Here is a 55,846-nt window from a genome sequence, read left to right on the forward strand (position 1 = left end):
TGGCTGGCGTAGGAACCTCCATCCTCGGGAGACCTCGACCTCTATCCCCGGACCGACGCGCCAGCCCCCACCACACCCTCGATTGCGAAGAGCCCGGAAAGGCTGCTGCTGTGCATTCGATGGCGACGCATCTTCCTCCTCCTTCCGGTCTCGTTCCGTACAACGCCCATGGTGCCCGGACGGTTCCCGCCCCGGCAACCCTTTTATCGGCTGCTCGTCGAAATCGGCCCCTCTGGCCACCGATTCCCAGGCCCGGAACTCATCTGCTTCGCGCCGTCCGGCATGGCGCGCCACTGCGCCCGCCCCGGCCTGGGCGCCGCTCACGGACGTGGAGCCGCTGCGCGTCGCGCTCGCCTGGAGCCGCGACGGCCCGCTCGTCCGGGCGTTCGCCGCGCTGGTCCGCGATCCCGCGGACGTCACACGGTGGTGCGCGGCGCCTCCAGGGCCGCGCTCAGCGCGCGCAGCGCGTGGTAGACGCGGACCTTGACCACGTCGACCGGCACCCCCAGGGAGGCGGCGGCCTCGTTGACCGACCGGTCCCGGAAGACCGTCTCGGTGAGGATCTCGCGGTGCGCGGACGGCAGCGCCTGGAAGGCCCGGGCGACCACCGCGGGGCGCATCCGCCGCCCCGGCATCCCGGGGACGAACGAACCGGTGTCTTTGCCCATTCGCAGTGCCACGCCGCAAACCTCGCACCCCGGGGCCCCTCCCGCCCCCTCCTTATGCCCGCTTTAAGGAAGCGTTGAGGGTGGGATTCAGTGGGGGCGGGTGAGGGGCGCGCCGGAGGCGAGGAGGGCCAGGGCGGCGGCGCCGTAGAGGCCGGCGTCGCGGTCGAGGGCGGTGGGGGTGACGTGCAGGTCGCGGAGGTGGGGCATGCCGGCGCGCTCGGCGATCGTCTTGCGGAGCGGGTCGAGGAGGAGGTCCCCGGCGGCGGCCACGCCGCCGCCGATGACGACGTCGCGGATGTCGAGGACGGCGGCGGTGCCGAGGATGGCGGTGGCGAGGGCGCTCGCGGCGCGCTGGAAGGCGGCGAGGGGGACGCGGGCGCCGGCGCGGGCCGCGGCGGCGAGGGCCTTGGCGTCGGGGCGGCCGGTGGCGAGGGTCCAGCCCTGGGCGAGGGCCCACCGGACCATGCCGGGGCCGCAGGCGATCGTCTCCAGGCAGCCGCGGGCGCCGCACACGCACGGATCGCCGCCGGGGTCGACGGGGACGTGGCCGATGTGGCCGGCGTTGCCGGTCCGGCCCGTCCAGGGGCGGCCGTCGATGATGAGGCCGCCGCCGACGCCGGTGGACACGACGACGCCGAGCAGGGACGAGCCGGAGTGGCCGCCGCGCCACCATTCGCCGAGGGCCATGCACTGGGCGTCGCCGGCGAGGGAGACGGGCACGCCGGGCACGAGGCGCTGGACGGCGGCGACGAGCGGGTAGCCGCGCCAGCGGGGGATGTTGAGCGGGCTGACCGTGCCGGCGGCCGCGTCGATCGGACCCGCCGAACCGATCCCCACGCCGGTGACGGACGGGTCGGCGAAGTCGGCGACGAGGCCGCGGAGGGTGGCGGTGGGCGACTGCCCGACGGGGTGCTCGGCGCGGTCGAGCAGCGCGCCGGAGGCGTCGACGCGTGCGACGGCGAACTTGGTGCCGCCGATGTCGAGGGCGAGGACCGTCATGACCCGATCCCCGGGAGCACGCGGTACAGCGTGCCCTTGCCGGTGAGGGCGGCGGCCGGTGCTCCGGCCGGGATGAACGCGGCTTCGCCCCGGGCGAGGGGCAGGGAGGAGAGCCGGGCCTCGCCCTCCACGCAGAGGAGCGTCTGGGGGAGGCCGGCGGGCAGCTCTTCCGGGTCGTCGGTGAGGTCGTGGCGGACGAGGACGAACTCCTCGGCGGAGGAGCGGTACAGGTTGCCCTCCGGTTCGACCCGGGCGGGGGCGGAGGGGACGAACTCCACGACGCGCATGAGTTCGGGGATGTCGATGTGCTTTCCGGTGAGGCCGCAGCGCAGGACGTTGTCGGAGTTCGCCATGACCTCGATCGCGAGACCGCCCAGGTAGGAGTGGGGCACGCCGGCGTCGAGGAACAGCGCCTCGCCGGGCTTGAGCCGCACGTGGTTGAGCAGGAGCGCGGCGAGGATGCCGGGGTCGCCGGGGTGGGCGCGGGCGATGTCGGCGTAGACGCCGGTGAGGGCGGGTTCGACCGCGGCGAGGACGGAGCGGGAGCGCTCGTCCAGGACCTCGGTCAGGACGGTGCGGAGCGCCTCCGCGGGCGGCGCGGTGCGCAGGGCCGTGATCCAGGCGCCGAGTTCGGGGACGGCGAGGTCTTCGAGGAACGCCGCCGTTTCGGCGGGGTCGCGGAAGCCGCAGAGGCCGTGGAAGTCGGTGAGCGCGCAGACCATCTCCGGCTTGTGGAAGGGGTCCTTGTAGGTGCGGGCGCGGTCGTCGATCGGGATGCCGCGCGCCTCTTCGGCGGCGAAGCCCGCCTCCGCCTGCTCGGCGGTCGGGTGCACCTGGAGAGATAGCGGTTTCTCGACGGCCAGCACCTTGAGCAGGTAGGGCAGCGTGGGGCCGAAACGGTCCACGGAGGGCGCGCCGAGCATCCCGGCCGGGTCGCGTCCGATGAGGACGTCGAGGGGGGTGCCGTCCACCGACGAGGGGGCGGCCGGGTGCGCGCCCGCCCACAGCTCCGCCTGCGGGCCGCCGGTCGGCTCGGTGCCGAGCAGCTCCGGCAACGCGGTTCGCGACCCCCACTCGTAGGGCCGGATCACGGTCGACAGCGGCAGGGGCACCAACCCGCGGGTTCTCCTCACTCGGTGCGCCACATCGGGAGGTCGGCGCTCGTGGGGAACAGGGTACAAGCGCCGGACATCCGCGGGCGCGGGGTCCTGGGCACGTGATCAACACGACATTCCGGATGAACCTCCGGCGGTCCCGCCCTCGAACTGTTGGGCGGGGACGGCGCCCGGCGGGCCGCGCCCCATTAGGATGAACGCCGGGGAGGTGGTGGACGTGGGCAAGCACAACAAGCCGGCGACGCGGTCGTGCCCCGGCTGCAACGGGACCGGAACCAGCACCGCCACCCACGAGAGATGCAACGTCTGCCGCGGCACCGGACGCATCTGACCGGTCAGCGCGCCCGCCCGGCGAGGGCGAGCAGGGCCAGGGCGCAGGACGTCCAGGCCAGGACGCCGTAGCCGCCCGCCGACAGGACGACGGTCGACAGCAGGCTCGCGGCGGCGGCGAGCGTCCAGACGGCGGCGTCGACGGCGCCCTCGACGTGCGGGCGCTCCGCCTCGGGGAGGTCGCGGGCGAGCCGCCCGCTGCCGCCGACGAAGCACAGGTTCCACCCGTACCCGAGGAGGAACAGCGCCACGGGACGGCCGAGGCCGCCGGTCGCGACGGCGGCGAGGCCGGTGGACGCCGCCAGGGTGGCCAGCCCGCCGACGATCACGGGGCGGGCGCCGAAGCGGTCGAACAGGCGGCCCGTCACGGGCGACAGGGCGAACATGCCGAGGGTGTGCGCGGACAAGGTCATCCCCACCATGTCCAGGCCGTCGCCGTGCATGTGCATGTCCACCGGGGCCGCGGTCATCACGGCGACCATCACGACCTGCGCCGTCGCCATCACCGCCAGCGCGGAGCGGGCCGCCGGCGTCCGGATCAGCCGGCGCAGCGGCGGCGCCGCCGGCGCCGCCGTCCGCCCGCGCGGCGTACCGGTGACCGCCGCGGCGGCGGTCGCGCAGGTGAGCACGGCGAGGAGGAACGGGCCGGTCAGCGGGTGCAGGCCCGCGCGGCCGGCGAGCACGCCGGAGGGGTCGAGCAGCAGCGGGCCGCCGACCGCGCCGGCCGCCGCGGACCACACGACGAGCCCGATGGCGAAGCCGCGCCGGCCGGGCGGGTGCAGGTCGGCCGCCGCGTACCGGGAGAGCTGGGCGGCCGCGTTGCCGAGGCCGAGCAGCAGCATCCCGGCGCACAGCCCGGCCACGTCCCCGGCCGCGACCGCGGCGGCGGCCAGGCAGGCGCCGGCCGCGGCCGCGGCGTAGCCGAGGAGGAAGCCGGCGCGGCGGCCGAGCCGGCGGGCCAGTCTGGTCAGCACGAGCGCGCCGGCGCCCGTCCCGACGATCCCGGCGGTGCTGGGCACGCCGCCCCAGCCGGCGCCGAGCCGGTCCGCGGCGACCAGCGTGCCGGTCGCGCTCGTCACCGCCATGGACGCGTTCATCAGGGCGGCGCCCGAGCACAAGGCCGCCATGGGGCCGGATCGCTTGGTCATCCCTTAACGCTATGAACGTCGATCCGCCTTCTGAAGGGGAGGTCGATGGCATTCGGCGGCTTCGGCCTTTAGTTTGGAAGGAGTTTCCCGGGAAGGACTTTCATCATGGATCGCGAGCTGGATCAGACCGACTGGCGCATCCTCGCCGAGCTGCAGCGGGACGGCCGCCTTTCGTTCAGCCGGCTGGCGGGGCTGGTCAACCTCTCCTCCCCCGCCGTCGCCGAGCGGGTGCGGCGCCTGGAGGAGTCCGGAGTGATCACCGGCTACCGGGCGCAGGTCGACCCGGCGCGGGTCGGGCAGCCGCTGACGGCGTTCGTGCAGATGCGCTGCGCCCTCGGCCGCTGCCTGCTGAAGACCACCGCCGCGGAGGACCTGCCGGAGGTGACCGAGATCCACAAGCTGAGCGGCAGCTGGTGCTCGATGCTCCGGGTGCGGGTCGCGTCGATGCCGCACCTCGAAGGACTGCTGGAGCGGCTCGGCGAGCACGGCGAGATGAACTCGCACATCGTCCTGTCGACCGCCTTCGAGGGCCGCGCCGTCGCGCCGCCCGCGGACGGCGCCCGGACGGTCACGGCCTCCGCGGGATGGACCCGCCGGACGCCCCCCGGGGAGTGAAGCGGCGGCGCGGACGCCCGAGAAATGGTTGAATCGTGCGCTATGTGGCACTCGTCACTGCGTTCCAAGCCCTGGCGACGGAGGTATCAGCCCGGTGTTCCCGTCGATCTCGACATCCCGGACATCCCCGTCACTCGGCTGCTCGACGATGCCGCCGCTCACTATCCGCGCAAGCCGGCGCTGATCTTCTTCGGGCGGGAGATCTGCTACCGCGACCTGCGCGAGGCGGTGGACCGCTTCGCCGACGGGCTGCACCGGCTCGGCGTCCAGCCCGGCGACCGGGTGGCGCTGATCCTGCCGAACTGCCCGCAGCAGGTCATCGCGTTCTACGGGGTGCTGCGCCGGGGCGCCATCGCCGTGCAGCACAACCCGCTCTACACCGAGGAGGAGATGCTCCGCCAGCTCGCGGACTGCGGCGCGCGGGTCGCGGTGGTGCTGGACCGTTCCTTCGCCACGGTGCGGGCGGTGCGGTCCCGGCTGCGGCTGGACCACATCGTCGTGACGTCCCTGCTCGACTACCTCCCGGCGTCCCGGCGGATCGCGCTGCGGCTGCCGCTGGTGCAGATGCAGCGGCGCCGCGCCGCCATCACCGCGGACGTGCCGCACGACCCGGGCGTCGTCCCGTTCAAGGAGCTGCAGCGCCCCGCGCGGCAGCCGGTGCGGCAGCTGCCCGTCGACCCGGCGCGGCACCTGGCGGCGATCCAGTACACCGGCGGGACGGAGGGGCGCCCGAAGGGCGCGATGCTGACGCACCGGAACCTCATCGCGAACGCCTGCCAGCAGCACGCCTGGGACGTCGGCGGGCGGCGGCCGGGCGAGGACGTGACGCTGGCGGTGCTGCCGCTGTTCCACTCGTTCGGGCTGATGAGCTGCCTCGTCGCGCCGGTGATGACGGCGGGCGCGGTGGTGCTGCTCCCCCGCTTCGACTGCGACCGGGTGGTGCGCGCGATCCGCAAGTACCGGCCGACCATCTTCCCCGGCGTGCCGACGCTGTACGACCAGGTGCTCGACAGCCCCCGGTTCCGGCCGTCCGACCTGCAGTCGCTGCGCGTCTTCATCTCGGGCGCGATGAGCCTCACGCAGAGCACGATCGACCGGCTGGAGCGGCTCGGCGCGAAGGGGCTCATCAACTGCTACGGGCTCACGGAGGCGTCCCCCGCCGTCACCGGGAACCCGCTGGACGGCACCGCGCGGAACCTGACGGTCGGGCTGCCGCTGCCCATGACCGACGTCGTCATCGTCGACCAGGACGAGCCGACGCGGGTGCTGCCGCCCGGCGAGCCCGGCGAGCTCGTCGTGCGCGGCCCGCAGGTCTTCGCCGGCTACTGGAACGCGCCGCTCGCCACCGCGCAGACCCTGTCGAAGGGCTGGCTGCGCACGGGTGACATCGCCGTGATGGACGAGGACGGTTTCATCACCATCCTGGAGCGGATGCGGGACATGATGAAGGTGAACGGCTTCACCGTGTTCCCGACCGAGGTCGAGAAGGTGCTGCGCCGCCATCCCGCCGTCTACGACTGCGCCGTGGTCGGCGTGCCGGACCCGCGGCGCGGGGAGCGCGTCGTCGCGCACGTGGTCGAGCACCCCGCCTACCCTTTCTCGGCGGAGGAGCTGCGGACGCACTGCGAGCGCTACCTGTCGCACTACAAGGTCCCGTCCGAGTTCCGTCCGCGCACGGAACTGCCCAGGAACCTGCTGGGCAAGGTCGTCCGGCAGCGGCTGCGGGACGAGTTCGCGGAGGCCCCGGAGAGCCGGATGGGATCGGCCCAGAGTGGTTGACTGAGCGGGTGGAGACCGAGACCGCCCGATCCGCGCTCTTCGCGCGGCTCGCCGAGATCGGGCGCCGTTCGGCCGGCGCCGCCACGCCCCCGGAGCTGCTGTACGACCGGCACGGCGTGCTGGTGGTGCGCGTCGGCGACGTGGTGGTGAAGGCGCACCAGGCCGACCGCGAGCACGGCCCGGCGTTCCTCGGGCGGATACGGCTGGCGGGCGCGCTCACCGGCCTCGTCGTCGCCCCGCTGGGCCCGCCCCTCACCGTGGACGGCAGGACGGTCACGGTCTCGCCGTTCGGCGAGCCGGTCGACCCGGGCCGAGCGCTCCCCTGGGAGGAGGGCGCCCGGCTGCTGGCGGCGCTGCACTCGGCGGGCGTCCCGGCCGGGGCGCCGCCCTGGGGACGTCCCGCGCGGGTGGCCCGCCTGGTCGCCCGGCTGGGCGGCGGTCCCGCCGAGGACGCCGTGCGGCGCGCGTTCGCGACCCTTCCCGCGTGGATCCGCGGTGAGGAGGACGAGCCCCCCGCGCCGGCGGAGCGCCTCATCCACGGAGACTGGCACCTTGGCCAGATGGTCCGCGTCAGGGACGGGCGGTGGCGGCTCATCGACATCGAGGACATGGGGCGCGGCGACCCCGCCTGGGATCTCGCCCGCCCGGCGGCGCTGTACTCTGCCGGAGTCCTCCCCTCGGACGAGTGGGAGCGGTTCCTGGGCGCGTACACCGCGGCCGGCGGCCCGGCCGTCCCCGCACAGGGCGACCCATGGACAAGCCTGGACATACCCGCACGAAGTCTTGCGATCCAGATCGCCGCCACGTGCGTCATATCCGCGGGGAGGGAAGATCGGGCACTCGACGGGCCGGAGCAGGCGATGATCGACGCCTGCACGAGAATATCCGCGGCGGGGGACGCGGCATGACGTGGCGTGAAACCTGCCCTACATTTAGCCTCTAGCTGGGGATCCATACCGGAAGGACGACAAGGCGATGCACTGCCCTAAGTGTCGTGGCGTGATGCGGACCTACACCCGCAGCGGCGTCCACATCGAGCAATGTGACAGCTGCCGGGGCATCTTCCTCGACTACGGCGAACTGGAGGCCCTCAGCCAGATGGAGTCGCAGTACCGGGCGGCTCCGCCGCCGGCCGCGGCACCGGGATGGGGCGCGCCCGCACCTTCGGTGCACCACCATCACCACGGGCACCACCGCCCCCACCACGGCAGCGTCTTCCACATGCTGTTCTCGACCTGATCCGGCGCGCCGTGGCCCGCCCGGCGAGGCGGGCCGCACGCGCCTATGGGCACGCGCCTATGGGCACTCGCCTACAGGCGCGGGTCGACGGGCTCGGACTCCAGCGCCAGGACGGCGAAGACCGCCTGGTGGACGCGCCAGAGCGGCTCCCCGGCGGCGAGCCGGGCGAGCGCCTCGGCGCCGAGCGCGTGCTCCCGCATCGCCAGCGACCGCTTCCGGCCGAGGGACCTGCGCCGCAGCCGGTCCAGGTTGCCCGGCTCGGTGTAGTCCGGGCCGTAGATGATCCGCAGGTACTCCCGCCCGCGGCACTTGACGCCCGGCTGGATCTTCGCGTCATCGGGGAACGGGCCCAGCGGCTTGACGACCATGCCCTCGCCGCCCGCGGCGGTGAGCTTCTCCCACCATGCGGTGGCGGCGGACTCCGACTCCGGCGACCCCAGGTCGACCGTCACCGACTCCGTCCGCCGGACCAGCCCGCTCGTGTCGCTCTCCGCGAGGCGCTCCGCCGCGGACATGTGCCATTCGTGGCCGCGCGCTTCCGCCCACGAGCGGCCCTCCCCCGCGAGGATCTGGAACGGGGCGAACCGCAGCCCGGCGAGCCCGTCGACCGTCCAGCAGTAGCGCGCGTAGGCGTCCCGGAACCGGGACGCGTTCGCGGCGCGCCGGTCGATGTGCTCGCGGAGGCCGCCGACGTCGAGGCCGCGTTCCCCGGCGCGCGCCAGGACGCCGGACGCCATGGGCAGCGCCGCGCGGGCCGCCGCGCCGGCCGCCGCGTACTGCGTGCGGATCAGGTCCATGGCCTTGGCCGACCACGGCAGCAGCTCACCGTCGATGACGAGCCATCCGGTGTCCAGTTCGTCCCACAGCCCGGCACCGCCGATCGCGGCGCGGAGCCGGTCCAGGACCTCGGCCGTGCGGGACGGGTCGCGGAAGAACGAGCGCCCGGTGCGGGTGTAGACGGCGCCGGCCGTCCCGTCGTCCACGCCGAAGCGCGCCGCGGCGACGGCGGCGTCGCGGCAGACGACGGCCACCGCGCGGGAGCCCATGTGCTTCTCCTCGCAGATGACGCGGGTGATCCCCTTGTCCCGGTAGGCGGCGAGGGCCTCGGCCGGATGCTCCAGATATCCGGGCAGGGGCGAGGTGTCGGCGGGTGCCATGGTGGGCGGCAGGTACACGAGCCAGCGCGGGTCCACGGCGAACCGGCTCATCACCTCCAGCGCGGCCATGGCGTTCTCCTCGCGGACGGCGACGCGGCCCATGAGGCGGGTCTCGACCCCGTGGTTGCCGAGGACGTCGCCGATGTTGAGGACGTCGTTGTCCCTGGGCCTGGCGGACGCGCTCTCCAGCGGTCGCGCCGGCTCGTACCAGACCTGCCGCGCCGGAACCGACACCAGCTCGCGCTCGGGGTAGCGCAGCGCGGTCAGCTTCCCGCCGAACACGGCGCCGGTGTCCAGGCAGATGGTGTTGTTGACCCACTCCGCCTCCGGGACGGGCGTGTGCCCGTACACGACCATGGCCTTGCCCCGGTAGTCGCGGGCCCACGGATACCGCACGGGGAGCCCGTACTCGTCGGTCTCCCCCGTGGTGTCGCCGTAGAGCGCGAACGAGCGGACCCGCCCCGACGAGCGGCCGTGGTAGTCCTCCTTGAGCCCGGCGTGGGCCACGACCAGGCGGCCGCCGTCCAGCACGTAGTGGCTGATGAGGCCGTCCATGAACGCCAGCGCGCTCTCGCGGAAGCCGTCGTCCACGGCGGCGAACTGCTCCAGGGACACCTCGAGGCCGTGCGTCGCCCGCACCTTGCGCCCGCGCAGGGCGCGGACGAGCTTCACCTCGTGGTTGCCGGAGACGCACAGCGCGTCGCCGGCGGCCACCATGCCCATCACCAGGCGCAGCACGCCCGGCGAGTCCGGCCCGCGGTCGACGAGGTCGCCGACGAAGACCGCGGTCCGCCCGCCGGGGTGGCGCGCCCCCGCGGCGCGCCCCAGCGCGTCCCGCTCGATCTCGTAGCCGAGGCCGGTGAGCAGGTCCTCCAGCTCCGCACGGCATCCGTGCACGTCGCCGACGATGTCGAACGGGCCGGTCAGCTCGCGCTTGTCGTTCCACGCCTTCTCGTAGGCGATCGTCGCGGCGTCGATCTCGTCCGGTCCGGTGAGCACATGGCAGCGGCGGAACGTGCGGGTCAGCTCCCGCATGCCGCGCCGCAGCTCGCGCCGCTGGCGCGGGATCACGTGCGGCGGCAGGTTCCGGTCGGGGCGGGCCGCGTTCCGCTCGGCGGCGAGGCTCTCGGGCACGTCGAGGACGATCGCGACCGCCATGACGTCGTGGTCCCTGGCGATCCGCAGCAGCGCCTGCCGCGCCCTGCTCTGCACGTTCGTCGCGTCCACCACGGTCAGCAGCCCGCGCCGGAGCCGCTTGGCCACGATGTAGTGGAGCAGGTCGAACGCGTCGCCGGTCGCGGACTGGTCGTTCTCGTCGTCGGACACGACCCCGCGGCAGAAGTCGGACGAGACCACCTGCGTGGGCGCGAAGTGCTTGCGCGCGAAGTGGGACTTGCCCGACCCGGTCACGCCGACCAGCACGACCAGCCCCATCTCCGGGATCTTGATCTCGGTCATCGGGTGAACACCCCCATCTGGGTGGGCGCGCCGACCTCGGGGTCGTCGTCGCCGACGGGCACGTGGCGGACGCGGTAGCCGTGGGCCTCGGCGACCCGGCCGGCCCAGGCGCGGAACTCGGCCCGCGTCCACTCGAACCGGTGGTCGGAGTGGCGCATCGCCCCGGGGGCGAGCCCCTCGTAGCGGACGTTGTGCTCGGCGTTCGGGGTCGTCACGACGACGACGCGGGGCGCGGCGTGCCCGAACACCACCCGCTCGACGGCGGGCAGGCGCGGCGGGTCGATGTGCTCGATGACCTCCATCAGCACGGCCGCCTCGTAGCCGCCGAACCGCTCGTCGGCGTAGGTCAGGGCGCCCTGGAAGACGTCCCCGACCCGGCCGTCGCGGCGCTGCCGGTCGTCCCAGCGCAGGCGCCGCCAGGCGTGGCCGAGCGCGCGGTGCGAGACGTCCGCGCCGGAGACCTCGCTGAAGAAGTCGTCTTTGAGCAGCCGCGCGAGCAGCCGCCCCGAGCCGCAGCCGAGGTCGATGACGCGCCGGGCGTTCTCGTCGCGCAGCGCCTGCACGACGGCCTGGAGGCGGTGCTCGGCGAGGGAGACCGCCTTCCCGTCGTTCTCCTCGCTCTCGCCGCTCTCGGCGGCCGGCTCCTCCTCGACCTGCACGGGGTCGAGCTCCTCGTCGGGCGCGTCCTCGGCGTCGGCGAGGCGGCCCAGCGCGGTGCGGACCAGCCCGCGCCGGTTCGCCAGGTAGCGGCGGGTGATCGCGCCCCGGCCGGGGTGCGCGGCGAGCCAGCCCGCACCGGCCCGGATGAGCTTGTCGACCTCGTCCGGCGCCAGCCAGTAGTGCTTCGCGTCGTCCAGAACGGGCAGCAGCACGTACAGCTGGTTGAGCGCGTCGGCGAGCCGCGTCGTCCCGGTCAGCGTGAGCGTCACGTACCGGGAGTCGCCCCATTCGGGGAACTCCGGATCGAGCGGGACCGGCACCGCCGACACGTCCCAGCCGAGCGGCGCGAAGAAGCGCTCGGCCTGCCCCGGCCCGCCCCGGCACGGCAGCGCCGGCAGGACGATCTCCAGCGGGATCGGCGACTCCGCGAGCTCGGGACGCGCCGCGCACCGCCCGCGCATGGCGGTGCGGAAGACGTTCGCCATCGCGGAGGCGAGCAGGGACGACGCCGCGTAGGGGCGGTCGTTCACGTACTGGCCGAGGGAGAAGTCCGGCGTGCCCTTGCCGCGCGTGCGCACCAGCTTGACCGGGTCGACGTCCAGCAGCAGCGCCGCCGTGCAGCGCCGCTTGTCCGCCTCGGGGTAGAAGACGTGCGCCGTCCCGAAGGACTGCTCGAACCGCTGCACCCGATCGGGATGCTTGTGCAGCAGGAATCCCAGGTCCGTCGCCTGGTCCAGAGTCGTGGTGATCGTCAGAAGCACGCGCCCAGTGTGGCGGACATAACCAGATGATCCGCATTTGTTTTTCCGGAAGAATGCCGCACGACATGAGCAGACACCCCCGCCGGATGACCGCGCAGGAGACCGTGGCCATCCTCGAACGCGGCGGCTACACGGCGCCCTCCGGCCGCGCCGTCTCGATCGCCGGCGACCTCGCCCGCGCCGTCGAGGGAACCGTCCTGTACCGGCCGGACGAACTGGACGCGCTCCTGGAGCGGCCGCCCGCGGGGGCCGGCGCCGGGACGCGCGTCGAGGTGACGGGCGAGACGACCCTCGCCGCCGCCCGCCGGCTGTGCGGCGGCGGCGCGGTCCCGCTCGCGCTCAACTTCGCGTCCGCGAAGAACCCGGGCGGCGGCTTCCTGAACGGGGCGCACGCCCAGGAGGAGGGGCTGGCGCGCTCGTCCGGCCTGTACAGGTCGCTGCTGTCGGCCAGGGAGTTCTACGACTTCCACCGCGCGCAGCGCGACCTCCTCTACAGCGACCACATGATCTACTCGCCGGGCGTGCCGGTGTTCCGCGACGACGCGGGGCGGCTGCTGGACGCCCCGTACCGCGTCGCGTTCCTGACGTCCCCGGCCCCGAACCGCGGCGCGATCCGGGACCCCGCCCACGCCGAGCGGATTCGCGCGGTGCTGCGGCTGCGCGCCCGCAAGGTCCTCGCGGTGGCGCTGGCCCACGGGCACGGCCGGCTGGTCCTGGGCGCCTGGGGCTGCGGCGTGTTCCGCAACGACCCGGCCGAGGTCGCGGAGGCGTTCGCGGGGCCGCTGCGGCCGGGCGGGGAGTTCGCCGGCCGCTTCGAGCACGTCGTCTTCGCGGTGTGGGACACCGCGAAGGGCTCCCCGCGGCAGGCGGCCTTCGAGGACGCCTTCGGGGACTTCGCCTAGCCGGCGCTCCCCGCGTCCTCCGCGCGGTCCCCGTCCTCCGCGCGGTCCGCGTCCTTCACGTAGGAGGCGATGCCCCGGACGAGGAGGTCGAGCCCGAACTCGAACCGTCCGTCGTCGTCGGCGTCGGTGAGCTCCTCGACCATCCCGGTGATGGTGGGGTACCGGTCCTTCGGCAGGGCCGCGAAGTACTCCCTGAACTGCCCGAAGTACGCCTCGAAGAACTCGTGCGGGTCCTCGCCGGCGGGCGCCTTCGCGTAGTAGACCGTCCCCTCGATCGCGTCGGCGTCGAGGAACATGCCGAGCGTGTCCACGGCCATGCCCGCGATCTTCTTCGGCACGCCGCCCGCCCGCATCAGCGCGAGCTGCGCCTCGGCGACGTCCAGCAGGTGGGGGCCGGTCGGGATGAGGCCCATCGACACCAAGGCGATGTCGCGGTGCGAGGTGTAGACGCGGCGGATCTCGCGCGCCAGCTCCTTCAGCTGCTCCTGCCAGCGCGCCGGGTCGGGTTCGGGGAGCCTGATCTCGGCGGCGACGCGGTCGAGCATCAGCTCGCGCAGCTCCTCCTTGCCCGACACGTGCGCGTACAGCGACGCCGGGCCGGTGCCCAGCTCCTGGGCGACGCGGCGCATGGTCACCGCCTCCAGGCCCTCGGCGTCCAGGACGCCGATCGCCGCCTCGACGACGGCCTCCTGGGTGAGCGGCCGCCTCGGCGGCGCGGCCCTGCGCGGCCTGCGTCCGGGCGGCGTCGGCAGGCCGGGCGCCGGCTTGTCCGGGCGTGCGGTGGCCACGTCGGATCCTCCCAATCTCGCGATACATCTTGACTATCGCGAAACGCGATATATCTTCTCTACTGGCGAGAGAAGTTCGGCCGAACAACGAACATCGTATTTGACACGAACGACGTTCGGCTATAGAACAGCGTTCGTAATTACGAACATCGTTCGATGATGCGGAGACCACGATGACCGAGACATTGACCTCCCGTGCGCGGGACACCGCGGAGGCGGGCTACCGCTGGCGCTGGATCGCCCTGTTCGTGATCCTCGCCGGCGAGATCATGGACATGCTGGACGCGCTGATCACCAACATCGCGGCCCCCACGATCCGGGCCGAGCTGGGCGGATCGGCCGCCACCATCCAGTGGCTCGCCGCCGCCTACACGCTGTCCATGGCGGTCGGGCTCATCACCGGCGGCCGCCTCGGCGACCTCTACGGCCGCAAGCGGATGTTCGTCATCGGCGCCGCCGGCTTCACGATCGGCTCGCTGCTGTGCGGCGGCGCGGTCTCCCCCGGCATGCTGGTCGGCGCCCGCGCCATGCAGGGCCTGTTCGGCGCGCTGATGCTGCCGCAGGGCATCGGGATGATCAAGCAGATGTTCTCCGCCAAGGAGATGGGCACCGCGTTCGGGCTGTTCGGCCCGGTGATGGGCCTGTCGTCGGTCGGCGGCCCGGTGCTGGCCGGCTGGCTGATCGACGCCGACCTGCTCGGCACCGGCTGGCGGATGATCTTCCTGATCAACCTGCCGCTCGGCGCCGCCGCCGTGCTGGCCGGGCTGAGGTTCCTGCCCGCGGGGCGCGCCGAGCACGCGACCCGCCTGGACCTCACCGGCGCCGCCCTGGCCTCGGTCGGCGCGGGCCTGCTGATCTACCCGCTCGTCCAGGGCCGCGAGCACGACTGGCCGCTGTGGACCTTCCTCATGATGGCCGCGTCCCTCGCCGTCTGGGGCGTCTTCACCTGGTACGAGACCCGCAAGCAGCGGGCCGGCGGCGACCCGCTGATCGTGCCGAGCCTGTTCCGCAAGCGCGGCTTCTCCGGCGGCCTCGTCCTCGGGCTGGTGTTCTTCGCCGGGGTCGCGGGCCTCGGCCTGGTGCTGGCCCTGTTCTTCCAGCTGGGGCTCGGCTTCACCCCGTTCAAGGCGGGGCTCGCGCAGATCCCCTGGTCGATCGGCATCATCATCGGGTTCGGCGTCGCGCAGGCCCTGCAGCGCTTCGGCCGCAAGGTGATCCACGCGGGCACCGCCGTCATGGCCGCCGGCATCGCCGGCGCCTACGCCACGCTCCAGTACGCCGGGACCGACGTCACCGCCTGGCAGCTCGTCCCCGCCCTGACCGTGACCGGCCTCGGCATGGGCATGCTGATGGCCCCGTTCTTCGACACCGTCATCGCCGGCGTCGAGCCGGAGGAGACCGGGTCGGCGGGCGGCACGGTCACCGCCGTCCAGCAGCTCGGCAGCGCGCTCGGCGCCGCCGTCCTCGGCACGATCTTCTTCGGGCTGCTCGGCGGGCACGTCGCGGCCGCCGCCGACGACGGCGCGCCCGCGCTGCGCCGGGAGCTGGCCGCCGCGTCCGTCCCCGCCCCGCTGCAGGACCGGATCGTGTCCGGGCTGCGCGACTGCGGCCACGACCGCGCCACCGCCAAGGACGCCGTCGCCGTCCCCGCGTCCTGCCACCGGATGCAGAACGACGTCCGGGCCGCCGTCGCCGCCGTGCCGCAGTCGGCGCCCGCCGTGCAGAAGGCGGTCGCGCAGGCGGGCGAGCACTCGGCGAAGGCCGGCTTCAGCGACGCCATGAAGATCACACTGTGGGTCGAGGTCGGGATGCTCGGGCTGGCGTTCGCGGCGGCGTTCCTGCTGCCGATGCATCCGCGCCCGCAGGAGGAGGCCGCCTGACGGGCGAGCCCGACCGGGCGAGAGGGGCCCGCGGCACGGAACGCTCCCTGCCGCGGGCCTCCCCGCACGTCAGACCTTGCTCATGACCTCCGCGGCCAGCAGCTCCAGGTGGTCCAGGTCGTGCATGTCGAGGACCTGCAGGTAGACGCGCTCGGCGCCCAGCTCGCCGAACCGGCCGATCTTGTCGACCAGCTCGCCGGGCGTCCCGGCCAGGCCGTTCTCGCGCAGCTCGGACACCTCCCGCCCGATCGCGTCGGCGCGGCGCTTCAGCTCCGCCTCGTCCCGCCCGCAGCACACGACCTGGGCGGCGGAGTACACCAGCGGCTTCGTCCGGCCGGCCTCGGCGCACGCGGCGCGGACCCGGCCGAACGCCTCGCCGGTCTCGCTCACCTTGTGGAACGGGACGTTGTACTCGTCGGCGTAGCGGGCCGCGAGGCGCGGCGTCCGCTTCGCCCCGAACCCGCCGATGATGATCGGCGGGCCGCCCGCCTGGGCGGGCTTGGGCAGCGCGGGCGAGTCGGTCAGCGTGTAGTGGGCGCCGCTGAACGAGAAGGTCTCGCCCGCGGGCGTCCCCCAAAGCCCGGTGAGGATCTGGAGCTGCTCCTCCAGCCGCTCGAACCGCTCCCCCAGGCTCGGGAACGGGATGCCGTAGGCGGTGTGCTCCTGGTCGAACCAGCCGGTGCCGAGCCCGAAGTCGACCCGGCCGCCGCTCATCTGGTCGACCTGCGCGACCGCGACGGCCAGCGGCCCCGGGTACCGGAACGTGGCCGCCGTCACCAGCGTGCCGAGCCTGATCCGGCCGGTCTCGCGGGCCAGCGCGCCCAGCGTGACCCAGGAGTCGGTCGGGCCCGGCTCGCCGGACACGTCGCCCATCTTGACGAAGTGGTCGGACCGGAAGAACGCGTCGAAGCCGAGGTCCTCGGCCGCCTTGGCGACCGCCAGCTGCGTGTCGTAGCTCGCCCCCTGCTGGGGCTCAGTGAAGATCCGAAGACGCATGACACCATCCTGGTACCCCGGCGGACCCGTTCGCGCCACCGGGTCAGCGCCGCTTAGTGATCTTCGTGCGGAGGACGGCGCGGTTGTTCGCCCGGTCGGTGTCGGTGACCGGCGAGGCCGCCGTCCAGGACGACTCCAGCACCGTCCCGGCCCGGACGTTCCCGCGCGGCACGGCCGTGAGCCGCAGGGTCCGCGACTCCCCGGCCCGGAGCGACCCGACCGCGCAGCGGTAGGCGCGCCCCAGCGGAACGCACGCCGCGTCCCCGCCGACGATCTCGATCGGCCCCCGGGACTCGACGGTCACGTCGCCGGCCGCGGCCGGGCCGAGGTTGCGGACCCGCAGCGTGAACGGGATCTTCGCGCCCTTCCGCGCCGTCGCCGGAGCCGTCTTCGCCAGCGCCAGGTCGGCGGTCCGCGCGACGCGGACCGCCGGGAACCTGCGGGCGGCGCGCGCCCCGCCCCACGTCACCGTCCCGCGCGGACTGATCGTCTGGCCGGGCTCGGCGTGCCGCGACACCTTCGCCTTGATGGCGCCGGCGGCCCGGTGCCCCTTCTTGACGGTGCCCAGGTCGCACACGACCTTCCGTCCGGCGGACTCGCAGTGCTTCTCCCCGGACACGAACGCCAGCGACTTCGGCAGCGTCGTCCTGAACACCGCCTTGCCGGACTTCTTCGGCCCCCTGGCGGTCACCGTGAAGGCCCACTCGTAGGTGCGTCCGGGGACGACGGCCTGCTTCGGGCTCTTCGTGCGCAGCACGACCGCCTCGGGCTTCGCGTGCGCCTCGGACTTCGCGTGCGCCTTGGGCTTGCCATGCGCCTTGGGCTTCGCGTGCGTTTTGGGCTTCGCGTGCGTTCTGGGCTTCGCATGCGCCTCGGACTTGCCATGCGCCTTGGGCTTTGTGTGCGCCTTGGGCTTCGCATGCGTCTTGGGCTTCGCATGCGTCTCGGACTTGGTGTGCGGCTTGGGCTTGGCGTGCGGCTTGGGCTTGGCATGCGTTCTGGGTCTGGGAGCCGGCCGGGAGTCGCTCCCCTTGTCCCCCTTGTGCGCGGTCGGGCCGGGGCCGTCGGCGTAGGCCGCCGCCGGCGCCCCCAGCAGCGGTGCCGCGGCCAGCAGCGCCAGACCGCGCCTCTGCAGTGTCCAGACCATGATGAGACCCCCCGTGGCCTGCGGATTCGTTGCGGACACGTCCGTTGTAGCGACCCGGGGAGCGGCCGCCTAGCGCCCCGGCGGCGTGTCGCCGCGGGCCGCCCGGGACGGCATGAACATGTCTAATTTGCTGCGACGTAAAGGGCGAAGCCTGTTGAATCGGCCAAAACCGAATCCCCGACCGATGGAGCTGACATGGCCGTCTTCGGCGTCGACTACGCGTGGGGACGCCCCGGCGCCGCCGCGCTGAAGCGGGCCGGGGCGAAGTTCGCGTGCCGCTACCTGTCGCACGACACGACCGGCAAGAACCTCACCCGCAAGGAGGCCGACGAGCTGTCCAAGGCGGGCATCTGGCTGGTCGTCGTCTGGGAGAGCACCGCGAAGCGCCCGCTGGCCGGGCGCTCCGCCGGCGCGGCCGACGCCAGGGACGCCGCCGCCCAGGCCGCCGCCTGCGGCATGCCGGACGACCGCCCCGTCTACTTCGCGGCCGACTGGGACGCCTCCGCCTCCCAGCAGGACGAGATCAACGCCTACCTGGACGGCGCGGCGAGCGTCCTCGGCCGCGACCGGGTCGGCCTCTACGGCGGCTACGGCCCGGTCAAGCGCGCGTTCGACGCCCGGAAGATCACCTACGGCTGGCAGACGTACGCCTGGTCGGGCGGCCGCTGGGACGCCCGCGCCCAGCTCCAGCAGTACTCCAACGACCACACCGTCAACGGCGTCGGCGTCGACTACGACCGCGCCGTGAAGAGCGACTACGGGCAGTGGCGCGTCGGCGTCTCGCCCGAGGGAGACGACGACATGCCCGACTACGTGTCCGTCGGCACCGACACCGAGCAGCAGCTTCCCCCCGGCAAGTGGACGAACGTCGATTGGGACCACGAGTACTCCGACACCGAGCACCAGCACAACAACCCGGGCGGCCCGAGCCTCCTCACCGGCTCCGCCCGCTACAGCCTGATGGTCTCGGCCACCGTGACCGGCGTCCCCGAAGGCACCCTCATCCAGGCCCGCGCCATCGAGGTCGAGATCGAGGACACGAGCAAGTACGAGGCCGGCCCCGTCCAGGACTTCCGCTCGGTCGGCGACACGATGAACCTGGTCTACGGCCTCCCCGCCGACACCGTCCGGTCCGGGCACCGGGTGCGCTTCCAGCTCATCCAGCACGGCGATTCCCCGGCGACCATCACGGACGGCAGCGCGAAGGTCTTCTTCTGGCGGTAGCCGGGGGGATCGCGAACGGCCCCCGCTTCGCCGACGCGATCAGAAGTCGTCGTTGATGTAGGGGGCCAGCGGGACGGCCAGGGCCGCGGTCAGGCGGGCCGCGGCGCCCGGAGTCCGTTCGGTCACGGCCCCGACCCGGGTGAGGGTCATCGGGGTCGTGCCGCCCAGGTAGACGGCGGCCAGGTCGGCGGCGGTCAGCACCAGGTCGGCGGAGTCCGTCGTCGGTTCGCATGCGGGCTCGGAACCCGCGGTGAGGCGCCAGCGGCCGCTGTTGGACGGGATGCGGGCGTCTTCGACCTCCAGGACGAAGGTGTCCTCGGTGGCCCATTCGCGTGCGCGGAGCGCGGCCGGGACGTCGACCAGGCGGAGCCAGAGGGCGCCGTAGTTCTCCTTGACGGTCACCTGGTCGGGGTCGGTCACCATGTACGGGAGCAGGTCGTCCACGGGACGGCTCGGGGCGTGGATGCGCGAGGTCAGGTCGATCGACGCCAGGTAGCGCCAGAGGGCGGCCTCCACCTCGGGCGTCTCGCCCACCAGGTCCACGACCCTGATCGTCTTGTTCTCGTCGGCGCGGTAGACGGCGTAGCCGGCGGGGTGGACCACCACGCGCGGTTCGGTGAAGCCCGCGGCCTCGTCGTCCACCGAGCGGAGGATCGAGCGGGTCCACCACTCGGGATCGCGGACCAGCCCGCCCGGGCGGGCGGCGAGGCCGCGCCGGTGGATCGGGTCGAGGACCTCGGGGGCGGAGGCGGTGTCGACCAGGCGGAGCGGGCGCGGGTCGGGCGCCGTGCGGAGGTCCAGCGGGCGGGAGCTGTCGACCTCCAGGACGGCGGCGCGGGTCGCCAGGCCGAAGCCGTAGCGGCCGTAGATGGCGCCCTGGGACGCCCACAGCGCGGCCACGGGACGGCCGGCGGCGACGGCGTCGCGGTGCATGCGGTCGATCAGGGAGGTGAGGATCCCCTGGCGGCGGTGGGTCGGCAGCACGCCGACGAAGGTGACCGCCGAGCAGTCCAGGAACGCCCCGGGGACGGCGAGGCGCATCGGGAGGGTCGCGAGCTGGCCGACCAGGGTCTCGCCGTCGTAGGCGCCGATGCGCTCGGAGCGGCGGGGCCTCCAGGCGTCGCGCTCGCGGTCGTCGACGCGGGCATGGAACACCATGCCCGCGAGGTCGACCATGCGCTCGGCGTCGGACTCCGGGACGTCCCTGATCTCGATCACGGGTCCACGTTATGCCCCCGCCGGCCCGGCAGGGCCAGGCACAGCGGGAGGGCGGCGAGGGTGAGGGCCGCGGTCCACCAGAACGCGTGGCCGTACCCGGCGGCCTGGGCCTCCGGCCCGCGGGCGGTCCCGGCACCGCTCTGCAGGACGACGGCGAGGACGGCGATGCCCACGGAACCGCCGAGCTGCTGGGCGACTCGGCTGATGATGCTCGCGTCGGGGATCTCGTGGCGCCCGAGGCCGGCGTACACGGCGCCGGCCGGCGCGATCATGGCGGCGCCGAGGCCGGCGCCGCGGACGAACAGCGCGGCCATGAGCGGGACATCACCGGTACGGGCGGTGACGAACGCGAACGGCACGGTCGCCGCGGCGACGAGGGCGAAGGAGACGGCGGCGACCCGGCGGGGCCCGAAGCGGTCGACGCAGGTCCCCGCGACGCCCCGCGCGAGGAGCGCGCCGAGCCCCTGCGGGATGAGCAGGAGACCGGCGCCCAGGGCGTCCTGCCCGCGGACCTGCTGGAAGTACAGCGGCAGCAGCAGCATCGCGCCGTACAGGCCGAGGCCGCCGAGGAAGAGCAGGGCGGAGGAGGAGGCCACCGCACGGTGGCGGAACAGCCGCAGGTCGATCAGGGCGCCCGCGGGCCGGGCCAGCGTCCGGGCGGTGAAGGCGGCGACCAGGGCGAGCCCGCCGAGCAGCGGGACGAGGACATGGGCGGCGGCGAGGTCCGCGCCGCTCTGGATCCGGGAGAGGCCGTAGAGGAGCGCGGCGGTGCCGGGGCACAGCAGCGACAGGCCGACCACGTCCAGGCCGGCGGGCGGCTCCTCGGCCGACGGCCGGTCGTCGGGCAGGTTGCGCCGGGCGAGCCAGACGCCGGCGGCGCAGAAGGGGATGTTGAAGTAGAACATCCAGCGCCAGTCGGCCTGGTGCAGGATGAGGCCGCCCAGGACCGGGCCCAGTACGGGGCCGAGCGCGGTGGGCACGGTGATCACGGCCATGACCCTGCCGATGTTCCGCCCCCCGGCGGCCTGCACGAGCAGGGTGACCATGAGCGGCATCATCAGGCCGCCGGCGGCGCCCTGGACGGCGCGGAAGGCGATGAGGCTCGCCGCGTCCCACGCCAGGGCGCTCAGCACCGATCCGGCCAGGAAGCCGCCCAGGGCCATGATCCACAGCCGCCGTCCGCCGAAGCGCGACTGGGCCCATCCGGCGACCGGGACGGCGGCGGACAGCGCCAGCAGGTACGCGGTGCTCACCCACTGGACCGTGGACAGGGACGTGTGCAGGTCGGCCGCCAGGTCGTCGAGGCCGACGGTGACGATGGTCGTGTCGAACACGACGGCGAGGGCGCCGGTGATGAGGGTGACCGCCATGCGCCGCACGGCGGGGTCGACGCGCTCGGGCTCAGGTACCGGAGGCGCGGCCGCCGCGTCTCGGGGAAGGCTCACGGAGGACCATCCTTAGAAAGAGTTCTCTATCTAACGGTCCTCAGCGTAGGCCGCTACGATGAGATAGGCAACTCTTTCTAAAAAGGAGGCGGGCGGATGGCGGAGCGGCGCCGCGGGGCCGCGCTGGAGAAGGCGCTCCTCGACGCGGCCTGGGACGAGCTCGCCGAGCACGGCTACGCCAGGTTCACGATCGACGCCGTGGTCAGGCGGGCCGGCACCAGCCCACCGGTGCTCTACCGCCGCTGGTCCGACCGCGACGAGCTGGTCCGCGCCGCGATCGCCCACGTGCTCCGGGAGTCACTGCTGGAAGTCCCCGACACCGGCAGCCTGCGGGACGACCTGGTGTCCCTGATGCGGGAGATCGGCACGACGCGCGTCCGGCTCATCACCCTCGTCTACGGAGCCCTGGCGGGCTACCACCGGGACGTGGGCGAGGACCTCGGCGAGCTGCACGACCCCGCCGTCACGGGCCGCGCCGAGGCCCTCGACACGATCTACGACCGCGCCGTCCGGCGCGGCGAGATCGAACCGGACCGCCTGACCGACCGCATCAAGAGCCTGCCGTTCGACCTGCTGCGGCACGAGATCCTGCTGACCTTCGCCCCCGTGCCCGACGCCGTCATCGAGGAGATCGTCGACACGATCTTCCTGCCGCTGGTCCGGCCTCCCGGGACCTGACCCCGGAGAATCGTCTCCGCAGGTCAGACCCGATGTTCAGCCCCTGACCAGCACCGCCAGAACCTCGACATGATGCGTCATGGGGAAGGCGTCGAAGGCGCGGAGGGTCTCCAGGGTCCAGCCGCGCTCGCCGAAGTAGGCGAGGTCGCGGGCCAGGGTGGCGGGGTCGCAGGAGACGTAGGCGATCTTGCGGCCGGCGAGCCGGGTGATGTGCTCGACGACGTCGCGGCCCGCGCCGGTGCGGGGCGGGTCCAGGACGACCACGTCGGCGCGGCGGACGCGCTCGCCGCGGTGGTGGCCGCCGCCGCGCTTGTTCTGCGTGCGGGACGAGGCGGAGGCGCGGCCGAACTCCAGGTCGGCGACGACCTCCTCGACCGGGCCGCGCTCGATCGACACGTTCGGCAGGTCGCGCAGGTTGTGCCGGGCGTCGCGGACGGCCTGCCCGTCCGACTCGACGCCGACGACGAGGCCGTCCGGGCCGACGCGGTCGGCGAGGACGCCGGCGAACAGGCCGACGCCGCAGTACAGGTCGAGGGCGATGTCGCCGGGCTTGGGTTCGAGGGCGTCCAGCACGGCGTCGGCGAGCAGCTGCGCGGCGCCCGGGTGGACCTGCCAGAAGCCGCTGCCGCTCACCTGGTACAGCCGCCCCGAGACCTCCTCGCGGACGTACGGGAGGGACGCGCCCGGCTCGGGCTTGCCGCGGACGAGGCGGACCGGGACGTCCAGCCGCGGCACCCTGATCTTGCGGCGGTCACGGCCGCGCAGGACGACGAGGCGGTCGCCGGTGGTCGCGGACACGATGCCCTCGACGCCGGTCGCGCCCGGCCAGCGCTTGCGCTCGATGCCCATCAGCTCGACGCCCGGGTGCGCGATCAGGCATTCGTCGATCGGCTCGATGTCGTGGGAGCGGTGCCTGCGCAGCCCGACGGCCCCGCCCACGACGGAGAACTGGACGCGGGTGCGCCAGCCGAGGCCGGGCGGGGGCGCCACCTCGGAGTCGACCGGGTACGGGACCTCCTCGACCGTCACCGTGCGGGTGATGCCCGCGAGGCGCTGGAGCTGCTCCTCCACCACGGCCGCCTTCAGCGCCCGCTGGGCGGGCAGGGAGGCGTGCTGCCAGTCGCAGCCGCCGCAGCGGCCGGGCCCGGCGAACGGGCACAGCGGCTCCACGCGGTCCGGGGACGCCTCGATGATCTCGACGGCGTCGGCGCGGAGGAAGTTCTTCGTCCGGTCGGTGACGCGGGCTCTCACCCGTTCGCCGGGCAGGGCGTGCCGGACGAAGACCACGCGGCCCTCGTGCCGGGCGACGCAGAAACCGCCGTTGGCGACGTTGCCGACCTCCAGTTCGAGGACGTCGGGTTCGAGTTCAGTCACGATCCGAAACATTACCGGCACCGGAGCGCGCCCCGGTCCGCGGCGGGCGCCGGGACGAGCCCGGGCCGGGCGGCTCGACCCGCCCCTTGAGCCGGTCGGAGGACCGCAGCTGCCACGCGACGCTCGTCACCATGACGCCCGGCTGGAACAGCAGCCGCCCCTTCAGCCGCAGCGCGCTCTGGTTGTGCAGCAGCTGCTCCCACCAGTGGCCGACGACGTACTCGGGGATGAACACGGTGACGACGTCGCGGGGGCTGCGGCGCCGGATGCTCTTGACGTAGGACAGGACGGGCCGGGTGATCTCCCGGTACGGCGAGTCGAGGATCTTCAGCGGGACGGGGACGTCGAGGGCCTCCCACTCCTCCTGGAGCTGCCGGGACTCCTCGGCGTCCACCGCGACGGTCACCGCCTCCAGCGTGGACGGGCGGGTGGCGCGGGCGTAGGCGAGCGCCCGCAGCGTCGGCTTGTGGATCTTGGAGACGAGCACGATGCCGTGGTTGCGGGCGGGCAGCGCGACGTCCTCGCCGGAGGGCACCAGCTCCTCGGCGACCCGGTCGTAGTGCCGCCGGATGCCCTTCATCAGCAGGAACAGCAGCGGCATCGCGATGCAGACGATGTAGGCGCCGAGCGCGAACTTGGTGATCAGCACCACGACGAGGACGATGCCGGTGAGGGTGGCGCCGAACGCGTTGATGGCGCGGGACGACTTCATCCGGCGGCGCTGCGCCCCGTCCCGCTCGTCGGCGAGCAGCCGGTTCCAGTGCCGCACCATGCCGACCTGGCTGACCGTGAACGACACGAACACGCCGACGGTGTACAGCGGGATCAGCCGGCTGACCGACGCGTCGTAGGCGTAGATCAGCAGCCCGGCCATGGTGGCGAGGATGATGATGCCGTTGCTGTAGGCGAGCCGGTCGCCGCGGGTGTGCAGCTGGCGCGGCAGGTAGCGGTTCTGCGCGAGCACCGAGCCGAGCACCGGGAACCCGTTGAACGCTGTGTTCGCGGCGAGGAACAGGATCAGCGCGGTCATCGCGGTGACGAGCGCGAACCCGGGCGTGAAGTTGCTGAACACGGTGTGCGCGACCTGCGCGATGACCGGGTCGGCGTCGGTGACGGCCTTGCCGGTGGACGGGTCGACGAGATGGCTGCCCTGGTCGGGCTCGGCGAACTTGGCGTCGGTGACGTAGGCGAAGGCGGTGACGCCGCCGAACATCGTCATCGCGACGAGCCCGAGCGCGAGGAGGGTCTTGGCGGCGTTCTCGCCCTTGGGCTTGCGGAACGCGGGCACGCCGTTGCTGATGGCCTCGACCCCGGTCAGCGCGGCGCAGCCGGACGAGAACGCCCGCAGGAGCAGGAAGACGAGGGCGAACCCGGCGACGTCCATCTCGTCGCCGCGGACCTCGTAGTGCGCGGTCTCGGCCTCCAGGTCGGTGCCCGCGACCAGGCGGAGGCCGCCCCACGCGAGCATGCTGAAGACCGCGAACATGAACAGGTAGGTGGGGATCGCGAACGCAACGCCGGCCTCCTTGAGGCCGCGCAGGTTGCCGATCGTGAGCAGGACGACGATGCCGATCGCGACGGCGACCTCGTGCGGCTGCATGAACTTCAGCAGCGCGCCGAGGTTCTCCACGCCGGACGACACCGACACCGCGACGGTGAGCACGTAGTCGACCAGCAGGGCGCTGGCGACGACGACGCCCCAGTTGCCGCCGAGGTTGGCGGTGGCGACCTCGAAGTCGCCGCCGCCGCTCTGGTAGGCCCGGACGTTCTGCCGGTAGGACGCGACCACGGTCAGCAGGATCACCACGACGGCCGCGGCGATCCAGGGCGTGTAGTGGTACATCACGAGCCCGCCGGCCCCGAGGGCGAGGATGATCTCCTGCGGGGCGTACGCCACCGACGACAGCGCGTCGCTGGCGAAGACCGGAAGCGCGATCCGTTTCTTCAGCAGCTGCTCGTGCTGCTGGGAACTGCTCAGCGCGCGGCCGAGGAGGAGCCGCTTCGCCAGATCCGGGACCTTGGACACGGGAAGAGAGCCTAGCCCTCGGCCCGGACGGCGCTTCCGGGGGCCGCCGCCCCTTCGGGGGCTGGTTGGGTAGTACTCGCCTGGGGGGATGTGTAGGTTTGCAGCCCGCAGGGATCATTGACGGAAAACGGTCCTCGGGTGCGGCACGGCGTCGGCGGCGCAGCGACGAATGCCGTGCACCGGCGCGGGGGTACAGGGGGAGCGTCCTCCTGGACGGAAGAAGGAACGGCCGTGCATATCGTGATCATGGGATGCGGGCGGGTCGGCTCGACGCTCGCCCACATCCTGGAGGACAAGGGCCATTCGGTGGCCATCATCGACCAGAGCCCGGAGGCGTTCCGCCGGCTGCGCAGCGGGTTCCGCGGCCGCCGCATCACCGGGTTCGGGTTCGACCGCGATGTGATAGCGGAGGCGGGCATCGAGGGCGCGTCGGCGTTCGTGGCCGTCAGCAGCGGCGACAACTCCAACATCATCTCCGCGCGGGTGGCGCGCGAGACGTTCGGCGTCGACAACGTGGTCGCCCGGATCTACGACCCGCGCCGCGCGGAGGTCTACCAGCGGCTCGGCATCCCCACGGTCGCGACCGTCCGGTGGACGGCCGACCAGATCCTGCGCCGGCTGCTGCCGGAGGGCGCCGAGCCGCTGTGGCGCGACCCGACCGGCGCGGTCGTCCTCGCCGAGCTGGACGCCGGGCACCTGTGGGTCGGCGAGAAGGTCGGCGCGCTGGAGGAGCACGCGAGCACCCGAGTCGCGTTCCTGTCGCGGATGGGCGAGGCGCTCGTCCCCGAGCGCGACACGGTGATCCAGGACGGCGACATCGTGCACGTCATGGCGAGCGCCGACGAGCTGGAGCGCATCAACGCCGCCGTCGCGGCGCGGAACGGGGAGGACGCCTGATGCGGGTGGCGATCGCCGGGGCCGGCGCCGTGGGCCGCTCCATCGCGCAGGAGCTGCTGGAGAACGGGCACGAGGTGCTCCTCATCGACAAGAGCCCGAAGGCCATCAAGGTCGAGATGGTGCCGCGCGCGGAGTGGCTGCTCGCGGACGCGTGCGAGATCTCCGCGCTGGACGACGCGGCGCTGGAGCGCTGCCAGGTCGTGGTCGCCGCGTCCGGCGACGACAAGGTCAACCTGGTCGTGTCGCTGCTGGCGAAGACGGAGTACGGGGTGCCGCGGGTGGTGGCGCGGATCAACCATCCGAACAACGAGTGGCTGTTCAACGAGTCGTGGGGCGTGGACGTGGCCGTGTCCACGCCGCGGCTGCTGTCGGCGCTGGTGGAGGAGGCCGTCAGCGTCGGCGACCTCGTCCGGCTGATGACGTTCCGGCAGGGCGAGGCGAACCTGGTCGAGCTGACGCTGCCCGAGGACGCGCCGCTCGGCGGGCAGCGGGTCGGGGCGGTGGACTGGCCGCGCGACACCGCGCTCGTGGCGATCCTGCGGGAGGGGCGGGTGCTCGTCCCGTCGTCGGACGACACCCTCGAAGCGGGCGACGAGCTGATGTTCGTGGCCAGCCAGGACGTGGAGGACGAGCTCGCGGCGCTCCTCGGCGGGCGGTGACCGGGGAGGGGCCCGCCGGTCAGCCGGCGGGCTCCTCGCGTTCGATGGGGGTGCGGCCGCGGGCGAGCAGCCACACCATCGCGGCCAGCGCGGCGACCTGCAGCGGCCAGCCCATCACGATCTTGGCGGTGCCGAGCAGGCCGCTCTGGTCGCCGTCGGCGAGGTAGATCGGGTACTGGACGGCGACGCGCGCCGCGCAGGGCAGCACCAGCAGCCAGGTGAGCCGCGAGCACAGCTTCACGATGCCGCGGTCGGCGCGCCACGCGGTCGGGTCGCCGGTGACCGAGCCGATGATGAAGCCGACGACCGGCCAGCGCACCGCGATCGAGAAGACCATCGCGGCGGCGTAGCCGGCGTTGAGCATGATGCCGGGCAGGAAGGCGTCCTCGGCCTTGCCCGAGCGCAGCGCGAAGAACGCGGCGATCGCGATCCCGACGAGGCTGTTCAGCACGAACTGCGGGTTGGAGCGCTGCGCGATCCGGACGAGGAGCAGCAGCACCGCCGCGCCGATGCCGGCCGAGACGGCGATCTTGATGTCGTCGAGGGCGACGTAGGCACCGGTGAACGCGATCGTGGGGACGGCGGCCTCCAGCATGCCGCGGACGCCGCCGAGCGCCTTGTTGAGCTGGGCGCGGACGGCCGCCTCGACGGTGTCGTGCGCGGCGGCCTCCCGCCCGGTGGTGCCCGCTGTCGTCTCGCTCACGCGCTCATCTCGCTCACTGTCGCCGCTGTGGTCACGAGCCGCCGCGCAGCTCGTACCGGGGATTGAACATGACCTTGCGCCCGTCCTGCACGCTGACCAGCCCCTCGGCGCGCAGCCGGCGGCCCGGGTCGATGCCGGCGATCCGGCGGCGGCCGAGCCAGACCAGGCTGATCACGTCGGTGCCGTCGTAGAGCTCGGCCTCCAGCGCGGGCGCGCCGCCCCGGGGGCGCAGGGTCACGGTACGCAGCGTACCCGCCACGCAGTGGCGCCGGCGCGCGGCGCAGTCGGAGATCGGCGTCGCGCCCTCGTGGCCGGTGCTCTTCTGCAGTTCCTCGGCCTCGAGCTCGGCGTTGCCGGCCGTGATGCGCCGCAGGAGGCGCCGCAGACCGCCCCTGCCGCTCCCGCGTCCCCCGTGATCGTTCCGGGGAGGCGTATCGGCCGAAACCTCGTCCATACCTCGAAGCGTATGACATCCCCACCCGAATCGACCCCATCGGCCGGGTCGGGAGCGGCGCAGGCGCGCCCTCGCCATCGCGGTGAAGCACCCGACCTCCGGGACGCCCATCAGGCGGGCCGCGAGGAGGTACAGCGCGGCGCCGCCGAGGCCGCCGGCCGCCACCGCGAGCAGCGCGGGGAGCCGGTCCCCCGGCAGCCTGCCGGACGCTCCGGCGACCGCCGCCGCGAACGCCGGCGCGGGCAGGGCCGCCAGGTGCAGCCGGGCGGGGCGGCCTGCGCGGCACCGCCGATCTCGTCGCCTTCGGGGGCCTGCCGGTCGGCGGGGCCGGGGTCGGCGACGTCGCCGGGGTCCTCGACCGGGACGAGGCCGGGTTCCGGTTCGCCGGGCGGCTCGGCGCGCTCCGCCTCGTCGATGACGCCCGGCATGAGGATCCGGCGCCCGCCGGGCTCGTCCATCGGCACCACCCCCGGTGGCGCCGGTATGCCCGCGGGCGCGCGTCCCCGTCCTCGGCCGGACGGCCGATTCCGGGGACGCGCGCGGGCGGGGCGGCGGGAGCCCGTCAGCGGAGGGCGGCCTCCACGGCGGGGACGCGGATCGTCCGCCGGGTCGCGCCGAAGGCCGTCAGGCCGGTGAGCACGGCGGCGAGGGCGACGACCGCGGCGTAGGTCCGGACGTCGCCGTCCGGGACGGCGGAGTCGCGCCGGGCGAGCCCGAACGGGACGATCGTGAAGACCGAGGCGACGGTGCCGAGGACGACGCCGGTGACGGTCAGCACCGCCGACTCCAGCGCGACCGCGGTGAGCACCTGGCGCGGGGTGGCGCCGGCGAGCCGGGTCTGGCCGAACTCGCGGCCCCGGTGCGCGGTCGCCGCGATCAGCGTGTTGACCAGCATGATCGCGGTGAACAGCACCACCATGCCGATGACGACGAAGTTGAGCGTCTCGATGCTCTTGTCCTCGGGCGTCTTGGCGAGGCCGGCCGCGTCCATCGCCGCGTTCTCGGTGGCCTGCAGGTACAGCGTGCCGACCGCCGTCCCGACGAACAGGACGACCGGCGTGACCGCGGAGGCGAGCGCGCCCGTCCGGCGTCGCATGGTGGCCGCCGCGAGGTCGCCGGCCGCCCCGCCGAGCGCGCGCAGCGGCCCGGCCGCCAGGGCGGCCGCCCGGCGCACGATCGCCGGGGCGAGCAGCGCCAGCCCGATCCCGGCGAAGATGTCGGCCTGCCCGGACGTCGCCATCGCGTCGCTGCTGCCGTCCATGACCGTGACCGTGACGATCGCCTCGCTCGCGGCGGCCAGCAGGAACAGCGCCGCGAACACGATCCGCTTCTTGCTCAGCCGCGCGTCGTCGGCGGCGGCCGCCGCCATCGACTCCGCCGCGCGGCCGCGGACGGCGCGCCGCGCGGCGATCAGCGCGGCGGCGACCGCGGAGACCAGCGTGACGCCGATCCCGATCGACAGGGCGGCGGGGCCGAAGTGGTAGCCGACCTCCGCCGGGACCTGGCCGGTGTCGTGCAGCAGCCCGAGCAGCGCCCGGCCGGCCGCGATCGCGGGGGCGATCGCGGCGAGCGCCGCCACGAGGGCCAGGCCCGCCGCCTCGCCGACGATCATCCGGGCGAGCTGGCCGGGGGTCGCGCCGGCGCTCTTCAGCAGCGCCATCTCCGCCGCCCGCTGCCGGACCGACAGGGTCAGCGTCGAGGCGACCGCGAAGACCACCAGCAGCAGCCCCCAGCCGCCGACCACGGTCGCCATCGTCGTCAGCGTCTCGCGGGCCGCCCCGGTCGCGCCGCTCCCCTCCGCCGTGTCGAGCATCGAGGCGAACCCCATGACCATCGTCGCGCCGAGGAGCATCGCGAGGAAGCTCGCGGCGAACGCGCTCGCGCGCTTGCGCAGCGAGCGCAGGGCCAGTCCCAGCATGATCACACCCCCGCCGTCGCGCGCTGGCGCTCGACCTCGTCGGCCAGGCGGGTCATCCGCTCCGCGACGGCCTCGGCCGTCGGCGCGGCCTGGTGGCCGACGATCCGCCCGTCCGCCAGGTACAGGACGGACCCGGCGAACGACGCGGCGACCGGGTCGTGGGTGACCATCACCACCGTCTGCCCGTACTCCCGCACCGACTCGCGGAGCAGTTCCAGCACGTCCCGGGCGCTGCGGGTGTCGAGCGCGCCGGTCGGCTCGTCCGCGAACACCACCCGCGGCCGGGTGATCAGCGCCCGCGCGATCGCCACCCGCTGCTGCTGTCCGCCGGACAGCTCCGCCGGCAGGTGGTGCAGCCGGTCGCCGAGGCCCACCCGCTCCAGGACGGCGCGCGCCCGCGACCGGTCCACCCGGCGTCCCGCGAGCTTCAGCGGCAGCACCGCGTTCTGCAGCACGTCCAGCGTCGGGAGCAGGTTGAACTGCTGGAAGACGAAGCCGATCCGCTGCCGCCGGAACCTGGTCAGCGCGGCCTCGCCGCCGCCCGACAGCTCGGCGCCGTCCACGAAGACCCGGCCCGCGGTCGGCCGGTCCAGGCCCGCCGCGCACTGCAGCAGCGTGCTCTTGCCCGACCCGGACGGGCCCATCACCGCCGTGAACGACCCGGCCGGCAGCGACAGCGACACGCCGTCCAGCGCGACCACCCGGTTGCCCTCGGCGCCGTAGACCTTGCGCACGTCCTCCAGCCGGAGCGCCTCACCGGGCGCCTGGGCCGCCGCGGCGGCCCGGTTTCGTCCGAACATCGTCCTCACCTCCGCCGGGCGCCCCCTCGCGGGGCGCCTCGGGAAACGAAATTACGGACGGCGAGAGCGCCCGAGGATGGGTCCACCACGCCGATCGGGGTAGGCAAAACCCCACCATCGCCGGGCCACCGCCTTCGCATGGACCCCGCCGGGCGGCTAGAGTCGCCCCCGGTGCGCCGGGAAGTCTGGTCGGCAGGTCCCGTCATCCGCATGCCGACCGGGAGGCTCCGTGCAGGCGACCGCCGCCATCGTCATCTTCATCTGCGCGTACGTGCTGATCGCGACGGAGAAGGTGCACCGGACGGCGGTGGCGCTCGGCGGCGCGGGCCTAATGCTGCTGCTGCACATCACCGATGCCGAGGGCGCGTTCTTCTCCTCCGACTCCGGGATCGACTGGAACGTCATCTTCCTCCTGCTGGGGATGATGGTGATCGTCTCGGTGCTGCGGCGCACCGGCGTGTTCGAGTACGTGGCGATCTGGGCCGCCAAGCGCGCGCGGGGACGCCCCTACCGGCTCATGGTCATGCTGGTCGTGCTGACGGCCTTCGCGTCCGCGCTGCTGGACAACGTGACCACCGTCCTGCTGATCGCGCCCGTCACGTTCCTCGTCTGCAAGAGGCTCGCGCTGGCTCCCGAGCCGTACCTGATCGCCGAGGTCATGGCGTCCAACATCGGCGGCACCGCCACCCTCGTCGGCGACCCGCCCAACATCATCATCGCCAGCCGGGGCGGGCTGTCGTTCAACGACTTCCTCGTGCACCTGGCGCCGCTGGTCCTGGTGCTGCTCGCGGTGTTCTGCCTGCTCTGCCGATGGTTGTTCCGCTCGGCGTTCCGCTACGACCCCGACCTGGCGGCCGAGGTCATGGCGCTGAAGGAGCGGGAGGTCATCACCGACCCGCGGCTGCTCGCGCAGGGCCTCGGCGTCCTCGCCCTCGTGATCGCCGCGTTCGTGCTCCACCCCGTGCTGCACTACGAGCCGTCCGTGGTCGCGCTGCTCGGCGCCGGGCTGCTCGTCGCCGCCACCAAGGTCACCACGGAGGAGGCGCTCAGCGAGGTCGAATGGCCCACGCTGGTGTTCTTCGCCGGGCTGTTCGTCATGGTGGGCGGGCTCGTCGAGACCGGCGTCATCGGCGACGTCTCCAAGGCCGCCGCCGACGCCACCGAGGGCCGCCTCGGCGCGGCCGCGATGCTGCTGCTGTGGGCGTCCGCCGTGCTGTCGGCGATCGTGGACAACATCCCCTACGTGGCGACGATGAGCCCGATCGTCGCCGACCTCGTCCAGCAGCACCCCGGAGAGCAGGGGCACGTCCTGTGGTGGGCGCTCGCCCTCGGCGCCGACCTCGGCGGCAACGCCACCGCCATCGGCGCCAGCGCCAACGTGGTCGTCCTCGGCATCGCCGCCCGCAACGGGACCCCGATCAGCTTCTGGCGCTTCACCCGCTACGGGATCGTCGTCACCCTGATCACGGTCGCGCTCTGCGTGCCCTACCTCTGGCTCCGCTACCTGTAGCCGCCGCGCCCGCGGGGGCTACCGGGGCAGGCCGTGATGCCGCAGCGCCGCGTGCCCGGCCACGGTCCCCGCGACGACCAGCACCACCAGCAGGGCGCAGCCGGCGATGACGGCCGCCGGCCGCGCCGCTCGGGCGGCCGCGGCCACCGCGCCGGCCACCGCCAGCGCGGCGCCCCCGCCGATCAGCCACGGCTGGGCGGCCCGGTGCACGATCAGCCACGACTCGTCGTCGGCCTTGCTGCGCGCGGTGCGGATCCCCACCAGGCCGTTGCGCGGGATGCGGCCGGTGGCGGTGAACCGCCCGACGATCGCGACCAGCACGCCGGCCGCGACCAGGACCAGCCCCGTGGCGACGTTCACGGCCCTCACCCCTCTTCGTCTCATGACCATGATGCCCCGCCGCCACGGGCATGGCGCAACCGGCCGGGCGCGGCGGGCGTCCGGCACGCGACGACGTTGGGGATGACCGGCGGTTAGCGGCGGGCGTTGGGCCGCTTGCCCTTGTTGTGCTTGCTGCGCTTGCGGGCACGGCGTTTGCGCGTCTTCTTCGACATGTCCCGATTGACCACCCGCGGGGGCGGTCAGGGCAAGCAATCGGCCGGGCTCGGGACACGGAAAACCCGCCCCGCCGCACGTCCGAAAAGGGGTGCGGCGGGGGCGGGCCCGGTGGTCCGGGGGGTCAGCGGACCTCGGTGATCTCGGGGCCGCGCTCGAACGGGTCGAAGGTCTCCACGGCCTCCTCCTCGTCGTCCTGGCCGGCCTCGCTGAACTCCTTGGGGATCTGCAGCTCCAGCAGGTCGCGCGGCGGCATCGGCGCGTCGCCGCGGTGCACGACCACGCCGCGCAGCACGTCCTCCAGGACCTGCCACTGCTCCTCGTCCTCGATCGCGGCGCCCTGCACCACGGCCTGCAGGAACCAGCGGGGGCCGTCCACGCCGAGGAACCGGATGATCTGCGGCGCCCAGCCCTGCTCGATGAACTCGGCCGGGATCTGCTCCCGGACCTCCTGCGGCATCTCGGCGAGGACCTCCTCGGTCAGCGCCGCGGGGACCATCGCCAGCAGTTCGGGGCCGAACGGGCCCTCGCCCTCCTGGGTCTGGCCCTGCGCCTCCTCCTGGATGTCCTTGGCGGTCTCACGGCGCACGTCGTCCCAGATGCCGCTGCGCTTCGGCGCGGCGAACACCTGGAGCTGCATGGCGCTCTCCTCGTACTGCACCAGTACGGCGACGGGCCGCCCGTCGATCGGATTCCCCTCCTCGTCCACCTGGGTGGCCTCGAAGTTCACCTGGAAACCCAGCCCCGGCGCGACCGGCACCTTGAGTGACCCGAAGTCGAGCCGCTGCAGTTCGGGGAAGGAGTCCTCGGAGTCCCACGGACCGCCCTTGGCCGACTCCGCCTTGGCGGGAGCCTCCTCGGCGGTCTCCGCCGGCTCCTCGGTCACCTCGGGACCCTTCTCGGGCTCCTCGGCCTGCCGGCGACGTCCAAAAGCCACGACTCACGCTCCTTCTCGACTGTGCTCATTGTTCCCGGACACGCGCGTGGCGCCGAAACCGCCCGTGGAGCCGAATCCGTCGGTCCCGCGCGCCGCTCCGGGAAGGTCGGCGACCTCGTGGAACACCGCGCGCTCCACCCGCTGCACGACCATCTGCGCAATGCGGTCTCCGCGCCGCAGCGTGACCGCGGCGCGGGGGTCGGTGTTCAGCAGGGTCACCTTGATCTCACCCCGATAGCCGGCGTCGACCGTACCGGGTGCGTTGACTATGGTCACTCCCAACCTAGCGCCCAATCCGGACCGGGGGTGAATGAAAGCGGCGTAGCCGTCGGGCAGGGCGATCGCCACCCCGGTCGGGACGACGGCGCGCTCCCCGGGCGGCAGCTCGACGTCCACCGCCGCGACCAGGTCGGCGCCGGCGTCGCCGGGGTGCGCGTACGCGGGCAGCGGCAGCTCGGGATCAAGCCGCCGGATCAGCACATCGACCTTGCTCACGGGCTCCACCTCAACGCGTACCTGCCGGAGAACGACCCGACCCTATCCGCGGCGCCGCAACCGGCCGCCGCCGAAACGCCGCCGCGCGAGTCCGGCAGTTGACCCTACCCGTTCCCGGAGCTGACCACTTCCGGAAGGTTTGGCCGCGAAGAATCGGATTATGCGTAATAGCGGCCCGGATGCCCCCGGCGAAGACCGCCACCGCCGTCGTCTCCCTCTGCGCCCTCGCCCCCCTGCTCCTCTGACTCCGGCCGGAGCCGAGGGCGGAGTTCGCGATCATGGTCCAGTCGACGCGGTATGCGGCGGATGGCAGACTGAGACTTCGTTCGTCTTCTGGAAAGGCCCGTTCGCCGTGTGGTCGCTGGTGGTGTTCCTCGTCCTGAGGGGATTCGCCATCGGCGAGTGGGCGGGATCGGTGCCGGGGCAGCCGGCGCTCATGGTGCTGGCGACGGTCACGGTGGCCGGGCTGCTGGTGCTGGCGGCCGTACGGTTCGCCGCGGCGCGGCGGGGCCGGGCGGCGGCCATGGCTCAGGTCCGGACGACCCTGCGGGACAGGACGCTGCGCACGGCTTTCCTGCCGCAGCGCGACCCCGACGCGGCGGGACGCCCCCGCCCGAGAGCACCCGGAACGGAGATCGCGGCCGCCTGAGCGCGGCCGGGACGCATCCCGATCTCCTCTCGTTCCGGAAGGCTCTTTCATGTTCGATGTACCTGTTTCGATCGCCGCCGCCCTCGTCACGGGCCTGGCGGACGTCCTGCAGCCGCTCGCCGGCGACCTCGCCACCGCGCTGGCGATCGTGCTGTTCACCGCCGCCGTGCGGCTGGCCCTGGTTCCGCTGTCCGTCGCGGCGGCCAAGGGCGAGCGGACGCGGGCGCGGCTGATGCCCAAGGTCCAGGCGCTGCAGAAGAGGCACGCGAAGAACCCCGAGCGGCTCAAGCGGGAGATGGCCTCGCTCTACGAGGCGGAAGGCGCGACGCCGGTCGCCGGGTGCCTGCCCGTGCTCGCGCAGGTGCCGTTCTTCATGGTCACCTACCGGCTGTTCATGTCGGCGACCGTGGCCGGGCACCAGAACCTGCTGCTCGCGCACACGCTGCTCGCCGCGCCGCTGGGGCAGAACTGGGTCGGGGTCCTCGGCGGGGGGCTGCTCGCGCCGCCGTCGCTGGTGTTCCTCGGGCTGTTCGTCCTGCTGGGCGCGGTCGCGGTGTGGTCGTCGCGGCGGGTCACCGCCGAGGGGCCGATGGGCGCCGTGGCGAGGGTGATGCCGTTCGGGACGGTCGTCGCGGCGGCGTTCGTGCCGCTCGCCGCCGGGCTGTACCTGCTCACGTCCGGCGCGTGGGCGGCGGTGGAGCGGGCCGTGCTGCAGCGGCGGATCGTCGCCGCCGGCTGATGCCCCTTGACGGCGTCGCCGGTGTCTCGGTTCGATGGAAACCGAACGAGATTCTGGACGTGAGGGCGGTGCGCAGTGACGACGACGGTGCCGGACACCGGCAAGCCGAGCGTGTCGGATCTGGCCTTCTGGGCCCTGCCGCCGGACCGGCGGATGGCCGAGTTCGCCGAGCTGCGGCGGCGCGAGCATCCCGCGTTCTTCCCGGAGCTGAAGCTGCCGTTCGTCAAGCAGGGTCCCGGCTTCTACGCGCTGACCAGGCACGCCGACGTCGTCGAGGCGAGCCGGACGCCGCAGATCTTCAGCAGCGAGCCGTGCTCCAACAGCATCGCCGACCTGCCGGGCTACCTGGCCCGCTACTTCGGCTCGATGATCAACATGGACGACCCCCGGCACGCCAAGATCCGCAAGATCGTGTCGCGGGCGTTCACCCCGCGCGTCCTGGAGAAGATGGAGACCGACCTCCAGGCCGCCGCGACCCGCATCGTGGACGACCTGATCGAGAAGGGGTCGGCTGACTTCGTCACCGACGTCGCCGCGCGGCTCCCCCTCCAGGTCATCTGCGACATGATGGGCATCCCCGACCCCGTCCGCCCGATGGTGTACGAGCGGACGAACATCATCCTGGGGCTCGGCGACCCCGAGTACAGCGGCGGCAAGGACTACACCCGCGACGGCATCACCCGCCTCGGCGCGCTGTACGGGCTGCTCAGGGTGATGGTCGCCGGGTACGAGCTGAACCACCTGGCGATGAGGCTCGCCCGGCGGCGCCGCCGGCACCCGGGCGACGACCTGGTGTCCGCGCTGATCTCCGCCGAGGTGGACGGGGAGCGGCTCACCGACCAGGAGATCGGGTCCTTCTTCATCCTGCTCGTGGTGGCCGGCAACGAGACGACGCGGAACGCGATGTCGCACGGCCTCAAGCTGTTCACCGACAACCCCGAGCAGCGCGCCCTGCTGCTGGAGGACTTCGACGCGCACATGCCCGGCGCCGTGGAGGAGATCGTCCGGATGGCGACGCCGGTCATCCAGTTCCGCCGCACGCTCACGCGGGACCACGTGATGAACGGCCACCAGTACCGCGCGGGCGACAAGGTGCTGCTGTTCTACAACTCCGCCAACCGGGACGAGACCGTCTTCGAGAACCCCGACGTCTTCGACATCACCCGCTCCCCCAACCCGCACGTCGGGTTCGGCGGGCCCGGCCCGCACTTCTGCCTCGGCGCGAACCTGGCCCGCCGCGAGATCACGGTGATGTTCCGGGAGCTGTTCACCCGCGTCCCGGACATCCGCGCCACCGGGGAGCCCGACCGGCTGTTCTCCAGCTTCATCAACGGCATCAAGCACCTGCCCTGCACGTTCTGAACCCGAGCGCCGAGCACCGCGCGTTCCGGGCCGGGCGGGCGTCAGCTGGTCGGCGCGAGCACGACGTCGACGGTCAGATCGGCGGGCGCGGCCTCCAGCGTGAGGTCGGCGATGCGGCCGGCGGCGGCCAGATCCGGCCGGGCGATGTGCGTCACCTCCGCGCCGCGGACGACGGCGCGGGACACGTCGGCGCGCATCGACGCCTTCGCCTCCGACTTCGCCTTGCGGACCTGGCGGAGCGCCTCGCCCGTCGCCGCGAGGACGGCCGGGTCGCCGCCCGCGGGCAGTTCGGCGGCCGACGGCCAGGGCGCCGCGTGCACCGACCCGTGCCGCCACCACGACCAGACCTCCTCGGTCACGAACGGCAGGACGGGCGCGAACAGGCGCAGCAGCACCGACAGCGCCGTGCGCAGCGCGGCGCGCGCCGACTGCGCCTCCGGGCCGTCCCCGTAGGCGCGGGACTTCACCAGTTCGAGGTAGTCGTCGCAGAACTCCCAGAAGAACCGCTCGGTGCGCTCCAGCGCCCGCGCGTAGTCGTAGCCCTCGAACGCCTCGGTCGCGTCGCGGACGACGCCGGACAGCGCCGCCAGCACGGCCCTGTCGAGCGGCTCGGTGACGGACGCGCCGGCCTCGGCCTCGCCCAGCCCCAGCACGAACTTGGAGGCGTTGAGGATCTTGATGGCGAGGCGGCGGCCGACCTTGATCTGCCCGGTGTCGAAGGCGGTGTCGGTGCCGGGCCGCCCGCTGGCCGCCCAGTACCGGACGGCGTCGGAGCCGTACTGGCGCAGCAGGTCGATCGGCGTGACGACGTTGCCCTTGGACTTCGACATCTTCTTGCGGTCGGGGTCGAGGATCCACCCGGACAGCGCGGTCGCCTTCCACGGCAGCGAGCCGTGCTCCAGGTGGCTGCGGACGACCGTGGAGAACAGCCACGTCCGGATGATGTCGTGCGCCTGCGGCCGCAGATCGTAGGGGAACACGCGGCCGAACAGGTCGGCGTCGCGCTCCCAGCCGCCCGCGATCTGCGGGGTCAGCGACGACGTCGCCCAGGTGTCCATCACGTCGGGGTCGCCGATGAAGCCGCCCGGCTCGCCGCGCTGCTCCTCGGTGAACCCCGGCGGGGCGTCGGACGACGGGTCGACCGGCAGCGCGTCCTCCGGCGGGACGATCGGCGCGTCGTAGCGCGGCTCCCCGGAGCCGTCCAGCGGATACCAGACGGGGATCGGCACGCCGAAGAACCGCTGGCGGGAGATCAGCCAGTCGCCGTTGAGGCCCTCGACCCAGTTCTCATAGCGGGCGCGCATGTAGGCGGGGTGCCACTCCAGCTCGCGCCCGCGCGCGAGCAGCTCGGCGCGGACGCCCTCGTCGCGGCCGCCGTTGCGGATGTACCACTGCCGGGTCGTGACGATCTCCAGGGGCTTGCCGCCCTTCTCGTAGAACTTCACCGGCCGGGTGATCCTGCGCGGCTCGCCGTCCAGGTCGCCGGACTCGCGCAGCATCTCGGCGACGCGCTCCCTGGCGGAGACCACCGTCTTGCCGGCCAGCTCCGCGTAGGGCTCCGCGGCGACGCCCGCGGGCGGCTCGGCGGCGATGCGGCCGTCCCAGTCGATGATCGCGCGGGTGGGCAGGTTCAGCTCGCGCCACCACGTGACGTCCGTGACGTCGCCGAACGTGCAGATCATCGCGATGCCGGAGCCCTTGCCGGGCTCGGCCAGCCGGTGCGCGAGGACCGGGACCTCCACGCCGAACAGCGGCGTGCGGACGGTCGTCCCGAACAGCTCCCGGTACCGCTCGTCGTCGGGGTGCGCGACCAGCGCGACGCAGGCGGGCAGCAGCTCCGGCCGCGTCGTCTCGATGTACACCGGGCGCTCGTCGCCGTGGAACCGGATGCGGTAGAACGCGCCGGGGTGCTCGCGGTCCTCCAGCTCGGCCTGCGCGACGGCGGTGCGGAACGTGACGTCCCACAGCGTCGGCGCCTCCGAGACGTACGCCTCGCCGCGCGCCAGGTTGCGCAGGAAGGCGCGCTGCGACGCCTTCCGGGAGACGTCGCCGATGGTCGTGTAGAGGTGGTTCCAGTCGACCGAGAGGCCGACCTGGCGCCACATCTCCTCGAACGCCTTCTCGTCCACCTCGGTGAGGCGTTCGCACAGCTCGATGAAGTTGCGCCGCGAAATCGGCAGCTGCCGTTTCGGGTCGGGCTTCGCCGGCGGTTCGAAGTCGGGATCGTACGGAAGGGACGGATCGCACCGGACGCCGAAATGGTTCTGCACGCGGCGCTCGGTCGGCAGGCCGTTATCGTCCCACCCCATCGGGTAGAAGACCGCGCGACCGCGCATGCGGTGGAACCGCGCGACGGTGTCGGTGTGGGTATAGGAGAAGACGTGTCCGACGTGGAGGGAGCCGCTCACCGTGGGCGGCGGGGTGTCGATCGAGTAGACCTCCGCGCGCGGGCGGGTGCGGTCGAAGCGGTAGACGCCCTCGTCCTCCCAGACGCGTACCCACTTCTCCTCCAGGCCGTCCAGGGAGGGCTTCGGAGGGACGTGCGGAGTACGCGGCTGCTCTGTCATGAAGCAATGGTATTGACATCGGCACCGGCCGCATGCCATTTACCGGCGCCGACCCGGCGCCCGCCGTCACCGCCGGGGGCGGGCCGTTCCGGTAGCGTCGGAGACGACAGACGAGCGGAGGACGAAAATGGCGGATAAGGGCGACATCGGGTGGCGGGTGATGGCCGGCGCCGCGGCGTTCGCGGGCGGGTTCGTCGCGAAGAAGGCCATCACGATGATCTGGAAGAAGAGCACCGGCAAGGAGCCCCCGACCAACCCCGAGTCGCCGGAGGTCGACCTGGCCGAGGCGGTCGGGTGGGCCGTCGTCATGGGCGTCGGCATGGAGCTGGCCCGGCTGCTCGCCACCCGCGCCGTGGCGCACCAGTACGCCAAGGGCACCGGCGAGCTCCCGTCCCATCTGAAGGTCGACGCCTGACCCGTGTCGTTCCGGGGGGGCGACCCCCTGGAACGGTCGCCGGGCGCTCAGGCCGGTCGCTCGGCGCCGGTCGCTCGGCGCGGGTTGCCCGGCGCGGGGCGGCGCCGGGTGCTCGGCGCCGGTCGCTCAGCGGGGGCGTTTCCGGTCGGATCCGGGGAGCGCGTTCGGGTGGGCGCCGGGGAGCGGGGGCGTGATCCCGGCGGCCTCGCGCAGGTCGTTGCGGACCTTCAGGGCCAGGGCCTTGGTCGCGGAGCGGTTGAGGGCGGCGCCCGCGGCGGCGCCGGTCAGGAACGGGCCCATGGTGCTCATGCTCCGGCCGAAGGTGCGCAGCATGCGTTTGCGGAGGGCGGCCTTGGCGGCGGTGCCGAGGGCGCTGGTGAGCGACCCGGCCTCCAGCGGGTTGATGCCGCGCTGCCGGGCCCAGGAGGTGACGAACGCGGCGCCGCGGGCGGTACCGCTGCCTTGCACGCGGACGCCGTACACCTCGTGCAGCTCCGCGATCATCTTGACCTCGATCGCCGCGACGACGAGCGCCTCGGCGGCCAGCTGGGCGGGGGCCGACAGCAGCAGCGGCGGGGCGGCGAACTCCACGGCGGCGAGCGCGCCGCCGGCCGCGCCGACGGCGGTCGTGCCGTTGCCCGCCACCTTCACGATCCGGTCCGCGAGCTCCTCGCCCATCAACCCGCGGTGGTGGGCCTGCAGCGTCTCCAGGTCGCGGATCGGGATGTGCGGCGCGGCCTCGACGAGCAGGTCGCCGAGCCACTTGCCGCGCGCGACGCCCGCGGCCCCCACCTTGCGGGCGCTCTGGCCGAGCAGCCTGGCCAGTCGCCCGAGCAGGCGGCCGCGGGTCTCGCGGTCCATGTCCTCGTCGGCGGTGAGCCGTCCGATCAGCTCACCGAGCTCCGTGGAGCCGTCGCGGCGCGCCGGCTCCACCTCGTCATGCCGTTTCTCGATCTCTCCCGACACTCCTGCGGCCACTCCCGGTCAGGCGGCGCACTCGCGGCAGATCGGCTGGCCGTTCTTCTCGCCGGCCAGCTGGCTGCGGTGGTGCACCAGGAAGCAGCGGGTGCAGGTGAACTCGTCGGCCTGCCGCGGAACCACCCGGAAGGTGAGCTCCTCGTTGGACAGGTCGGCGCCGGGCAGCTCGGCGACCTCGCCGGCGTCCAGGTCCTCGTCGATGATGCTGGCGGCCTTGTCGGCCCGCCGGGCCTGGAGCTCCTGGAGGCTGTCCTCGCTGAGGTCGTCGTCCGTCTTGCGTGGGCTGTCGTAGTCGGTCGCCATCTTCTATCTCCATCCCCCTCAGTGCTTTATGCGCCCCGTCGCGCGGATCTAACGCTCAAGGGTCCGTTCTTGTGCCCGATCCGGGCGGGAAATTCTGTCACGGTTGGTGACCTGCGACACACGAGGCGCGACCGTTCCCACGAGTGACACCGGTCACCCGGATCTTTCCTCGTACTGTGTCTTCCGTCACATACCCGGCGCGTACCGGCGGCCCGGTCACCGGGCCGGGGCACCTGCCGGAGTTCCCGCGGCGGCGGGGATCATATCGGTCCCGGCGGCGTTGCGCGCGCCGACCGGCCCCGCGCGCCGGGACCCGTCCGGTCCCGCGGCGGTCCCGCGGCGGTCCCGCGGCGGCGGGCGCGGCGGGACGGCCCGACCCGGCCGCCGCGATACCGAACCAGACTGATCGGTGAAACGTCTGAACTAACGCGATATCGTGCCCGCCTGAGGTTGGGGGCGGGCCCCTGCGGAGGTTCACCCGGCGGTCGTCAGGACGCCGGCAGAGGCCCGCGGCGGGTCCGGCGCACAATGTCGCGGACATCACTGCGGGTCAATGGAGGGTCAGATGCCGGATGCCGCTCCGCTGGAGCCGGGCGATCCTAGGGCACTCGGACAGTACGAGGTCATCGGACGGCTGGGCGCCGGGGGTCAGGGCGCCGTCTTCCTGGGCAAGGCGCCGGGAGGCGAGTACGTCGCGATCAAGCTGCTGCACGCGCAGATGGCCAACGACCCGGCCGCGCGTGCCCGTTTCACCCGCGAGGTGAGTGCGGCGCAGAAGGTCGAGCCCTTCTGCACGGCGCGGGTCCTGGAGGCCGACGTCCACGGGGACCAGCCCTACGTCGTCAGCGAGTTCATCGACGGGCCGTCCCTGCACGACGTGGTCGCGCACGACGGGCCGCGCAGTCCCGAGGAGCTGGAGCGGCTCGCGATCGGCACGGCCACCGCGCTCGCGGCCATCCACGAGGCCGGGATCGTGCACCGCGACTTCAAGCCGAACAACGTGATGCTGGCCGCCGACGGCCCGCGCGTCGTCGACTTCGGCATCGCCCGGACGGTCAACTCGCAGGAGAGCGCGGTCACCGCGACCGGCATGGTGGTCGGCACGCCCGGCTACCTCGCGCCCGAGCAGCTGACCGGCGCGCCGCTCACCCCGGCCGTCGACATCTTCGCCTGGGGCGCGACCATGGTGTTCGCCGCCACCGGTCAGTCGCCGTTCGAGGCGGACACGCTGCCGGTGATCATCAACCGGATCCTGAACGAGGAGCCGGACCTGTCGGCGCTGCCCGCGGGCCCGCTGCGCGACCTGATCGGGCGCTGCCTGTCCAAGGACGCGGGCCTGCGCCCGCCCGCCCCGCAGCTGCTGCTGAACCTGCTCGGCGCCGTCGGCGCCGCGCCCGCCGGGCAGTCCGCGGGGCAGGAGGAGCTGCTCAACCAGGGCACCCGGATCGCCTCGCAGCTGCCCCCGCCGCCCCCGGTGCCGCCCGCGCCGCAGCAGCGGCCGCAGCCGCAGATCACCCCGCCGCCGATGCCGCTGCACCAGGGCGCGATGCCGGGCCCGACCACGCCCCCGCCGCAGCCCATCACGCCGCCGCCGATGCCGATGTACCAGGGGCCGGCCGCGCCGCCGCCCCCGCCGCAGCCGGGCATGCCGATGCAGCAGCCGATGCCGCCGGGGCCGGGCTACGGCCCGCCGCCGAAGCGGTCCAGCTCGGCCGGGCCGATCATCGCGATCGGCTGCGGCGGGCTCGCGCTGATCGTGATCCTGGTGGTCGTGGTGCTGGCGATCATCGGGGCCAACAGCGACGACGACGCGGACCCGTTCCCGACCTACCCGACGAGCACGTACACGCCGCCCGACGACTACACCCCGACGCCGCGCGTGACGGGCGGGCTGGTCGGCAACTTCACCGGCGACGGGAACCAGCCGGGCGCGGGCGCCGGGCACGAGAAGTTCGAGGCCAAGTTCTCCCTGATCTACTCGACCGGCGTCGCGACCTACACCTACCCGTCCGGCGCGCAGGACAAGTGCTACACGCGCCTGTCGCTGCTGTCGTCCGAGGACGACAAGGTCGAGTACCGGGAGACCCCGATGGCGGGGATGGACCCGAAGGAGTGCGCCGCCGGGTACGTCACCTTCATCCCGTCGTCGTCCGGCGAGTCGATGCGCTGGGAGTGGCGGCAGATCCGGAGCGACCCGACCCCCGCCGCGTACGGGAACGTGTCGAAGTCCTGACCCGCGGATCCGTCCGAGCCGAACGCCCCGGCCGCCTCGCGAGAGGCGGCCGGGGCGTTCCGCGTCGCCGGGGCGTTCCGCGTCGCCGGGGCGCTCCCTCGGCCGCCGGGCGGGTCAGCCGGGCGGCAGCCGGACGGTGACGATCAGCCCGCCCCCGGGGCGGGGCGCAGCGTAGACGGCGCCGCGGTGCGCGAGCACCACCGAGCGGACGATCGACAGGCCGAGCCCCGCGCCCTTGGACGACTCGACGCGGTCGGCGTTCAGCCGCCGGAACGGCTCGAACAGCCGCTCCACCTCGTAGGCGGGGACCACCGGCCCGGTGTTCTCGACCTGGACGGTGGCGTAGCCGTCGAGCATGCCGGTGCGGATCCACAGCTCCCCGCCGCTCTCCAGGTTGTGCTTGATCGCGTTCTCGACCAGGTTCGACACGAGGTGCTCCAGCAGCACGGGGTCGCCGAGCGCCACGCCCTGCGTCAGCTCCGGGTGGACGGCCACGTCGCAGTCGTGCTCGCGGCGGGACGACTGCTCCAGCACCGTCGCCGCCACCTCCGCCATGTCGACCGGGGTGCGGGCGGTCAGCTCCCGCTCGCTGCGGGCGAGCAGCAGCAGCCCCTCGATGAGCCGCTCGTGCCGGGCGTTGGTGGCCAGCAGCGTCTTGCCGACGGTGCGCAGGTCGTCGGACGCGTCGGGGTCGCCGAGCGCCACCTCCAGCAGCGTCCGGTTGATCGCGAGCGGGGTGCGCAGCTCGTGCGAGGCGTTCGCGACGAACCGGCGCTGCGAGTCGAACGCCTGCCCGAGCCGCTCCAGCATCGCGTCGAAGGTGTCGGCCAGCTCCTTGATCTCGTCGTCCGGGCCCTCCAGCGCTATGCGCTCGTGCAGCGTGCTCTCCGACAGCCGGCGCGCGGTCGTGGTGACCCGCTGCAGCGGGCTGAGCGCCCGGTCGGCGACGAAGTAGCCGAGCACCAGCGTGATGACGCCGACCCCGCCGAGCGCGAGCAGCGACCGCCCGACCAGCTGCTTCATCGTCTGCTCGACGAACTGGCGCTGCAGCTCGGCGGACTCCTCCGGGGTGATGCCGAGGCCGATCACCTTGACGTTGCCGAGGATGTTGGCCATCAGGAACGACATCACGAACAGCAGCAGCGCCCCGGCCATGAAGAACAGCAGCCCGTACAGCAGGGTCAGCCGCAGCCGGACGCTCATCCGGCCGGGCAGCGCGGTCAGCGGGCCGCCGTCGCCGCGCCACATCCCCTTGGGGGCCGGGTAGGGCTGCGGGACCTGCTGCGGGCCCGGCCGCCGCCACCGGCCGCCGCGCCGGCCGCCCTCCCCGCCGCCGGGGACGGCGGTGGGCTGGGTCGCCTGCGCGCCGTTGTCGTGTACGCCGCCGTCCTGCGCGCCGTCGGGGCGCGCGCCGGCGGACCCGTGCGCCCGCACTGCGGGGTCGTCCGGCCCGTGCTGGGGTGCGGTCACAGCCGGTACCCCACGCCGGGCACGGTCTCGATCACCGGGGGGTCGCCGAGCTTCTTGCGCAGCGTCATCATCGTCACCCGGACGACGTTGGTGAACGGGTCGATGTGCTCGTCCCACGCCTTCTCCAGCAGCTGCTCGGAGCTGACGACGGCGCCGTCCGCGCTGAGCAGCACCTCCAGGACCGCGAACTCCTTGCGGGTCAGGTCGATCGGGCGGCCGTCCCGCGCGACCTCGCGGCGGGCGGGGTCGAGGGTGATCCCGGCGCGCTCCAGGACGGGCGGCAGCGGCGCCGCGGCGCGGCGGCCGAGGGCGCGCACCCGGGCGATCAGCTCGGCGAACGCGAACGGCTTGGCCAGGTAGTCGTCGGCGCCGATGGACAGGCCCTCGACCCGGTCGTCCAGCTCGCCCGCCGCGGTGAGCATGATGATCCGCGCCGGGTAGCGCTGCGCGACGAGCTGCTTGCACACGTCGTCGCCGTGGACCTTCGGCAGGTCGCGGTCGAGCACGATCACGTCGTACTCGTTGACGCCCGCCCGCTCAAGCGCGCCCGCGCCGTCGTAGGCCACGTCCACCGCCAGCGTCTCCCTGCGCAGGCCGGTGGCGATCGCGTCGGCGAGCACCCGCTCGTCTTCGACGACTAGAACACGCACAGGGTCCCCCTCCTGGTCGGGCGCGGCGGCCCTCGGCTTCCTCAGATATGCCACGGGCGCCGTAAGACGCCCGTAAACGGGCGTTCAGCTCGGCGTACGCCGCACGGTGACCGCGCGGACGCAAGAATCCGCGAAAATTGCATCCGCGAACAGGTTTGCCTTCAGCTTAGGTCTGGGTAGGGCATGGGGACGATCCGGGAGGAGGCCCATGGGCGAGTTTTCACGCATGATCCAGCAGCGACTCGATGACGCGTACGCGTCGCTGCGCATCGCCCACGCAGAGGGCGACACCTACCTGGCCGACATCCGCCAGGAGGAGATCAGCGAACTGCGCCGGATCGCAGCGAACAACGACGTCGGCGTCGAACCACCCCGCTGCGATTGACCGCCGTCATTCCGAGGGCGCGACCGTAGTCGATGAGCCCGGGACCAACCCGCCGGTCCCGGGCTCATCGCCGTCCATGCGTCCCCATGGCCCGCCGGCCGCCCGGGCTGCGCTCAGCCGCTCGCGGGATCGAGCGGGGCGAGGAGGGCGTGCAGCGCCTCGAACGTCCCCGGCCCGGCCGCCACGGTCAGCTCAGGGCCCGCGGGCGCGCCGTCGAGGCCCTCGACCCGTCCGCCCGCCTCCTGGACGATCAGCGCGCCGGCCGCGATGTCCCACGCCTGCACGCCGCGCTCGTAGTACGCGTCGACCCGTCCCGCCGCGAGGGAGCACAGGTCGACGCAGCACGACCCGCCGCGCCGGATGTCGCGGACGTTCGGCAGCACCCCGGTGAGGACCTCCGCCTGCCGGGCGCGCCGCGCCGCGTCGTAGCCGAACCCCGTGGCGACCAGCGCCTTCGCGAGCGGCACCCGGGCGTTCACCCGGAGCTCGCGGGCGCCGGACGCGGTGTGCAGGAGCGCGCCGCCGCCGCGCACGGCCGTGTAGGACTCGCCGCGCCGCGGCATCTCCACCGCGCCGGCGACGGTCTCGCCGTCCACCTCGGCGGCGATGCTGACGGCCCAGTCGGGCAGGTCGTAGAGGTAGTTGACGGTGCCGTCGATCGGGTCGACGACCCACCGGACGCCGCTGCCCCCGGCGCGGGTGCCGCCCTCCTCGCCGAGGAACGCGTCGTCGGGCCGCGCGGCCCGGATCCGCTCGATGATCAGCTGCTCGGCGGCGCGGTCCATCTGGGTGACGACGTCGGTCGGGGACGACTTGGTCTGCACGACGTCGGGGCCGTCCGCGGGGCGCTTGTCGACCAGCATCCGGCCGGCCTCGCGGGCGGTCGCGGCGGCGAGTTCGAGCAGGTCTTCGGCCAGGCTCATGCTTCTCCAAGAAGGTGGCGGGGCAGGGCGGCGAAGCGCGGGTCCGCGCCGGGCGTCGCGGCGCGGGCGTAGGCGAGCCCGAGCTCGGCGGCCCGTTCGGCGGCCTCCACGTCGAGGTCGTACTTGACCTCCATGTGGTCGGAGACGAAGCCGATCGGGACGACCGCGACGGCGCGGACGCCCTCGCGGTGCAGCTTCTCCAGATGGTCGGTGATCTGCGGCTCCAGCCACGGCTGGCTCGGCGGGCCGCTCCGGCTCTGGTAGACGAGGTCCCACGGTGCGCCCGGGGCCGCCCTGCCGGCGACCGTCCGCGCGGCCTGCTCCAGTTCGGAAGCGTAAAGCTCCCGGTTGGGCTGGGCCAGGGGCACGCTGTGCGCGGTGAAGACCAGTCGCGCTCCTTCCGGGAGGCTGCTCAGTGCGTCCTGGGCCGCGTCCACGAAAGGGTCGATGAAGCCGGGCCTGTCCCAGTAGACGGGGAGCTTGTCGATCTCGGGCGCGCCGGGGACCTCCTCGCGCGCGCGGGCGATGTCCTTGAGGTACTGGTCGTTGGTGGAGTAGCCGCTGTAGGCGGACGTCACGAAGGCCGCCGCGCGCCGGATCCCGTCGGCCGTCATCTGGCGGACGGTGTCGGCCAGGTAGGGGGTCCAGTTCCGGTTGCCCCAGTAGACGGGCAGGTCCACGCCGTGGGCCGCGAAGTCGCGCTCGATCGCGGCCTTGAGGTCCCGGCAGAGCTGGTTGATGGGGCTGACCCCGCCGAACAGGTGGTAGTGCTCCCCCACCTCCTCCAGGCGCTCCTTCGGGATGTTGCGGCCGCGGGTCACGTTCTCCAGGAACGGGATCACGTCCTCGGGCCCCTCCGGTCCGCCGAAGGACAGCAGAAGCAACGCGTCGTACGACCTCATGCCTCCATCCAACCAGCCCCCGCCGGATGCCCGGCCCGGGGTCAGTCGTACCGGGCGGCGTAGGCCCTGGCGAGGTTGAGGACCTTCTGGACGTACCAGTCGGCGTGGTTGTAGTGCCACACCGCGCGGTAGAGCTGCTTGCCGCCGCGTCCCGCGCCGTTCGCGCACAGGTACTTGGCCGCGCCGGGGATGGCGTCGAAGGGGTTCATGATGTCGGCCTTGCCGTCCCGGTCGCCGTCCACCCCGTACGCCTTCCACGTCGCGGGCATGAACTGCATGGGGCCGAGCGCGCCCGCGCTGGACGGGCCTGTGTTGCGGCCGTGGTCGCTCTCCACCTGGCCGATCGCGGCGAGGACCGTCCAGGACAGGCCGGGGCAGGTGGTGGCGGCCTGCTTGTAGAGGTCCAGGTAGCTGACCGCGCCGCCGCCGGACGACTGGTACTTGCTCTCGTGCAGGTTGAGCACGTCCGTGCCGGCGCCGAGCACCTTGGCGACGGCCTTGACGACCTTGGCGGGGCTGACGCCCGGGGCGTTGACCAGGACCGCCACGTTGGGGACGAGCCCCATCTCCTCGCCGGACTTCTTGCTGACCAGCATGTCGATGCCGGGCAGGCCGAGCGGGCCGGACCCGCCCATCGTGAGGTGCGGCATCGTCCGCGCGACCACCGGGTACTGGTAGCCCCTGGTGAGCTGCAGCTGCTCGGCCGCGGCCGGGGACACCACGAACTGGTCCGCGGCGAGGGCCTCCCACAGCTCGGTCTTCTTGGCCGTGCCGGGCGGCGTCCACGACCGGAAGGCGGACGGGTCCACGGCGAACGCGTTCACCTGGCGGCCCTGGAGCTGGACGGCGCCGCCCGCGACCGCGGTCACGTCCTTGACCCGGCGCAGCTTGGCGATCCGCTTGATCTTGGCGGCGGAGATCGAGCCGCCGCCGACCGCCAGCACGTCCGGCGGCACCACCCGGCGCAGCGGCGCGACCTGGCCGCCGGTGGCCACGTTGACCGGGTCGCCGGCGCTCGGCGGCGGCTGGTCCCGCGGGGTCTCGGACGCGGCGGGCTCCGTCTTCTCCGCGGTCAGCGCGGCGTAGACGCCGCCGGAGGTACTGGCGATGGAGAGCACGGCGATGCCGCCGATGAGGAACGGCAGCGCGCGGCCGCCCCGCCGCGTGCGGGCGTCCGCGCCCCGCTGCGGGCCGCGCCGCTTCTTCTCCGGCCTGGGCCTCGGCCGCCGGGCGCCGGGCGCCGCACCGTCGCCGGGCGCCCCCGCGGCGGGGCCGGTGCGTGATGCTGGTGGAGAAGCCACAACATTTCCCAACGAGTCTCGCTACGGACGGTTACCCAGCCGTGGTTACGGGATCGTACGTTATCGCCGGATGGCCGGTCCGCCCCGGCCCCAAACATGAACTTTCCTCATAAACGTTTGCCGAGTAGAGTCGCCGCATGTCCGTCGAGAACCCCCGAACGTGGCAGAACTGGGCGGGGAACCAGCACGCCGCACCGCAGCGCGTCGTCACGCCGCGCACCGCCGACGAGGTGGCCGCGGCGGTCCGGTCGGCCGCCGACGAGGGCCGCACCGTCCGCATGACCGGCACCGGGCACTCCTTCACCGGCGCCGCCGTCGCCGAGGGCGTCCTGCTGCGCCCCACCGCGCTCACCGCGGTCCGCTCGGTCGACACCGCCACCGGGCTCGTCACCGTCGAGGCGGGGCTGCCGCTGCACGCGCTGAACCGCGTCCTGGACGAGCACGGCCTCGCCCTGGCGAACATGGGCGACATCCAGGAGCAGACCGTCGCCGGCGCCCTGCAGACCGCGACCCACGGAACGGGGCGCGACGCGGCCGGGCTCGCCTCCCAGGTCGCCGCGCTCGAACTCGTCCTCGCCGACGGCACCGCGGTGACGTGCTCGCGCGAGGAGCGTCCCGACCTGTTCGACGCCGCGCGCGCGGGGCTCGGCGCGCTCGGCGTCGTCACCGCCATCACCTGGCGGACCGTCCCGTCCTTCCTCCTGCGCGCACAGGAGCAGCCGATGAAGTGGGACGAGGTGCTCGCGCGCGTGGACGAGTTCGACGCCGCCAACGAGCACTTCGAGTTCTACTGGTTCCCGCACACCGAGGGCTGCCTGACCAAGCGCAACAACCGCGTCGAAGGCCCCGCCGAGCCGGTGTCGAAGTTCCGGTACTGGCTCGACGACCAGTTCCTGTCGAACACGGTCTTCGGCGTCGTCAACAGGATCACGCACAGGGCGCCCGCCGCGACGCCCTTCGTGAACAAGATCTCCGCCAGGGCGCTCGGGGCCCGGACCTACACCGACACCTCCTACAAGGTCTTCACGAGCCCGAGGACGGTGCGCTTCAAGGAGCAGGAGTACGCGATCCCGCGCGAGGAGCTCGTCCCGGCGCTGCGCGAGCTGCGCTCCCTGTTCGACAAGCGGGGCTGGCGGATCAGCTTCCCCATCGAGGTCCGGCTGCTCCCGCAGGAGGACGCCTGGCTGTCGATGGCTCACGGGCGCAAGAGCGCGTTCATCGCCGTGCACGTCTACCACCGCGACCCGCACGAGGACTACTTCCGCGGCGTCGAGGAGCTGCTGACCGCGCTCGGCGGCCGCCCGCACTGGGGCAAGCTCCACACGCGCGACGCGTCCTACCTGGAGAAGGTCTACCCGCGGTTCGGCGACTTCCGCGCCCTGCGCGACGAGCTGGACCCCGACCGCCGGTTCGCCAACCCCTACACGCGTCAGGTCTTCGGCGACTAGCCGGCCGGGGTCTGCGGGGGCCGCACGCCCTGCCCGCCGCCGGAGCCGCCGCTGCCGCCGCTGCCGCCGTCCTGGCCGCCGCCCTCCGGGCCGCCGGTCGGCGCCGGCGTGCTCGGCGCAGGCGTGCTCGGGGCCGTCGGCTGCCCCGTGGGCTGCTCGGCCGGCCCGTCCGTCGGCTGCGGCGCCGGCGTGGTGGGCTCCGCCGACGGCGCGTCACCCGTCGGCTCCTGGCCGGGGGTGGCGCCGGGCCCGGTCGGGCCGCCGGTCGGCTCCTGCGTGGGGGTGCCGTCCGGCTGCCCGCCGCCGCCCAGCACGTTGGTCACCGTCAGCCCCCGGTCGCCGCCCCCGCCGACGGGCTCGCCGGTCGCCGCCTCGTAGGCCGTGATCCCGCCGATGACGATCGCGAACACCGCCGCCGACGACACCGCCAGCTTGACCCAGTGCGCCTTGGCCCACGCGACGGTGCTCTGCCACGCCGTCCGCCGCACGACCTCGCGCACCGCGTCCTCGCCCGCCTCCTCGGCGAGCGACCCGGCGACCGCGTCCACCGGGTCCAGGCGCGTGGCGCCGGGGTCGCCGCCCGGATCGAGCCGGGTGGCGTTCGGATCGAGCCGGGTCGCGTTCGGATCGCCGAACGGGTCGACCCGCGTCGCGTTCGGATCCCCGGTCCACAGCGCGGTCCGGGTCGGGTCGGCGCTGGTCGCCTCGTCCGCCGCGCCCTCGGCCGCCGCCCGCCGGCGCACCGCCGACTGCAGGTGGGTCAGCTCCTTGATCTGGTCGCGGCCCTGGTCGAGGTAGTGCTTGGCGACCGCCGACCCCGCCGTCGAGATCACGCTCATCAGGGCCGCGCCGATGATCGTCCCGTACACGCCCAGGAAGGACGCCCCCAGCGCGGCGACCGCGGTCGCCACCGCACTCGCGATCAGCTGCGTCGCGCTGAGGTCCGGCAGCTTGCGCGGCATTCTCCGACTCACCCCTGTCCCGCGTCCTCCAGCCCGTCCGCCGGCGCTCGCACGGCGGGCTCCGCTCGGCTCTTATCCCCCGATCAAGAACGTAACCGGACGATCCGGATGTTCCTGGTCACGACGTGACTCTCCCAACGTCCGCGCCTGGATCCGGACGGGCCCGTCAGGCACAGTGTGGAAAAGGATGCACAAGAATCGGGCATGGCGCCCTCTCGCGGGTCGCGGCGCGGGCAAGCTTGGTCAGGTGCCCTCTTCGACCTCGTGAAGGGGGCTTCGAGAGCGGCGATGTTCGGACATGCCGGGTACGGTGCTGGCAGCAGGTGTGTCCGGAAGAGAGACTCGGGAACCCGGGGGAAAGGGCACGCATGCGCCCTCGGTGGGCATCGGACGGCCGGCCGTGAGAGCACGGCCGATCGCTCCGGCGTCCTCCGTGCCATCAAGACAGGGCAGGAAGGACACGCATGCAGGAGCTGCGCCTCGTCGCGGTCAGCGAGGACGGTACGTACCTCGTCCTGGCCACCGCGGGCCGAGGCACCCGGTTCACCCTGCCCGTCGACGACCGGCTCCGCGCCGCGGTCCGTGGGCACTTCTCCCGCCTCGGCCAGTTCGAGATCGAAGTGGAGAGTCCCTTGCGCCCCAAGGAGATCCAGGCCCGCATCCGGTCCGGCGAGACCGCTGAGGAGATCGCCGAATCGGCGGGCATCCCGGTCGAGCGCGTCCGCTGGTTCGAGGGACCGGTCCTGCAGGAACGCGAGTACATGGCCCAGCAGGCGCAGCGCGTCACCGTCCGCCGGCCCGGCGAGTCGACCCCGGGCCCCCCGCTCGGCGAGACCGTCGAGGAGCGCCTCGGCCGCGGCGGCGTCGACCTCGAAGAGGCCGAGTGGGACTCCTGGAAGTGCGAGGACGGCACCTGGCGCGTCCGGCTGTCGTTCTTCGAGGGCGGCCGCCCGCACGCCGCCGAGTGGACCTTCGACCCGCGCCGCCGGCACGTCTCCCCGCTGGACGAGATCGCCGCGCGCCTCACCTCCGTCGAGTGGGACGACGACGCGCTGTCCGACACCGTCACCCCGCTCGTCCCGCGCCGCCCCGCGATGAAGGTCGTCGGCGGCGACCGCGACGTGCGCGGCCTCCCCGCCGAACCCGAGCAGCCCGGCCCGCCCGAGCCCCTCCGCCGCGCCGACTCCCGCGAGTACCTGATCGAGCGCGGCCGCATCGCCGACCCGCGCCCCGGCTTCCGCGAGACGTCCGACACCGCTCCCCTCCGCGAGGCGCCCGCCACGCCCGCGCGGCGCGCGTCGCCGCAGGCCCCCGGCGCGGCCGCCCGCCCCGGCGACGAGGACGACCTCGCCGAGGCCGAGCAGGCGGCCGCCCAGGGCCGCGACGAAGACGACGCCCGGCCAGCCGCGGCCGGCCCGCCGCAGGGCGCGGACGGTGCCGCCGAGCCGCGGGACGCGGCGCCCGAGGCGGAGCGCGATGATCAGCGCGACAGCGCGGTGCGCGAGGCGGAGCAGGCGTCCGGCGCCCCGGCGCAGGACGAGCGCGGAGCCTCCGAGGGCGAGAGCGAAGAGCCCCGCGCGGCGCACGGCGAGGCCGCCGAGACGCACGCGAAGAGCGGAACCGGCGAAGCGCAGGAGAAGGCGGCCGAGGCGGCGCACGGCGACCGCGAGGCGGCCAAGGCCGTCGAGGCCGTCGAGGCCGTCCAGCCGCAGGGCGAGGACGAACCCGGGCGGCAGAGCGAGAGCACCGCCCGTCCTCAGGAGGACGTGGAGACGCGCGGCGAGCCCGGCGCCCCGGTGCGGGACGAGCGGGACGCCGCCGCTTCCCCGGCCCCCGGCGAGGACGGGCCGGGCGAGCCGCGAGCGGACGGCGCGAAGGACGGCGAGGCCCGCGAGGCCGGCGAGGAGCGCTCGCACCGTGCGGCCGCGCCGGAGACGGCGGCCCCGCACCGGGAGCCGGAGGCGGCGAAGCCCGCGCCGGTGAAGAAGCCGCCCGCGCCGCGGCAGCCCGCGCGGACGCCGGCCAAGAAGAAGCCGGCGACCCGCCCCACCATGCCCGCCGCCCAGGACAAGCCGGCCACCGCCCCGCCCGCCGCGGCGGCGAGCGCCGAGAGCACGGCGCCGCAGCGCCCGGCGCGGCGGCGCAAGTCCAAGGCCAAGCGCGCGTCCGTCCCGTCCTGGGACGAGATCATGTTCGGCGCGCGCCGCCCCGACTAGACGGCGCGGCGGGATCCGCGTCGGCGTCCGCGTCCGCGTCGGCGGCGTCCGCGTCTGCGCCGGCGGCGTCCGCGTCTGCACCGGCGGCGTCCGCGCCCAGGGACTCCGCGTCCAGGAACGGGGTCAGCCATTCGGGGGTGATCGCGGCGGCCAGCGCCACCGCGTCCTCCTCCGCCATGTCCGCCGAGGAGTAGCCGCCGTCCCCCGCGCCGACCGCCGCGACCAGCGTGGCCAGGCCGAGGCGGCGCTGGAACAGCGTGCGGCGGATGCGCCACCCGACGACCGCGCTGTGCTCGACGACGACCTGGCGGCGGCGCAGCGAACCCGACCGGACGGTGAGCCGCTCGCCGTCGGAGGCGTGGCCGAGCTGGCGGTAGCGGTCCAGGCCCAGCGGGACGGCGAGCACGGCCAGCGCCGCGCACGCGGCGGCGACCAGGGGCTGCCCCGCGAGGACGGCCAGCGCGGCGACGCCGGCCGGGGGCGCGGCGGCGCGGGCGATGCGGCGGCTCCGCGCCGCGGGCGGATGCGCGACCAGCGGGCCGGGGACGTTCCCGACGACGCGGGCGGCGAGGGACTCGGCGACCGCGCGGGGGGCCGCGGGCAGCAGCCGGCCCCGGTGGGCGGCGTCCCCGAGCCCGGTGATGAGGGCGCCGAGCCGCGTCACGCCCGCGAGGCGCTCGAACGGGTTGTCGGTGAGCTCGACGCCGCGCAGCCTGCGGCGCTCCAGGGAGACGCTGCGGCGGGTGAGCAGGCCGCGCTCGGCGACGATGGAGCCGTCCCGCTCGTGGACGGTGAAGTCCCAGTTGAACAGCGTGAAGGCGATCACCGACATGACCGGCATCGCGACCAGCACCAGGATGATCAGCGCGAGGACGAGGGCCGTGGGCAGCCCGACCACGTCGTGGCCGAAGTTCTCCACGCGCTTCCGCGTGATCAGGCCCAGGTCGTCGCCGAGGTTGTAGAGGGTGCCGAGGAGGCTGCCCGCCACGGCGAACGGGGTCAGCAGGTAGGCGCCGCTGAGCGGGGCGTACACGTACCAGCGGCGGCGCATGCGGGCGAGGACGCGGCGGGGCGGGGCGTCCTCGTCCCGGGTCAGCAGGACGCGGCGGAGCCGTTCGGCCTCCCGCAGGGAGACCGCGTTGAGCTCGCCCTCGCCGCCGTCCGCCCCCGCGTCGATGTGGACGATCGCCAGGCCGAGCAGCCGGTGCGGGAGGTTCGCGCTGATGTCGACACCGCGGATGCGGTCGCGCGGGATGCTCTTCACCGAGCGTCCGATGAGGGCCCGCCGCAGCTCGATGCGGTCGTCGTGCAGGACGTACGTGAACGTCAGCCAGTTGGCGACGTGGAAGAGCAGCCCCGCCGCGAGACCGACCAGCGTGAAGTAGAACGCCGTGGACAGGCCGCCGACGAGAAGGCCGGTGGCCCCCGCGGCGATGAGGGCGACGAGTTCGCGGACGGCGCCGACGACGAACGTGAGCGGATGCAGCCGCACGTTCACGTCGCGTCGTCGCGGAGGTCGTGCGCGCGGTGCGCGAGATCCCCGGCCAGGCGGGTGGCGAGGTCCACGGGGAGCCCGGACACCTCCGACGAACCGGTGTGGGAGGCGGTGTTGACCTCGATGGTGGCGAGCCCGAGCATCCGTTCGATCCACCCCTGCTTGCTGTCGACGGTCTGGATGCGCCCGACCGGGACGAGGAGCCATTCGCGGCTGAACCAGCCCGTCCGGGTGTAGACGACGTCGGCGCTCACCTCCCACCGGTGGACCCGGTACCGCCACACGGGGGCGACGGTCACCATGAGGAGCCCGG

At 73.6% G+C, this 55,846-nt stretch carries 52 protein-coding genes (1 of these 52 cut by a window edge); 19 read left to right on the forward strand and 33 right to left on the reverse strand.

Annotation, left to right across the window (positions count from 1 at the left end; all coding sequences use genetic code 11):
* Nucleotides 1-416 precede the first annotated feature (416 nt).
* The 4 genes from ABTW95_RS09615 to ABTW95_RS09630 all read right to left on the reverse strand — a co-directional run bounded on the left by ABTW95_RS09615 (nt 417) and on the right by ABTW95_RS09630 (nt 4,260).
* Complete coding sequence (locus ABTW95_RS09615; protein WP_396447159.1) at nt 417-680, reverse strand: sigma factor-like helix-turn-helix DNA-binding protein; 264 nt, start codon at nt 678-680, stop codon at nt 417-419.
* Nucleotides 681-755: 75 nt separating this feature from the next.
* Nucleotides 756-1,667, reverse strand: a complete 912-nt coding sequence (locus ABTW95_RS09620) for an ROK family protein (protein ID WP_500225938.1) — start codon at nt 1,665-1,667, stop codon at nt 756-758.
* On the reverse strand, nt 1,664-2,779 hold the full coding sequence (manA, locus tag ABTW95_RS09625) for a mannose-6-phosphate isomerase, class I (RefSeq protein WP_500225940.1): 1,116 nt from the start codon (nt 2,777-2,779) through the stop codon (nt 1,664-1,666). The genes ABTW95_RS09620 and manA overlap by 4 nt, the downstream gene beginning before the upstream one ends.
* Before the next feature lie 338 nt (nt 2,780-3,117).
* Nucleotides 3,118-4,260: an MFS transporter gene (locus ABTW95_RS09630; protein ID WP_396447158.1), complete on the reverse strand. Its 1,143-nt coding sequence runs from the start codon at nt 4,258-4,260 to the stop codon at nt 3,118-3,120.
* A gap of 105 nt (nt 4,261-4,365) precedes the next feature.
* Here ABTW95_RS09630 and ABTW95_RS09635 point away from each other — a divergent pair, with 105 nt between their 5' ends.
* The 4 genes from ABTW95_RS09635 (at nt 4,366) to ABTW95_RS09650 (ending at nt 7,893) form a co-directional block, all read left to right on the forward strand.
* The gene (locus tag ABTW95_RS09635; RefSeq protein ID WP_396447156.1) at nt 4,366-4,875 is read left to right on the forward strand and encodes an Lrp/AsnC family transcriptional regulator; all 510 of its coding nucleotides are present in this window, start codon (nt 4,366-4,368) and stop codon (nt 4,873-4,875) included.
* A gap of 42 nt (nt 4,876-4,917) precedes the next feature.
* Entirely contained in the window at nt 4,918-6,654 is a 1,737-nt protein-coding gene (locus tag ABTW95_RS09640) for an AMP-binding protein (protein WP_396447155.1), read from the forward strand.
* A gap of 8 nt (nt 6,655-6,662) precedes the next feature.
* Nucleotides 6,663-7,562 carry a phosphotransferase family protein gene (locus ABTW95_RS09645; protein WP_396447154.1) on the forward strand — a complete coding sequence of 300 codons (900 nt, stop codon included), beginning with the start codon at nt 6,663-6,665 and terminating at the stop codon, nt 7,560-7,562.
* A 67-nt stretch (nt 7,563-7,629) separates the two neighbouring features.
* Nucleotides 7,630-7,893: a TFIIB-type zinc ribbon-containing protein gene (locus ABTW95_RS09650; RefSeq protein ID WP_396447153.1), complete on the forward strand. Its 264-nt coding sequence runs from the start codon at nt 7,630-7,632 to the stop codon at nt 7,891-7,893.
* Nucleotides 7,894-7,964: 71 nt separating this feature from the next.
* Here ABTW95_RS09650 and ABTW95_RS09655 read toward each other — a convergent pair whose 3' ends face one another.
* Together ABTW95_RS09655 and ABTW95_RS09660 are read right to left on the reverse strand one after the other, a co-directional pair.
* On the reverse strand, nt 7,965-10,508 hold the full coding sequence (locus tag ABTW95_RS09655) for a polynucleotide kinase-phosphatase (RefSeq protein WP_396447152.1): 2,544 nt from the start codon (nt 10,506-10,508) through the stop codon (nt 7,965-7,967).
* Nucleotides 10,505-11,929, reverse strand: coding sequence for a 3' terminal RNA ribose 2'-O-methyltransferase Hen1 (locus ABTW95_RS09660; protein ID WP_396447151.1), 1,425 nt, complete (start codon nt 11,927-11,929; stop codon nt 10,505-10,507). Before ABTW95_RS09660 ends, ABTW95_RS09655 begins: the two co-directional genes overlap by 4 nt.
* Nucleotides 11,930-11,994: 65 nt before the next feature.
* Between ABTW95_RS09660 and ABTW95_RS09665 the strand changes: the two genes are divergently transcribed.
* Entirely contained in the window at nt 11,995-12,831 is an 837-nt protein-coding gene (locus ABTW95_RS09665) for a TIGR02452 family protein (protein WP_396447150.1), read from the forward strand.
* On the opposite strand, the gene ABTW95_RS09670 is transcribed toward ABTW95_RS09665, so the two are convergent.
* Nucleotides 12,828-13,619, reverse strand: coding sequence for a TetR/AcrR family transcriptional regulator C-terminal domain-containing protein (locus tag ABTW95_RS09670; RefSeq protein WP_396447149.1), 792 nt, complete (start codon nt 13,617-13,619; stop codon nt 12,828-12,830). The genes ABTW95_RS09665 and ABTW95_RS09670 overlap by 4 nt on opposite strands.
* Nucleotides 13,620-13,792: 173 nt before the next feature.
* Here ABTW95_RS09670 and ABTW95_RS09675 point away from each other — a divergent pair, with 173 nt between their 5' ends.
* Complete coding sequence (locus tag ABTW95_RS09675) at nt 13,793-15,499, forward strand: MFS transporter (RefSeq protein ID WP_396447148.1); 1,707 nt, start codon at nt 13,793-13,795, stop codon at nt 15,497-15,499.
* A 69-nt stretch (nt 15,500-15,568) separates the two neighbouring features.
* On the opposite strand, the gene ABTW95_RS09680 is transcribed toward ABTW95_RS09675, so the two are convergent.
* Both ABTW95_RS09680 and ABTW95_RS09685 read right to left on the reverse strand, forming a co-directional pair.
* Complete coding sequence (locus tag ABTW95_RS09680; RefSeq protein WP_396447147.1) at nt 15,569-16,495, reverse strand: LLM class F420-dependent oxidoreductase; 927 nt, start codon at nt 16,493-16,495, stop codon at nt 15,569-15,571.
* A 43-nt stretch (nt 16,496-16,538) separates the two neighbouring features.
* Nucleotides 16,539-17,642 (reverse strand): DUF11 domain-containing protein, encoded by a 1,104-nt coding sequence (locus ABTW95_RS09685; protein ID WP_500225944.1) that lies wholly within the window; start codon nt 17,640-17,642, stop codon nt 16,539-16,541.
* A 195-nt stretch (nt 17,643-17,837) separates the two neighbouring features.
* On the opposite strand from ABTW95_RS09685, the gene ABTW95_RS09690 reads away from it, so the two are divergent.
* On the forward strand, nt 17,838-18,866 hold the full coding sequence (locus tag ABTW95_RS09690; RefSeq protein WP_396447145.1) for a glycoside hydrolase domain-containing protein: 1,029 nt from the start codon (nt 17,838-17,840) through the stop codon (nt 18,864-18,866).
* 39 nt (nt 18,867-18,905) lie between these two features.
* Here the strand turns inward: ABTW95_RS09690 and ABTW95_RS09695 are convergent, their stop codons facing one another.
* Nucleotides 18,906-20,084 carry a GNAT family N-acetyltransferase gene (locus ABTW95_RS09695; protein ID WP_396447143.1) on the reverse strand — a complete coding sequence of 393 codons (1,179 nt, stop codon included), beginning with the start codon at nt 20,082-20,084 and terminating at the stop codon, nt 18,906-18,908.
* On the reverse strand, nt 20,081-21,529 hold the full coding sequence (locus ABTW95_RS09700; RefSeq protein WP_396447142.1) for an MDR family MFS transporter: 1,449 nt from the start codon (nt 21,527-21,529) through the stop codon (nt 20,081-20,083). The genes ABTW95_RS09695 and ABTW95_RS09700 overlap by 4 nt, the downstream gene beginning before the upstream one ends.
* Before the next feature lie 96 nt (nt 21,530-21,625).
* Between ABTW95_RS09700 and ABTW95_RS09705 the strand changes: the two genes are divergently transcribed.
* Nucleotides 21,626-22,207, forward strand: coding sequence for a TetR/AcrR family transcriptional regulator (locus ABTW95_RS09705; protein ID WP_396447141.1), 582 nt, complete (start codon nt 21,626-21,628; stop codon nt 22,205-22,207).
* A gap of 36 nt (nt 22,208-22,243) precedes the next feature.
* Here the strand turns inward: ABTW95_RS09705 and ABTW95_RS09710 are convergent, their stop codons facing one another.
* Both ABTW95_RS09710 and ABTW95_RS09715 read right to left on the reverse strand, forming a co-directional pair.
* A complete protein-coding gene (locus tag ABTW95_RS09710) occupies nt 22,244-23,593 on the reverse strand; it encodes a class I SAM-dependent RNA methyltransferase (protein WP_396447140.1) in 1,350 nt (449 codons plus the stop codon).
* On the reverse strand, nt 23,574-25,607 hold the full coding sequence (locus tag ABTW95_RS09715) for an APC family permease (protein WP_396447139.1): 2,034 nt from the start codon (nt 25,605-25,607) through the stop codon (nt 23,574-23,576). Before ABTW95_RS09715 ends, ABTW95_RS09710 begins: the two co-directional genes overlap by 20 nt.
* A 231-nt stretch (nt 25,608-25,838) precedes the next feature.
* Here ABTW95_RS09715 and ABTW95_RS09720 point away from each other — a divergent pair, with 231 nt between their 5' ends.
* Both ABTW95_RS09720 and ABTW95_RS09725 read left to right on the forward strand, forming a co-directional pair.
* The gene (locus ABTW95_RS09720) at nt 25,839-26,504 is read left to right on the forward strand and encodes a potassium channel family protein (protein WP_396447138.1); all 666 of its coding nucleotides are present in this window, start codon (nt 25,839-25,841) and stop codon (nt 26,502-26,504) included.
* Nucleotides 26,504-27,163 carry a potassium channel family protein gene (locus ABTW95_RS09725; RefSeq protein WP_396447137.1) on the forward strand — a complete coding sequence of 220 codons (660 nt, stop codon included), beginning with the start codon at nt 26,504-26,506 and terminating at the stop codon, nt 27,161-27,163. The genes ABTW95_RS09720 and ABTW95_RS09725 overlap by 1 nt, the downstream gene beginning before the upstream one ends.
* 19 nt (nt 27,164-27,182) lie before the next feature.
* Here the strand turns inward: ABTW95_RS09725 and ABTW95_RS09730 are convergent, their stop codons facing one another.
* The 5 genes from ABTW95_RS09730 to ABTW95_RS09750 form a co-directional block, all read right to left on the reverse strand.
* The gene (locus tag ABTW95_RS09730) at nt 27,183-27,866 is read right to left on the reverse strand and encodes a DUF3159 domain-containing protein (RefSeq protein WP_500225951.1); all 684 of its coding nucleotides are present in this window, start codon (nt 27,864-27,866) and stop codon (nt 27,183-27,185) included.
* A gap of 31 nt (nt 27,867-27,897) precedes the next feature.
* Nucleotides 27,898-28,320, reverse strand: coding sequence for an OB-fold nucleic acid binding domain-containing protein (locus tag ABTW95_RS09735; protein WP_396447135.1), 423 nt, complete (start codon nt 28,318-28,320; stop codon nt 27,898-27,900).
* Between the two features lie 110 nt (nt 28,321-28,430).
* On the reverse strand, nt 28,431-28,778 hold the full coding sequence (locus ABTW95_RS09740; RefSeq protein WP_396453714.1) for a hypothetical protein: 348 nt from the start codon (nt 28,776-28,778) through the stop codon (nt 28,431-28,433).
* A 104-nt stretch (nt 28,779-28,882) separates the two neighbouring features.
* Nucleotides 28,883-30,238: an FtsX-like permease family protein gene (locus ABTW95_RS09745; RefSeq protein ID WP_500225953.1), complete on the reverse strand. Its 1,356-nt coding sequence runs from the start codon at nt 30,236-30,238 to the stop codon at nt 28,883-28,885.
* Between the two features lie 2 nt (nt 30,239-30,240).
* Nucleotides 30,241-31,038 (reverse strand): ABC transporter ATP-binding protein, encoded by a 798-nt coding sequence (locus ABTW95_RS09750; RefSeq protein WP_396447132.1) that lies wholly within the window; start codon nt 31,036-31,038, stop codon nt 30,241-30,243.
* A 229-nt stretch (nt 31,039-31,267) separates the two neighbouring features.
* Between ABTW95_RS09750 and ABTW95_RS09755 the strand changes: the two genes are divergently transcribed.
* Nucleotides 31,268-32,548 carry an ArsB/NhaD family transporter gene (locus ABTW95_RS09755; RefSeq protein WP_500225954.1) on the forward strand — a complete coding sequence of 427 codons (1,281 nt, stop codon included), beginning with the start codon at nt 31,268-31,270 and terminating at the stop codon, nt 32,546-32,548.
* Nucleotides 32,549-32,566: 18 nt separating this feature from the next.
* Here ABTW95_RS09755 and ABTW95_RS09760 read toward each other — a convergent pair whose 3' ends face one another.
* The 4 genes from ABTW95_RS09760 to dut form a co-directional block, all read right to left on the reverse strand.
* On the reverse strand, nt 32,567-32,908 hold the full coding sequence (locus ABTW95_RS09760; RefSeq protein ID WP_396453716.1) for an SdpI family protein: 342 nt from the start codon (nt 32,906-32,908) through the stop codon (nt 32,567-32,569).
* Between the two features lie 113 nt (nt 32,909-33,021).
* Nucleotides 33,022-33,102: a 50S ribosomal protein bL37 gene (locus ABTW95_RS09765; RefSeq protein ID WP_486303772.1), complete on the reverse strand. Its 81-nt coding sequence runs from the start codon at nt 33,100-33,102 to the stop codon at nt 33,022-33,024.
* A 125-nt stretch (nt 33,103-33,227) separates the two neighbouring features.
* Nucleotides 33,228-34,040, reverse strand: coding sequence for a DUF3710 domain-containing protein (locus ABTW95_RS09770; RefSeq protein ID WP_500225956.1), 813 nt, complete (start codon nt 34,038-34,040; stop codon nt 33,228-33,230).
* Between the two features lie 3 nt (nt 34,041-34,043).
* Nucleotides 34,044-34,535: a dUTP diphosphatase gene (gene dut, locus ABTW95_RS09775; protein ID WP_396447128.1), complete on the reverse strand. Its 492-nt coding sequence runs from the start codon at nt 34,533-34,535 to the stop codon at nt 34,044-34,046.
* A gap of 352 nt (nt 34,536-34,887) precedes the next feature.
* On the opposite strand from dut, the gene ABTW95_RS09780 reads away from it, so the two are divergent.
* The 3 genes from ABTW95_RS09780 (at nt 34,888) to ABTW95_RS09790 (ending at nt 37,285) form a co-directional block, all read left to right on the forward strand.
* Nucleotides 34,888-35,184 carry a DUF6412 domain-containing protein gene (locus ABTW95_RS09780; RefSeq protein ID WP_396447127.1) on the forward strand — a complete coding sequence of 99 codons (297 nt, stop codon included), beginning with the start codon at nt 34,888-34,890 and terminating at the stop codon, nt 35,182-35,184.
* A 49-nt stretch (nt 35,185-35,233) separates the two neighbouring features.
* Nucleotides 35,234-35,923: a YidC/Oxa1 family membrane protein insertase gene (locus tag ABTW95_RS09785; RefSeq protein ID WP_396447126.1), complete on the forward strand. Its 690-nt coding sequence runs from the start codon at nt 35,234-35,236 to the stop codon at nt 35,921-35,923.
* Nucleotides 35,924-35,998: 75 nt separating this feature from the next.
* On the forward strand, nt 35,999-37,285 hold the full coding sequence (locus tag ABTW95_RS09790) for a cytochrome P450 (protein ID WP_500225959.1): 1,287 nt from the start codon (nt 35,999-36,001) through the stop codon (nt 37,283-37,285).
* Between the two features lie 41 nt (nt 37,286-37,326).
* On the opposite strand, the gene valS is transcribed toward ABTW95_RS09790, so the two are convergent.
* Nucleotides 37,327-39,852, reverse strand: coding sequence for a valine--tRNA ligase (gene valS, locus ABTW95_RS09795; protein ID WP_500225960.1), 2,526 nt, complete (start codon nt 39,850-39,852; stop codon nt 37,327-37,329).
* 127 nt (nt 39,853-39,979) lie between these two features.
* On the opposite strand from valS, the gene ABTW95_RS09800 reads away from it, so the two are divergent.
* Nucleotides 39,980-40,267 carry a DUF4235 domain-containing protein gene (locus ABTW95_RS09800; protein ID WP_396447123.1) on the forward strand — a complete coding sequence of 96 codons (288 nt, stop codon included), beginning with the start codon at nt 39,980-39,982 and terminating at the stop codon, nt 40,265-40,267.
* Between the two features lie 126 nt (nt 40,268-40,393).
* Here ABTW95_RS09800 and ABTW95_RS09805 read toward each other — a convergent pair whose 3' ends face one another.
* Both ABTW95_RS09805 and ABTW95_RS09810 read right to left on the reverse strand, forming a co-directional pair.
* Nucleotides 40,394-41,233 (reverse strand): hypothetical protein, encoded by an 840-nt coding sequence (locus ABTW95_RS09805; RefSeq protein ID WP_396447122.1) that lies wholly within the window; start codon nt 41,231-41,233, stop codon nt 40,394-40,396.
* An 18-nt stretch (nt 41,234-41,251) separates the two neighbouring features.
* Nucleotides 41,252-41,548, reverse strand: a complete 297-nt coding sequence (locus ABTW95_RS09810; RefSeq protein WP_067488409.1) for a DUF4193 domain-containing protein — start codon at nt 41,546-41,548, stop codon at nt 41,252-41,254.
* Between the two features lie 565 nt (nt 41,549-42,113).
* On the opposite strand from ABTW95_RS09810, the gene ABTW95_RS09815 reads away from it, so the two are divergent.
* On the forward strand, nt 42,114-43,781 hold the full coding sequence (locus ABTW95_RS09815; RefSeq protein WP_500225962.1) for a serine/threonine-protein kinase: 1,668 nt from the start codon (nt 42,114-42,116) through the stop codon (nt 43,779-43,781).
* A gap of 114 nt (nt 43,782-43,895) precedes the next feature.
* On the opposite strand, the gene ABTW95_RS09820 is transcribed toward ABTW95_RS09815, so the two are convergent.
* Nucleotides 43,896-45,251 carry a sensor histidine kinase gene (locus tag ABTW95_RS09820; protein WP_500225963.1) on the reverse strand — a complete coding sequence of 452 codons (1,356 nt, stop codon included), beginning with the start codon at nt 45,249-45,251 and terminating at the stop codon, nt 43,896-43,898.
* Nucleotides 45,248-45,901 (reverse strand): response regulator transcription factor, encoded by a 654-nt coding sequence (locus ABTW95_RS09825; protein ID WP_396447119.1) that lies wholly within the window; start codon nt 45,899-45,901, stop codon nt 45,248-45,250. Before ABTW95_RS09825 ends, ABTW95_RS09820 begins: the two co-directional genes overlap by 4 nt.
* 208 nt (nt 45,902-46,109) lie before the next feature.
* Here ABTW95_RS09825 and ABTW95_RS09830 point away from each other — a divergent pair, with 208 nt between their 5' ends.
* Nucleotides 46,110-46,286, forward strand: a complete 177-nt coding sequence (locus ABTW95_RS09830; protein ID WP_396447118.1) for a hypothetical protein — start codon at nt 46,110-46,112, stop codon at nt 46,284-46,286.
* 113 nt (nt 46,287-46,399) lie between these two features.
* Here ABTW95_RS09830 and ABTW95_RS09835 read toward each other — a convergent pair whose 3' ends face one another.
* From ABTW95_RS09835 to ABTW95_RS09845, 3 genes are read right to left on the reverse strand one after another with little or no spacing between them, the layout of a single operon-like run.
* Nucleotides 46,400-47,209 (reverse strand): inositol monophosphatase family protein, encoded by an 810-nt coding sequence (locus ABTW95_RS09835; protein WP_396447117.1) that lies wholly within the window; start codon nt 47,207-47,209, stop codon nt 46,400-46,402.
* On the reverse strand, nt 47,206-48,111 hold the full coding sequence (locus ABTW95_RS09840; RefSeq protein WP_500225965.1) for a ferrochelatase: 906 nt from the start codon (nt 48,109-48,111) through the stop codon (nt 47,206-47,208). Before ABTW95_RS09840 ends, ABTW95_RS09835 begins: the two co-directional genes overlap by 4 nt.
* 41 nt (nt 48,112-48,152) lie before the next feature.
* The gene (locus ABTW95_RS09845; protein WP_500225968.1) at nt 48,153-49,412 is read right to left on the reverse strand and encodes a lytic transglycosylase domain-containing protein; all 1,260 of its coding nucleotides are present in this window, start codon (nt 49,410-49,412) and stop codon (nt 48,153-48,155) included.
* 137 nt (nt 49,413-49,549) lie between these two features.
* On the opposite strand from ABTW95_RS09845, the gene ABTW95_RS09850 reads away from it, so the two are divergent.
* Nucleotides 49,550-50,860: a D-arabinono-1,4-lactone oxidase gene (locus ABTW95_RS09850; RefSeq protein WP_500225970.1), complete on the forward strand. Its 1,311-nt coding sequence runs from the start codon at nt 49,550-49,552 to the stop codon at nt 50,858-50,860.
* Here ABTW95_RS09850 and ABTW95_RS09855 read toward each other — a convergent pair.
* Nucleotides 50,857-51,822, reverse strand: a complete 966-nt coding sequence (locus tag ABTW95_RS09855; RefSeq protein WP_500225971.1) for a hypothetical protein — start codon at nt 51,820-51,822, stop codon at nt 50,857-50,859. The two genes, ABTW95_RS09850 and ABTW95_RS09855, sit on opposite strands and share 4 nt — an antisense overlap.
* Nucleotides 51,823-52,286: 464 nt before the next feature.
* On the opposite strand from ABTW95_RS09855, the gene sepH reads away from it, so the two are divergent.
* A complete protein-coding gene (gene sepH, locus ABTW95_RS09860; protein ID WP_500225973.1) occupies nt 52,287-54,038 on the forward strand; it encodes a septation protein SepH in 1,752 nt (583 codons plus the stop codon).
* Here the strand turns inward: sepH and ABTW95_RS09865 are convergent.
* Nucleotides 54,010-55,536, reverse strand: coding sequence for a PH domain-containing protein (locus ABTW95_RS09865; protein ID WP_500225975.1), 1,527 nt, complete (start codon nt 55,534-55,536; stop codon nt 54,010-54,012). The genes sepH and ABTW95_RS09865 overlap by 29 nt on opposite strands.
* Nucleotides 55,533-55,846, reverse strand: partial view of a PH domain-containing protein gene (locus tag ABTW95_RS09870; protein ID WP_396447110.1) — the 3' portion only. 247 nt of this gene lie beyond the right edge of the window; only the last 314 of its 561 coding nucleotides appear in the window; its start codon lies off the right edge, out of view; its stop codon occupies nt 55,533-55,535. The genes ABTW95_RS09865 and ABTW95_RS09870 overlap by 4 nt, the downstream gene beginning before the upstream one ends.

This window comes from Spirillospora sp. NPDC127506 (assembly GCF_040302145.1).
Lineage (GTDB): Bacteria > Actinomycetota > Actinomycetes > Streptosporangiales > Streptosporangiaceae > Spirillospora.

Bases quoted from the DNA above. Each gene is read 5' to 3' on its own strand.
- ABTW95_RS09640 (WP_396447155.1), top strand. From the start codon at position 4,918: ATGTGGCACTCGTCACTGCGTTCCAAGCCCTGGCGACGGAGGTATCAG.
- ABTW95_RS09620 (WP_500225938.1), bottom strand. From the start codon at position 1,667: ATGACGGTCCTCGCCCTCGACATCGGCGGCACCAAGTTCGCCGTCGCA.
- ABTW95_RS09655 (WP_396447152.1), bottom strand. From the start codon at position 10,508: ATGACCGAGATCAAGATCCCGGAGATGGGGCTGGTCGTGCTGGTCGGC.
- valS (WP_500225960.1), bottom strand. From the start codon at position 39,852: ATGACAGAGCAGCCGCGTACTCCGCACGTCCCTCCGAAGCCCTCCCTG.
- ABTW95_RS09850 (WP_500225970.1), top strand. From the start codon at position 49,550: ATGTCCGTCGAGAACCCCCGAACGTGGCAGAACTGGGCGGGGAACCAG.
- ABTW95_RS09810 (WP_067488409.1), bottom strand. From the start codon at position 41,548: ATGGCGACCGACTACGACAGCCCACGCAAGACGGACGACGACCTCAGC.
- ABTW95_RS09745 (WP_500225953.1), bottom strand. From the start codon at position 30,238: ATGCTGGGACTGGCCCTGCGCTCGCTGCGCAAGCGCGCGAGCGCGTTC.
- ABTW95_RS09835 (WP_396447117.1), bottom strand. From the start codon at position 47,209: ATGAGCCTGGCCGAAGACCTGCTCGAACTCGCCGCCGCGACCGCCCGC.
- ABTW95_RS09750 (WP_396447132.1), bottom strand. From the start codon at position 31,038: ATGTTCGGACGAAACCGGGCCGCCGCGGCGGCCCAGGCGCCCGGTGAG.
- ABTW95_RS09680 (WP_396447147.1), bottom strand. From the start codon at position 16,495: ATGCGTCTTCGGATCTTCACTGAGCCCCAGCAGGGGGCGAGCTACGAC.
- ABTW95_RS09630 (WP_396447158.1), bottom strand. From the start codon at position 4,260: ATGACCAAGCGATCCGGCCCCATGGCGGCCTTGTGCTCGGGCGCCGCC.
- ABTW95_RS09710 (WP_396447140.1), bottom strand. From the start codon at position 23,593: ATGTTTCGGATCGTGACTGAACTCGAACCCGACGTCCTCGAACTGGAG.
- ABTW95_RS09830 (WP_396447118.1), top strand. From the start codon at position 46,110: ATGGGCGAGTTTTCACGCATGATCCAGCAGCGACTCGATGACGCGTAC.
- ABTW95_RS09855 (WP_500225971.1), bottom strand. From the start codon at position 51,822: ATGCCGCGCAAGCTGCCGGACCTCAGCGCGACGCAGCTGATCGCGAGT.
- ABTW95_RS09785 (WP_396447126.1), top strand. From the start codon at position 35,234: ATGTTCGATGTACCTGTTTCGATCGCCGCCGCCCTCGTCACGGGCCTG.
- ABTW95_RS09840 (WP_500225965.1), bottom strand. From the start codon at position 48,111: ATGAGGTCGTACGACGCGTTGCTTCTGCTGTCCTTCGGCGGACCGGAG.
- ABTW95_RS09635 (WP_396447156.1), top strand. From the start codon at position 4,366: ATGGATCGCGAGCTGGATCAGACCGACTGGCGCATCCTCGCCGAGCTG.
- ABTW95_RS09685 (WP_500225944.1), bottom strand. From the start codon at position 17,642: ATGGTCTGGACACTGCAGAGGCGCGGTCTGGCGCTGCTGGCCGCGGCA.
- sepH (WP_500225973.1), top strand. From the start codon at position 52,287: ATGCAGGAGCTGCGCCTCGTCGCGGTCAGCGAGGACGGTACGTACCTC.
- ABTW95_RS09800 (WP_396447123.1), top strand. From the start codon at position 39,980: ATGGCGGATAAGGGCGACATCGGGTGGCGGGTGATGGCCGGCGCCGCG.
- ABTW95_RS09725 (WP_396447137.1), top strand. From the start codon at position 26,504: ATGCGGGTGGCGATCGCCGGGGCCGGCGCCGTGGGCCGCTCCATCGCG.
- ABTW95_RS09815 (WP_500225962.1), top strand. From the start codon at position 42,114: ATGCCGGATGCCGCTCCGCTGGAGCCGGGCGATCCTAGGGCACTCGGA.
- ABTW95_RS09705 (WP_396447141.1), top strand. From the start codon at position 21,626: ATGGCGGAGCGGCGCCGCGGGGCCGCGCTGGAGAAGGCGCTCCTCGAC.
- ABTW95_RS09665 (WP_396447150.1), top strand. From the start codon at position 11,995: ATGAGCAGACACCCCCGCCGGATGACCGCGCAGGAGACCGTGGCCATC.
- ABTW95_RS09650 (WP_396447153.1), top strand. From the start codon at position 7,630: ATGCACTGCCCTAAGTGTCGTGGCGTGATGCGGACCTACACCCGCAGC.
- ABTW95_RS09740 (WP_396453714.1), bottom strand. From the start codon at position 28,778: ATGGACGAGCCCGGCGGGCGCCGGATCCTCATGCCGGGCGTCATCGAC.
- ABTW95_RS09690 (WP_396447145.1), top strand. From the start codon at position 17,838: ATGGCCGTCTTCGGCGTCGACTACGCGTGGGGACGCCCCGGCGCCGCC.
- ABTW95_RS09675 (WP_396447148.1), top strand. From the start codon at position 13,793: ATGACCGAGACATTGACCTCCCGTGCGCGGGACACCGCGGAGGCGGGC.
- ABTW95_RS09765 (WP_486303772.1), bottom strand. From the start codon at position 33,102: ATGTCGAAGAAGACGCGCAAACGCCGTGCCCGCAAGCGCAGCAAGCAC.
- ABTW95_RS09735 (WP_396447135.1), bottom strand. From the start codon at position 28,320: ATGGACGAGGTTTCGGCCGATACGCCTCCCCGGAACGATCACGGGGGA.